Below are 57671 nucleotides of genomic sequence, written 5' to 3'. Positions count from 1 at the left end.
AAATCATGACGCGCGTGAACCTGATTACCGGTTTTCTCGGTAGCGGTAAAACCACCACCCTGTTACATCTGCTGGCGCACAAACCGGCCAATGAAAAGTGGGCCATTCTGGTCAACGAGTTTGGTGAGATCGGCATTGACGGCGCCCTGCTCGCCGACCGCGGCGCCACGCTGAAAGAGATCCCCGGCGGCTGCATGTGCTGTGTTAACGGCCTGCCGCTGCAGGTCGGGCTGAATATGCTGCTGAAGCAGACTCAGCCGGACCGCCTGATTATCGAACCCACCGGCCTTGGCCATCCCAAACAGTTACTGAATATGCTGCGCGCGGCGGTCTATCAGCCGTGGATCCGCGTGGACGCCACGCTGACGCTGCTCGATCCGCGTCAGTTAGCCGATACGCGCGTCACGGAGAATGAAAACTTTCGCGACCAGCTGATCGCCGCAGACATCATCATCGCCAATAAGAGCGACAAATGGGATGCGGAAGATCGTCAGCGGCTGGCGAGCTGGCAGCAGCAGCATCTGGGCGACCGTCAACTGGTGGAAGCCAGCTGGGGCAATATTGATCCGGCGTTGCTGAGTCAGCCGGCATTGGCGGATCGTGCGGTACCCGATGCCGCGCATCATCATCATTCGTCACGCCCGCAGGGGCTGGCGGCGCTGAAACTGGAAGGCGAAGCGCGCTGGCGTCGTGCGTTAAATGAAGGTCAGGGCTATGCTTCCTGTGGCTGGATTTTCGATGGTGACACGGTGTTCGATACTATTCCGGCTTTAGAGTGGGCGCGGCTTGCGCCGGTGGATCGCGTGAAAGGCGTGCTGCGTACCGCTGACGGTCTGGTCAGCATTAACCGTCAGGGCGAAGACCTGTTCATCGAAACGCGCCCGGTCACGCCGCCGGATAGCCGTATCGAATTGATCCACCATCAGGCCGCCGACTGGAACGCCTTGCAGACTGCCCTGTTGAAGATTCGTTTAAATTAGCTGCGGTAGGTTTGCCCGTTATTTTTTTCTTTTTGAGTTACTTTTATGCGCACTACTCGTTTGATCACCATCCTGCTGCTGAATGCGCTGGGTGTGATGCTATTTATGTCGTGGTATCTGCCGCCGGAGCACGGGTTCTGGTTCGCTCTCGACAAAGGCATCTTTTTTGGCTTTAACGACCAGATGGTCGACCATCACGGCTTTGCGCTGCTGGTGGCGATCACCAATTTCCGCGGTTTTGATGCGGTGTCGCTGCTGGCGATGGGCCTGCTCTATCTGTGGTTCTGGCGCCGCGAAACGCCGCAGGGCCGACGTCGTATGCTGGCGATTGGTATCACCATGCTGCTGACGGCGGTGATTCTTAACCAGCTGGGCCATCTGCTGCCGGTTAAGCATGCCAGCCCGACGCTGTTCTTTGATAACGTGCATCGCGTCAGTGAGCTGACCGGCATTCCGGCAAAAGATGCGTCCCGAGACAGCTTCCCCGGCGACCACGGCATGATGCTGATTATCTTCGCCTGCTTTATGTGGCGCTATTTCGGCTTCCGCGCCTTCCTGATGGGCCTGCTGATTGTGGTGGTCTTTTCCCTGCCGCGCGTGATGGCGGGTGCGCATTGGTTTACCGATATTGCGGTCGGTTCGCTGTCGGTGGTGCTGGTGGGCCTGAGCTGGTGGTTATTAACACCGGCCAGCGACAAACTGGTGAACTGGCTCTATCGTTCGCTGCCCGGAAAATATAAACCCCAGTCGTAATTGTTTAGCGCGGGCGATTATTCCCTGTTTTTAAGATCGCCTGCGCTTATTTAATCCTGCAATAAATTATTAGCGGCCTAAGCGTTTTCTGATAAAAGAAAAACCTATGCGTCAAATCGTCTGACAATGGCGTTATTCCTGGCCTGTCCAGTCAGAACCCTCTTAAAATCTCCCTTAGCGCCAGAATTAGCCGCTGTTCCTGCGGTTAATTGACGCTTAAATCGCTACCAGTTGTTGATAAAGTAACCGTTGTGTTACAGATTGATTTCACATCAAAAAAACCTATAAAAATTTATATAAAAGCACTCGCCACGCGGTCTGTAATCGGTTAACCTCAACTCCGATTACTACCGTGCAGCATAAAATTCGGTACCTTAAGCAACAAAAATGTGTGCATTAACACATTTTAGTAATTAAGGAATTGTCTTAGAGGGTCGCACTTATTAATCTCAACCCGTTTTGTCATCTGGCTGGCGACATTCTGTCGTAAGGACATCGAAGGAAAACACGTACAATGGTCAAGTCTCAACCAATTCTGAGATACCTCAGGCGGATTATTCCCGCAGTAGCATTAGCAACCCTCTTATCGGCATGTAGCAGTACCCATAACGGTCAGAACGCGAATAACGAGAATCATGAAGTTAACAACCAGAATGGTTTTTTACTTCAGGCGTCTCAGGACGAATTTGAACAAATGGTGCAGAACGTGGACGTTAAGTCCCGCATCATGGAGCAGTACAGTGACTGGAAAGGTGTGCGTTATCGCTTAGGCGGCGACACCAAACGCGGCATTGACTGTTCTGCTTTTGTTCAGCGCACCTTTCGCGAACAGTTTGGTTTAGAGCTGCCGCGTTCCACATCGGAACAGCAGGACAGCGGTAAAGAGATTTCACGCAGTAAACTGCGTCCGGGTGATTTAGTGCTGTTCCGCGCCGGCTCCACCGGTCGCCATGTCGGCATCTATCTCGGCAACGACAATTTTGTACACGCGTCTACCAGCAGCGGCGTGATGATTTCCAGCCTTAACGACAGTTACTGGAAAAACCGCTACCGCGAAGCGCGTCGGGTACTGGCAAAAAACCCCAGTTAACCCCCTTCCTTCCTGATGTTCTCAGCCAGAGAATCTGAAAACGCTGCCCCGGCAGCGTTTTTTTTCGTCTGCGGTTGCTTAAGCCAAATCCGTGGCGGAAAAAGTAATTGTGAATCAAAAATATAACGAGACTTTTCGCGCAGCCTCGTTATATTCTCGTTGCCTTGAACCAGCACAGTTGTATGCGTTTTTATAATAAAAAGGGCAAGATCAGGGGAACCAACTCCATGCCACTGTCGGGGACGTTAAATCGTCATGCCAGCTACTCGCGGCGCATCGCCTGGAGTAGCGTAATTATTGGGGTCGCGTTTTTTATCCTGTTTGTCACCGTCCTGCTCACGCTGACCTGGCAAAAACGCGTCCAGCAACACCAGCAGCTGCTGGCTCACAGCCGTGACGATCTGCAACAGGTGATGTCAACCCTGGTCGAGAGCCTTTATCCACTGCAGCAATACACTCAGCTCAGCTGCAACAGCGTCAACCGTGAGCTGACCTCTCGCGCCGCCTTTGCCGGCAACATTCGCGCGATATTACTGGTACGCGACGGCAACGCTTACTGCTCCTCGGCTACCGGCGCATTTCTGCTGGCCGCCAGCGCCATTTCACCCGATTCAGAGCTGGAGCGCGACCGTGATGTCCGCCTGCTGCCCGGCACGCCGCTGCAGCCCGCCAAACCAGCGCTGGCGCTGTGGCTGAAAAGTCCGGGAGCGAACGAAACCGGCATCCTCGCCACCATGAACCTCAGCATGACGCCTTACCAGCTGCTGGCCTCTTACCATCCCGAAATCACGCGCATGGCGCTGGTGGCAGGCGACAGCGCGCTGCTCAGCGGCACCAGCCAGGTGGTGCGCAGCCGCGATTTGCCGCCCGCCCTCACCGACCTGACGCTTGATGACGGCAGCATGCGCTTTGTGCTTTACGGCAGCACGCTGGCCTCACGCGATTACACGCTGGCGTTGCTGACCGGCCTGCTGCTGGCGCTGCTGGTTGCCGCAATCAGCTGGCTGCTGCTGTCGCTGCATCAGCGACCGGGACGTGAAATCCTGCTTGGCATCCGGCGCGGTCAGTTTCACGTTGAGTATCAGCCGCTGGTAACGGCACACAACGGCAAACCCTATGGCGTTGAAGCGCTGCTGCGCTGGACTCACCCGGTTGAAGGCATGATCCCCCCTGATGTATTTATCAGCCACGCCGAAGCGCAAAACCTGATTATTCCTCTGACCCAACATCTGTTCAGCCTGGTAGCGCGCGACGCGCGTTTTCTCTGTCAGCAACTGCCGCGCGGCACCCGTCTCAGTCTGAATATGTCACCGCAGCATCTGGCATCGGCCAGTTTTCGCCGCGACGTGCAGGCGTGGATCGCCAGTATGCCCGCCGATCATTTTAACTATGTATTTGAAATCACCGAGCGCACCATGGTGCGGGAGAAGAACGCCGGCGAAATCTTCGCCTGGCTGCATGAACACAATTTCAAGATTGCCATCGATGATTTTGGCACTGGCCATAGCGCGCTGATCTATCTGGAAAAATATCCGTTCGACTACCTGAAAATCGATCGCGGCTTTGTGCAGAGTATCGGCACCGAAACCGTAACCTCGCCGGTGCTTGACACCGTGTTGCTGCTGGCAAAGAAACTCAACCTGAAAACCGTGGCGGAAGGGGTGGAAACCGGCGACCAGGCGGCCTGGCTGGTTAACCGGGGCGTCACGCATCTGCAGGGGTATCTGTTTAGCCGCCCGCTGCGTCCGGAAAAGCTGATCAGCTACTATCAGAGCCAGGCCAGTTTGGGTTAACGTCACGTACCGCGCATGAAACTGCTACCATACAGTGCGGATTATCACAGGAGAGCGCCCCACTTATGCTGCTTCGTCTTGCCACAGCACTACTGATGTGCAGCGCCATTGCGCCGGTGCACGCGGTCACTATCCATGAAAGCTATGCCTTTGCGAAGCTGGGCGAACCGAAATACGCGGTCAACTTCAGCCATTATGATTACGCCAATCCGGCGGCGCCAAAAGGTGGCAAGATCACCCTCGCCGTGGTGGGCACTTACGACAACTTCAACCGCTATGCGTCGCGCGGCAACCCCGGTATCGGCACTGACACGCTGTACGACGGCCTGTTTACCACCTCAGACGATGAGCCCGGCAGCTACTATCCGCTGATCGCCGAATCAGCACGCTATCCCAGCGATTATCACTGGATGGAAGTGTCTATCAATCCGCACGCGCAGTTTCAGGACGGTACACCGATCACCGCGCAGGATGTCGCCTTCACCTTCGGCAAATTCATGACCGAAGGCGTGCCGCAGTTTCGCGTGGCGTTTCGTGGCGTGCAGGTGAAAGCGCTGAACCGGCTGACGGTGCGCATTGAGATGCCCAAGCCAGACAAAGACCTGGTGCTGAGCTGGATCACGCTGCCGGTGCTGCCGGAAAAATTCTGGCAGAACAAAAAATTCAATGAGCCGATTGGCTATCCGCCGCTCGCCAGCGGGCCTTACCGCGTCACTTCGTACAAATCCGGCCAGTTCATCCAATATAGCCGGGTGAAGAACTACTGGGCGGCCAATCTGCCGGTGAACCGCGGTCGCTTTAATTTTGATACCCTGCGCTACGACTACTATCTTGATGACAACGTGGCTTTTGAAGCGTTTAAGGCCGGTGCCTATGACCTGCGCGAAGAGAGTTCGGCGAAGAAATGGGCCACACAATATCGCGGGCGCAATTTCACCAGCCACGCCATTGTGAAAGCCACCACGCCGAATGACGTCGCCACCGACACGCGCTGGCTGGCGTTCAATAACGAGAAAGCATTGTTTGCCGACCGCCGCGTGCGCGAGGCGCTGACGCTGGCGTTTGATTTTGAGTGGATGAACAAAGCGCTGTTCTACGGCGCTTACAAGCGGACCGACAGCTACTTCCAGAACACCGCTTATGCCGCCAGAGGCTATCCTGACGCCGATCAGCTGGTCCTGCTCGCGCCCTACAAGGCGCAGCTGCCTGCCGAGGTCTTTAACAACGCCTACGCGCCGCCGCACTCTGACGGCAGCGGCTTTGACCGCAACAATCTGCTGCGGGCGATGGCGCTGCTGAAGCAGGCCGGCTGGCAGATCAAAAATCAGCAGCTGGTGAACGTGAAAACCGGCCAGCCGTTTCAGTTTGAACTGTTGCTGCGCAGCGGTTCTCAGAACGACTGGGCGCTGCCGTTCCAGCACAGCCTGGCACGGCTTGGCATTACGATGACGCTGCGTCAGGTGGACAGTTCGCAATATCTGCGCCGGCTGCGCGAAGGCGATTACGACATGATTCCGTCGCTTTATCAGGCGATGCCGTGGCCCTCCACCAGCCTGCAATATGTCTGGCAGTCGGATTACATCAGCTCCTCATGGAACACCGCGCGGGTAAAAGATCCGCTGGTCGACCATTTCGTGCAGCAGATCGTGGCGCATCAGGGCGATGAAAAAGCGCTGCTGCCGCTCGGTCAGGCGCTGGATCGCCTGCTGCTGTGGAACGCCTACATGATTCCGATGTGGTACAACGCCGAGCAGCGGCTGGCCTGGTGGGACAAGTTTTCCCATCCGCAGATTAAACCGGCGTTTGCCACCGGGCTGGAAAACTGGTGGTACGATGTGAACAAAGCCGGTCGTTTACCGGCCGATCGACGCTGAGGAGAGCGGTTTGGGTGCTTATTTCCTGCGCAGGCTGTTGCTGATTATTCCCACGCTGTGGGCCATCATCACCCTGAATTTCTTTATCGTACAGATTGCGCCGGGTGGTCCGGTCGATCAGGCGCTGGCCAACATCCAGTTTGGTCATAGTACCGGTCTGCCTGGCAGCGGCGGCAGTGACAGCGGCGCGCGCGGTGCGCTGGTGCGCGACAATCCCGGCGACAGCCAGTATCGCGGCGCACGCGGGCTGGATCCGGAGGTGGTGGCAGAAATAACCCATCGCTACGGCTTCGATAAGCCCCTGCTGCAGCGCTATGGCGAAATGCTGTGGAATTACCTGCGTTTTGACTTTGGCGACAGCCTGTTTCGTAACGCCTCGGTGCTGCAGCTGATTAAAGAGAGCCTGCCGGTGTCGATCAGCCTCGGGTTGTGGAGCACGCTGATCATCTATCTGGTGTCGATTCCGCTGGGCATCAAAAAAGCGGTGCGCAACGGCAGCGCGTTTGATATCTGGAGCAGCATCATTATCATCATCGGCTACTCTATTCCGGCGTTTTTGTTTGCCATCATGCTGATTGTGCTGTTTGCCGGCGGCAGCTATCTCGACTGGTTCCCGCTCCGTGGCCTCACTTCGCCGCAGTTTGACACGCTGCCGTGGTACAGCAAAATCAGCGATTATCTGTGGCATATCACCCTGCCGGTGCTGGCTACGGTAATTGGCGGCTTTGCCACCCTGACCATGCTGACGAAAAATGCGTTCCTTGATGAGGTGCGCAAACAGTACGTCGTCACGGCACGCGCCAAGGGCCTGGATGAGAAGCGCATCCTGTACGGCCACGTGTTTCGCAACGCCATGCTGCTGGTGATCGCCGGGTTTCCCGCCACCTTTATCAGTATGTTTTTCACCAGCTCGGTGCTGATCGAGGTGATGTTCTCACTCAACGGCATGGGGCTGCTCGGCTATGATGCCACCATTCAGCGCGACTATCCGGTGATGTTCGGCACGCTGTATATCTTTACGCTGATTGGCCTGCTGATGAATATTCTCAGCGATCTGACCTATACGCTGGTCGATCCACGCATTGATTTTGAGGGCCGCTGATGCGTTTATCTCCCGTTAACCAGCAGCGCTGGCAGCGCTTTCGTCATAACCGGCGCGGCTACTGGTCGCTGTGGCTGTTTCTGCTCATTTTTGTGCTGTCGCTGGGCGCGGAATTATTAGCCAATGACAAACCGCTGCTGGTGCATTACCAGCAGCGCTGGTACGCACCGCTGCTGTTTAACTACAGCGAGAGCGATTTTGGCGGCCAGTTTGCCACGGCGGCGGACTATCAGGATCCGTGGCTGAAACAACGTATTGACCAGCAGGGCTGGGCGCTGTGGGCTCCCATCCGCTTCAGCGACAGCACCATTCATTTCGCCACCGACGTGCCCTTCCCGTCACCGCCGTCCGCGCAAAACTGGCTGGGTACCGATGCTAACGGTGGCGATGTACTGGCGCGTCTGCTGTACGGCACGCGCATCTCGCTGCTGTTCGGTTTGCTGTTAACGCTGTTCTCCAGCGTGATTGGCATTGTGGTGGGTGCCCTGCAGGGCTACTTTGGCGGCCGCGTTGACCTGATCGGCCAGCGATTGATTGAGGTGTGGTCCGGCATGCCGACGCTGTTCATGCTGATTCTGCTCTCCAGCGTGATTCAGCCCAATTTCTGGTGGCTGTTACTGCTGACGGTGATTTTCGGCTGGATGAGCCTGGTGAGCGTCGTGCGCGCCGAGTTCCTGCGCACGCGTAACTTTGACTATATCCGCGCCGCACGCGCGCTGGGCGTGAGCGATAGCCGCATCATGCTGCGCCACATGTTGCCCAACGCCATGGTCGCCACGCTCACCTTTCTGCCGTTTATCCTGTGCGGTTCGATCACCACGTTAACCTCACTGGATTTTCTTGGCTTCGGCCTGCCGGTGGGCTCGCCGTCGCTGGGCGAACTGCTGCTACAGGGAAAAAACAATTTACAGGCACCGTGGCTTGGCCTTTCTGGCTTCTTCGCCCTCGCCCTGCTGCTGTCGCTGCTGATTTTTATCGGCGAAGCGGTACGCGATGCCTTTGATCCGAGCCGGGGGCGCTAAATGAGTTTGTTAACGGTGAATCATCTGGCGGTGGCGTTCGGGCCGCGCCGCGTGGTGGAAGATATCTCGCTGCGCATCGACGCCGGCGAAACGCTGGCGCTGGTGGGCGAATCGGGATCGGGCAAGAGCGTGACGGCGCTGTCGATTATGCGTCTGCTGCCGCAGCCGCCGGTGAGTTATCCCCAGGGCGAGATCCTGTTTGACGGGCGCGATGTGTTACAGGCCAGCGAACGTGATATGCGCGGGCTGCGTGGCAACCAGATGGCGATGATTTTTCAGGAGCCGATGGTGTCACTCAATCCGCTGCACAGCGTGGAAAAACAGCTGTATGAAGTGCTGTCGCTGCACCGTGGCATGCGGCGTGAAGCGGCGCGCGCTGAAATTCTCAGCTGCCTCGATCGCGTAGGCATTCGCCAGGCCGCGACGCGCCTGCAGGATTTTCCGCACCAGCTGTCCGGCGGCGAGCGCCAGCGCGTGATGATCGCCATGGCCTTGCTGACGCAGCCCAAACTGCTGATTGCCGATGAGCCCACCACGGCGCTGGATGTCACGGTACAGGCACAGATTTTACAGCTGCTGCGCGAACTGCAGCGCGAACTGAACATGGGCATGCTGTTCATTACCCATAACCTGAACATTGTGCGTCAGCTGGCCCACAGCGTGACGGTGATGCGCAACGGGCGCGAGGTGGAACACAACCGCTGTGACGCACTGTTTCGCCAGCCACAGCAGCCTTATACCCGTGAGCTGCTGGCCGCCGAGCCGGACGGCGCACCGGTGCCGCTGAACGACGCGCCGCCGCTGTTGCAGGTAACTAATTTGCAGGTGGGTTTCCCGATTCGCCGTGGACTGCTGAAGCGCACCGTGGCGGAAAAAACCGCGCTACACAATCTCAGTTTTACCCTGCGGCGCGGCGAAAGCCTCGGGTTAGTCGGCGAATCCGGGTCAGGCAAAAGCACCACCGGCCTGGCGCTGCTGCGCCTGATTGCTGCGCGCGGCGAGATCTGGTTCGACGGACAGCCGCTGCATCGGCTGAGCGCGAAGCAGCTACTGCCGCTGCGCCAGCGCATTCAGGTGGTGTTTCAGGATCCCAACTCTTCACTCAATCCGCGCATGACGGTACAGCAGGTGATTGCCGAAGGGCTGGCGGTGCACCAGCCGCAGCTCAGCGCTGCCGAACAGGAAGCCAGAGTCATTGCGGTGATGGAAGAGGTTGGCCTGGAGGCAGCGAGCCGCAGCCGCTACCCGGCGGAATTCTCTGGCGGTCAGCGCCAGCGTATCGCCATTGCCCGCGCGCTGATCCTGCAGCCGCAGCTAATCGTGCTGGATGAACCCACCTCGTCGCTGGACCGCTCGGTGCAAAAGCAGATCCTCACCCTGCTGCGCCGTTTACAGCAGCAGCATCAGCTGGCGTATCTGTTTATCAGTCACGATTTGCAGGTGGTGCGCGCGCTGTGTCATCAGCTGGTGGTGTTGCGCCAGGGTGAAGTGGTGGAACAGGGTGAATGCGAAGCGCTGTTCAACGCGCCTGCAGCAGAGTATACGCGTCAGCTGCTGGCCTCCGCGCAGGGCGAGATCGGGCCTCAGTGACCGTCAAAGGTTTCGGCGATCGCCACGCCCTGATTTTTCAGACAGCAGTTAGTGGCGCTCTCGTCGCCGCGCTGAATCAGCAAACACGGCTGCCCTTCACATTCGGCAATTTTGCACTCGACCTGAATCTGCGCCAGCGTTTCCTGTAGCTGCTGCAGGATCTCCAGCGCCGGATGGCCATCATGGCTCAGCAGGCGCAGCGCGACCAGATCCCCGTCATGCGCGCCGTTCGCTGCTTCCTGGCGTTCAATGGCGCCGGCATGTTCCAGCGACCAGCGGTATAGTTGTGGTAAACGATGCACAACCGAGAGTTGCAGCATAGTGTTTCGGTTCCCAGAGACAGTAACGTTATTCACAACGGACGGCTTCATCGCGGTGAATCCCCACCTGGCAAGCTCAGCATACGGACGTCAAGGATAGCCTTCTCGTTTTAAGCACAAAGCGTGATGCAACTTTATTATTTGCGAGCTTTCTCGCATTTATGCCTATGTTTACCGCGTTACGCGGCGCTTAACAATCATTTTAGACGCAATGCCGTTACTTTTTTATCAATTAATTTTCACAATATGGAAACATTAAGCAGAGCGAGAGTGCGGAGAGGGGCAAATCAGGGGGTGAAATAATAGCGGGCTCAGCATAGACCCGCCGCCATCACGCGGTGTGGCGCGGACGGGCGGCGTAGCTGAACAGTACGATTGAGACGGTAGCGCACAGCGCGATGGTGGCGACCATCGGCCAGGCGCTGTTGACGCTGACCAGCGACAGTAGCGCGCCAACCAGCGCACCGACGCCAAAGCGCAGCGTACCGGCCAGCGAGGATGCGGTGCCGGCAATATGGGGAAATTCGTCAAGGATCACCGCCATCGCATTGGAGGAGACGGTCGATACGCAGCCAATAAACATTGCCACGCCAAACACCAGCGGCAGGAAACCGAGGTTAAGCGCGCTGACAATCAGCAGCCAGATGCCCATGGCAAACTGAATCAGCAGACCGAGGCGGAACATCGCCAGCGGTCCGAAACGGCGCACCGCGCGGCTGTTAATCAGCGTCATGACAAACAGAAACACCACGTTGAGGCCAAAGTAGTAGCCGAAATTCTGCGGCGACACATGGTTCACTTCAATGTAAACAAACGGCCCGGCGTTAAGAAAGGTAAACAGCCCGGCAAACGAGAAGCCGCTTGCCAGCATATAGCTGAAGGCGCGTTTGTGCCGCACCAGCGCGACAAAATTGCTCAGCGTGGTGCGCAGGTGAAAACGCTGCCGCTGCTCGGGCTTAAGCGTTTCGCGGATCTGCGTTACCACCAGCACGGTGGTAATCAGTGCGGCCAATGCCAGCGTCCAGAAGATGGCGTGCCAGTTCCACAGCAGCAGCAGCCAGCCGCCGATGATCGGGGCCAGCAGCGGCGCAATGGTGGTGATCAGCATGACAAACGACATCATGCGCGAGAAATCTTCTTTCGAATAACTGTCGCGCATCAGGGCGTTAATCACCACGCTGGCCGCGGCGGCGGAGAGCCCGTGCAGGAAACGCATCAGAATCAGCTGGTCAATGGATTGCGACAGCGCACAGGCTGCCGCCGCGCAGGCGAAAATCAGCGTGCCAAGCACAATCACCGGTTTACGTCCGTAGCTGTCGGCCAGCGGGCCATACACCAGCTGACCAATGGCGAAGCCGAGGATGTAGAGATTCAGCGTCATCTGTACGCTGCCGGCCGACACCGCGAATTCACGGGCGATTTGCGGCATTGCCGGCAGATACATATCAATGGAGAGCGGCATCAGCATCGCCAGCAATCCCAGAATCACCACTAATCCCACCGGTGAATTTTTTTCCTTACGCACCACTGTCTCCCGCTATTTGCGCTGTTTCAGTTCGTCCGGCAGGCCGATGCTGTTGATTTCCGCCTCGGTCAGTTCACGGTATTCGCCTTCACCGAGCTCGTCATCCAGCACAATCTCACCGATGCTTTCGCGATGCAGCGCCGTGACGTGGTTGCCCATCGCCGCAAACATACGTTTCACCTGGTGATAGCGCCCTTCACTGAGGGTGAGGCGCGCGGCTTTCTCATCGAGGATTTCCAGCTGCGCCGGTTTGGTCAGATCTTTCTCGTTGTGCAGCTGAATGCCGGCAGCAAATTTTTCGATCAGCCCCGCGTCAAGCGGCTGCTCCAGTTCCACCAGGTAGGTTTTCTCCAGGTGATGGCGCGGAGAGGTAATGCGATGCGACCACTGACCATCATCGGTCAGCAGCACCAGCCCGGTGGTATCAATATCCAGCCGCCCTGCCGCGTGCAGTTTGAACGCCGCCGGCTCCTCAATGAAATAGAGAATGGTGGGGTGATCCGGATCGTCGGTGGAGCAGACATAGCCCTGCGGTTTATTCAGCATGAAATAGCGCGGGCCCTGCTGCACCGTCAGCGGATTGCCGTCGTACTCTACGGCATCGTCCGGCAGGACTTTATACGCGGTGTCGCGTACCACTTCGCCATTGATGGTGATCTTTCTGCCACGTATTTCACGGCCGGCGATGGCACGGCTAACTTCCAGTTGCTGAGATATGAATTTGTCGAGTCGCATGAATTCGCTTTTTTGCCTGTTACTGCGGAGGGGAACTGAAACGGCGTTTGCCCGGTAAATCATTTACAGCGTAGCGCGGCGGCCACGGCATAATTGAGCGCAGGGTTAACCGTTGAAAAAGTGTGGGCAGTATAGCCTGAACCTTCGCCTGCTAATAGTGCCGATCCTGCGTTTCAGCCACTTTCATGGCATAATGCGCGTCCGTTCCAGAAAAAGCCGGTTCCCATGTCGTTTACCCTGCGCCCCTATCAGCAAGAAGCCGTTGATGCCACCGTTGCCCATTTTCGCCGCCACGCCACGCCAGCGGTGATTGTGCTGCCGACCGGCGCCGGCAAAAGCCTGGTGATCGCCGAACTGGCGCGGCTGGCGCGCGGTCGCGTGCTGGTGCTGGCTCACGTCAAAGAACTGGTGGAGCAGAACCACAGTAAATATCAGGCGTATGGCCTGCAGGCGGACATCTTCGCTGCGGGCCTGCAGCGCAAGCAGAGCGACGGTAAAGTGGTGTTCGGCAGCGTGCAATCGGTGGCGCGCAATCTGGCCAGTTTTGACAGCGCCTTTTCGCTGGTGATCGTCGATGAGTGCCATCGCATCAGCGACAACGAAGAGAGCCAGTATCAGCAACTGTTCGCCCATCTGCGCCAGCACAATCCGCAGCTGCGTCTGCTGGGGCTGACCGCCACGCCATTCCGCCTGGGCAAAGGCTGGATTTACCAGTACCACTATCACGGCATGGTGCGCGGCGACGATAACGCGCTGTTCCGCGACTGCATCTACGAATTGCCGCTGCGCTATATGATCAAACATGGCTTTCTGGTGCCGCCCGAGCGGCTGGATATGCCGGTGGTACAGTATGATTTCAGTCGGCTGATCCCGCAGAATAATGGCCTGTTCAGTGAGGCCGATCTTAACCGCGAACTGAAACAGCAGCAGCGCGTCACGCCACAGATCATGCGACAGATCATCGAGTTCGCTGAAACGCGCCGCGGCGTGATGGTGTTTGCCGCAACCGTTGAACACGCGCGGGAAATCCTCAGCCTGCTGCCGGAAAACAGTGCGCTGGTGTCGGCGGAAACCCCGGTGAAAGAGCGTGACCGGCTGATTCAGCAGTTCAAAGCGCAGCAGCTTAAGTTTCTGGTTAACGTGGCGGTGCTGACCACCGGCTTCGACGCGCCGCACGTCGATTTGATCGCCATTCTGCGCCCGACCGAATCGGTCAGCCTGTATCAGCAAATTGTCGGTCGCGGGTTGCGGCTGGCACCGGGCAAAACCGACTGCCTGATCCTTGATTACGCCGGAAACCCGCACGATCTCTTTACGCCCGAAGTCGGCGCGCCGAAAGGCGCCAGCGATAACCAGCCGGTGCAGGTGTTTTGTCCGGCCTGCGGCTTTGCCAACACCTTCTGGGGCAAGGCGACCGAAGATGGCCACGTCATTGAGCACTTTGGCCGCCGCTGTCAGGGCGTGCTCGACGATGACGAGGGCAATCGCGCGCAGTGCGACTACCGTTTCCGCTTTAAAAGCTGCCCGGACTGCGGTGCAGAAAATGATATCGCCGCGCGCCGCTGCCAGCAGTGCGACAAGGTGCTGGTCGACCCCGATGATATGCTGAAAGCGGCGCTGAAGCTGAAAGACGCGCGCGTACTGCGCTGCAGTGGTATGACGCTGGCGCACGGACGCGATGATAAAGGCGAGTGGCTGCAAGCCACCTATTTTGATGAGGATGGCACCAGCGTCAGCGAGCGCTTTCGCCTGCGCACTCCGGCACAGCGTACCGCTTTTGAGCAGCTGTTTATGCGGCCACATCAGCGTGCGCCCGGCGTGGAGCTCGGCTGGCAGACCGCCGCCGATGTGGTGGCGCTGCAGCCGCTGCTGCGCCATCCCGATTTTGTGGTAGCGCGCGCCAAAGGCCACTTCTGGCAGGTGCGGGAAAAAATGTTCGATTATCAGGGACGCTATCGCCGCGCCAACGAGCTGCGCTAAGCGGCGGAATCATTTGCCCCGCTGTGGCAATCCGGCTATAATGCCGCCCGCTTTTGCATCCGTAAAAGCGTATTGAATAACCGTCCTGTTGCTGGGTCGCCTGTAGCAGGAACTATAGAAGAGATCTTAAGATGTTCACTATTAATGCAGAAGTACGTAAAGAGCAGGGTAAGGGTGCGAGCCGCCGCCTGCGCGCAGCGAACAAATTCCCGGCCATCATCTATGGCGGTAAAGACGCTGCGGTTTCTATCGAACTGGACCACGACGCTGTGATGAACATGCAGGCTAAGCCTGAGTTCTACAGCGACGTGCTGACTCTGGTTGTTGACGGTAAAGAAACCAAAGTTAAAGTTCAGGCTGTTCAGCGTCACCCGTTCAAGCCAAAACTGCACCACATCGACTTCGTTCGCGCTTAATCGCTAACGGGTTGACGAAAAAACGCCGCATCTGCGGCGTTTTTTTATGGCGCAAATCGGGCGATCACTGACCGCCGGTACGACGCTGCAGCTGATCGCGCAGATTCGGCGGCGTGCCTTTGATGGTCAGCGTATCAGTGGCCGGATCCCAGAAAATGCGCTCGCCCAGCAGCATGGCATCAAAGTTAAGCGTTAATCCCCCGCCGCTACCGGCAAATTTCGTCAGCTGACGCAGGGTGCTGCGGTCGGCCGGGAAATGCTCTTCCAGCTCATAACCCTGTTCCTGGGTAAACGCCTGAAAGGTTTTTTCGCCCAGCGGCGGCAGCTCGCTGGAGAGATCTTCCAGCGCAATCTCCTCGCCCGCCTGCAGCTGTTCATTGCAGTAGCTGTAGACCTGTTGGCGATAGTTCTGGCGCTCATTTTTATCGAGGCTGGACTCGGCACAGTAATCATCTACCGCCTGCAGCAGCCCGCGGTTCTGTGCTTTGGTATCCAGACCGACGCTGGCGCCGAGGAAATCCATGAAGAAATCGGCCACTTTGCGCCCCACGCGTCCGCGCAGGAAGGTCAGGTAGCGCGTGGATTCCGGGTTGGTTTCCCACTCGGTGAGATCGATACGCGCCACGATATCGGCATGGTTGATGTCCAGATAGTGCGTGCTGCTGATGTCGAGCTGCTCGTTAACGCGCATGCTCGACTGGCTGTTCAGCACCGCCACCAGCAGATACTCCACCGCCAGATAGCGATAGTGCAGAAACAGCACCACGCCGCCTTCGGCGAACGGGTATTTGCTCAGCTCGTCGCGCAGGCGTCCGGTAGCCGCACGGCTGAACGCCAGGAAGTCATCCTGCCCTTTGCGGCAGTTGCGCAGCGCTTCCGCCAGCTCGCTGTCTTCATTAAACAGGCCGTAAGCCTTGCTTTTGGCGCTATAGACGCGGTGTAACTCTTCCGCCATCTCTTCCACCGCCTGCGTGGCTGGTAACAGGGTATCGCGCAGCACCAGTTCCAGCTGGTTTTCATCACGTTTGACTAACTGATGCAGGGCAATCTGGTCGATATCCAGACTCATGGTAGACTCTCCTTTTGGCTCAGGCGCGTATTCAAACACCGCCCGCAGCCGCTTTCAACTGCGCGCACAAACTGATCGTTCTGCTTGCGATAAAATTGCGGAAAAAAGTGCGTTGTTACGGTAATATACCGCGTTTTCACACTTGATTAGTCGACGATATGCCACAATCATCCCGTTACAGCGACGCGCGCGTCGAACAGCTTCTCGCGCAGCTGGCGCAGGTTCTTGAAAAAGACAAAGCGCCAACCGATCTTTCCCTGATGGTGTTGGGGAACATGGTGACCAATTTGATCAACACCGACATCGCACCGGCCCAGCGCCGCAGCCTCGCCCGCTCGTTTGCGGAAGCGCTGCAGTCTTCCGTGCGCGATGACAACGCCCACTAAATTGCAGATTTGACCTCATAAATATGGTAACCAACCGGCAGCGCTACCGTGAAAAAGTCTCCCAGATGATCAGCTGGGGGCACTGGTTTGCCCTGTTTAATATTCTGTTTGCGCTTATTTTAGGCAGCCGCTACCTGTTGGTCGCCGACTGGCCCTCTTCCCTCGCCGGCCGTATTTATGCGTTTACCAGCTGGATTGGCCATTTCAGCTTTATCGTGTTTGCCGCTTATCTGCTGATTATCTTCCCACTAACGTTTGTCGCCATGTCGCAGCGGTTGCTGCGCGTGCTCTCCGCCGTGGTCGCCACGGCCGGGCTGACGCTGATTATGGTCGACAGCGCGGTGTTCAACCGTTTCCATCTGCACCTCAATCCGGTGGTGTGGGAACTGGTGGTCAACCCCGATCAAAGCGAGATGGCGCGCGACTGGCAGCTGATGTTTATCAGCGTACCGCTGATTTTCCTCGTTGAGATGCTGTTTGCCACCTGGAGCTGGCAAAAGCTGCGCAGCCTGAACCGGCGTTCGTTTGGCAAGCCGCTGGCCGCGCTGTTTATCAGCGCCTTCTTTGCCAGCCATCTGCTGTATATCTGGGCGGACGCCAACTTCTACCGGCCGATTACCATGCAGCGTGCCAACCTGCCGCTCTCCTATCCGATGACCGCACGGCGCTTTCTGGAGCGACACGGCCTGCTGGATGCGCAGGAGTATCAGCGCCGTCTGGTGCAACAGGGCGATCCGGAAGCGCTGTCGGTGCAGTATCCGCTCAGCGATATTACGTTCCGCGATGGCGGAACGCGCCACAACCTGCTGATTCTGACGGTGGACGGCCTGAACAATGCCACGGTGGATAAAGCTCTGCCATCGCTCAATCAGTTCGCCAGTGAAAACGTGCGCTTTACCCAGCATTACAGCGCCGGACTGCAGCCGGAAAAAGGCCTGTTCGGCCTTTTCTACGGTATCTCCTCCAGCTACATGGACGGCGTGCTGGCGGCGCGCATGCCCTCTGCCCTGCTCGGCGCGCTGAACAGCCAGGGTTATCAGTTCGGCCTGTTCTCTTCCGATGGCTTTAGCCAGCCGCTGTACCGTCAGGCGCTGCTGGCGGATTACAGCCTGCCGCAGGCTGATACCCAGCCTAACAGCACCACGGTGACGCAGTGGCAGAACTGGCTCAATGGTCAGAAAGGCGGCGCGCCCTGGTTCTCATGGATTGCGCTCAACGGCGTGACGGTAACCGGCGACAGCACCAAAGCGCGCCAGCGCAGCTATATGCGCCAGGCGACAGGCGTGGATGAACAAATCGCGACGGTGCTGCATACGCTGCAGCAGAATGATGCGCTGAAGAATACCGTGGTGGTGATCACGGCGCAGCGCGCCATCACCTTCGACAACAGCGATAATCCGGGCAACCGCGCGACGCTGCAGGTACCGCTGGTGGTGCACTGGCCGAATACCCCGGCGCAGAGCATCGATCGCCTGACCGATCAGCAGGATGTGATGACCACGCTGATGCAGCGCCTGCTGCACGTGCGCACCAGTCCGGTTAACTATTCACAGGGTGAAGATCTGTTTGCCGCGCAGCGCAGCCATAACTGGGTCGCCAGCAGTGAAGATGGCAAACTGGTGGTGACTACGCCAACGGTGACGCTGGTGCTCAGCAACAACGGTAACTACAGCGCGTACGATGCCCAGGGCAAAGAGCTGAAAGATCATAAACCTCAGCTGGCGCTGCTGTTGCAGGTGCTGACGGAAGAGAAACGGTTCACGGCAAACTGATTAATTATGAGGCAGTTAAGCTGCCGGCATATTGCAATCGCCAACGGAACCAGTAGTATAACCCTCCACGTTCGGCACGTAGCGCAGCCTGGTAGCGCACTGTCATGGGGTGTCAGGGGTCGGAGGTTCAAATCCTCTCGTGCCGACCAAAATCCCAAAGAAAGCAGCCTTTATGGCTGCTTTTTTATTTTCTGCTGTAAAATCGCGGCGTTAAGCACAGCGCGGTAATAAATCCTAACGCTTTCCTTCATTGCATAATGACCAATCCTTTCCAGGCTTAAACGGTTAATCACCAATGCAAGGAGGAAACATGCTTGATGAATATAAACGCTGCGTGGAGGCTTGTTATCTGTGCGCAGCCGCGTGCGACCACTGCGCAACATCCTGTCTGGATGAGGAAAATGTGGAGATGATGCGCGAATGCATCAGGCTGGATATGCAGTGCGCCAATACCTGTCGCCTCACGGCGCAGTTCATGGCGCTAAACAGTGGATCGGTGCAGCAGCTCTGTCAGTTCTGCGCCGACATCTGCCAGCAGTGCGCGCAGGCGTGCCAGCAGCATCAACACCAGCACTGCCAGCAATGCGCTCAGGCCTGTCAGCGCTGTGCAGAAGAGTGCCGTAAAATGGCGGCATGATGCCAGCCGGATTGAGATTCGCTGCGGCGAATCTCAATCGTTGACGCTGAGTGAAACCTCAGCCTCGCAGGGTTGCACCAGAATCAGTGGGCATTTCTTAACCTTACACGCCTGCGAATAAGCCAGCTCGCACACTTCGCAGATATCGCGTACGTCCGACTCATACTCATACTCCATGAAGTAACGAAACGTACCGCTGCGCGTGTCGCTGCGCCAGAAGCGTTGCGGTTCCAGGATTTCATCCAGCTGCCTGAAGGTCAGGGCTGAGGGGTTGTGAAAACCCACTCTTACACGATATTTAGTCATGCCCTGATAATTATCGAGTTTCCGCTGCGTTGCCAGCCGGAAACAATTCTCGCTGGAATAGGGAAAATCTTTGCTGTGGATAACGCATCGGGTGCCGCAACCAAACGCGCGACGATCGCGGCACAGATGAACGGCTAAACCGTCAGCGTTTGATTTTTAAATCATCATCCCAGCGGTCTGCCGCCGCGTGCGCGGGATCGTGATCCTGCAGCAAAAACTCGCCGTTTTGCTGGGCGATCTGCTCACCGGTATCGGTAATCGCGTTTTGAATGAATACCTTTGCCTGCGCGCCATTCACAAAGGTGAGCTGATGGAAGGCAGTTTTGTTGCCCCAGTCTTTCGACGGCGCTGAAATATAGCGGATGGTGTAACTCTGGTCCTCAACGCTGCCCTGCATCACGTAGAGGCCATAATGATTTTCGCCCTGCGACAGGATTTTATACACCCCGTTGCTGTAGTAATAAATCACCGCATCCGGGAACGGCTTTTCATCATAGAGTTTACGGTAGTGCAGTTTATGCACAAAGGTGGGTTTGCCGGGCACCACTTCAATATTGCCCTGCGCATTCTGGAAGCTGAGATCTGCTGCCTGTGCAGCGCCTACGCTCATGCAACCCAGTAACATTATGCCAGCCAGTTTTTGCATCGTTCGCTCCTTAGCCTCTTCGTCAGCCACCAGCATGTTACGCCCACGCTTTACCCCGGTTAAACGAAGCGGCTATCGATGTGAGATGGGCTTCATAATACAGCCACTACAGGAAGGATAGAGATAGAAAATGACCGCGCCATTACCGCGCCAGACGCGGCTATTCGGCACCACTGCGACAGGCCCTCACCTTACTGTTCAGGGTGCTAAATCCTGCAGCATAATCTCGCATCACACTTCATTCATGCTGCGAATCAGCTACTTAACTGAAGTCAGCAAAGCCGACCGGGATCACGTTTTTACTGATTTGTGACAGCAATTCATTAAAGTGAAACAAAACTGTCACAGATTTCCCCTACCCTAAAGCTCCCGTTTATTTGATGGAATCTCGTTATGGTCATCAAAGCAAAAAACCTGCAGGATGCGGAAGAACTCCTGCACTCAGGCATCAGCAAAGTGGAGCTGGCGTATGATATTGGCAGCGATGATTTCTTCCGCCTGGCGAGCCACTGGTGTGACCGTGGTGCACGCATTACCAAAGGCCACCACCATTTTGTTGTGCAGATGAAGAGCTTCGCTATCCCGCCAAATCGCTAACCCGCAGCAGCCTTTTCGGCTTGCTCTGCCCGCGGCTGACTGGTAAAACACGCTTTTCCATCAGCCGTTACTCGTTATGTTCTCAGCCGAAACGCCCCTGCCGCTGCCCGCTTGTGGATTTATCACCGCCGCTGGCCACACCGCTGAATCGCTGTCGCTGGCGTGGTGCCGCTTTGATCGGCAACAGTGGCATGCCGCTTTACCTGCGCAGTGGCAACTGCCGCTGCCGTCCGCGCTACAGCAGGCAGCCAGCAAACGCAAAATTGAATATCTCGCCAGCCGCTGGCTGGTGCGGCAACAGCTGGCGCAGCTGGGAATCACTGATTTTGTGCTGCACAACGCGCCGGATCGCTCACCGTGCTGGCCGGCAGGCATTCGTGCTTCACTGTCGCACAGCCATGACTGCGTGGTGATGGCCGCGACGCGCGAGGCATTGTATGTGGGCATTGATGTTGAGCAGGTGATGGCAGAGGAAACCGCGCAGGACACGGCGGAACTGCTGATGAACGCGCAGGAGCGCGCGCTGCTTGAGAGCCAGCCGCTGCCCTTTTCGCAGACGGCAACGCTGCTGTTTTCGCTGAAAGAGAGTCTTTATAAGGCGTTATGGCCGCGGCTGCATCAGCCCATGGCGTTTCATCAGGCTGAGCTGATCGAGCTCGACCTGCCGCAGCAGCGCGCCAGGCTGCAGCTGTGTCAGGATTTCAGCGCGGAATTTACCCGCAGCACCGTGCTGGACGCACGCTTCTGGCTGCAGCCGGCGCGCGTGGTCACACTGCTCACTCACCCGGCCTGCACGCAATAAAAAACCGGCGCGGAATGAGCCCGGGCCGGTGACAACACAAGACGACAGAAGTGTTCCAGGGAGGCAGAGACGAGGATCTCTGCTGCCATTCACTGTATCCCGCTGACAACGTCTTGCCCAATAAGGGTTTTTGCTAAGCTTTGCCGCCAGCCGTCAATGGCCGGTATCGGTGCGTTTGACGGCGTCCAGCGTGGCCATTTCGCGCTCGCGGCCGGTCAGCTCGCTTAACTGCCCATCGCGCATTTCCAGCAGCCGATCGGCATGAATAAAGTAGTGATCGTCATGGCTGATGGCGAACACGGTTTTGCCGGACGCCTGAAGCCACGGCAGCAGCTCGCGGTAGAAGATGCGGCGGAAGTGCGGGTCCTGATCGGCCGCCCACTCATCGAGCAGCAGGATATCGCGCTCCTCTGCCGCCGCCAGCAGCAGAGCAAGGCGCTTGCTCTGCCCTTTCGACAGCTGCAGGTTGAGTACCCGATTGCCTTCCAGCTTCAGCTTGTCCTGCATTTTAAGCCGTTCCAGCCACTGCTGCACCAGCGCCGGATTAGCCGGCTCACCACCGCGACGAATCAGACGATCAAACAGGTGCACGTCAGTGAACACCGCCGAGAAGTGCTGGCGATAAGCATCAAGGTTATGCCAGTCCACCTCGTTACCGTCCAGCAGCAGGCGGCCCGAATGCGGCTGATACAGGCCGGTCAGCAGCATCGCCAGCGTGGATTTACCGCTGCCGTTACCGCCAATCAGAAACACCAGTTCACCGCGGCGCAGCGTCAGGTTGATCGGCCCGACGGCAAAACCGTGCTCGCCATAATGGAAACAGACGTCGCGCAGCTCCAGCGTCTGCCAGTCGCTCACCGTCGGCAGCGCGTTGAAACCGGCGCTATAAGGGGCCAGATCGAAGGTATTAATTTTCCGCAACGCCACCTGTGCGCTGAGCAGCGTCGGCAGCGCGCCTACTGCCGCCAGCAGCGGCGTGCGCAGGAACAGCAGCGTCAGCGAATAGGTCGCAGCGACAGCGGTATTGGCCCAGCCGAGACCGTTGGCCATGAAGAACACAATACCAATCGCGCCGAGCATCATAATGTTCGACCAGTTCACCGCGCTGAGATGGAAGGTATCGGCGCGCACAATGTGACGACGATAATCCGTGGCATTTTCCTGATACACGGTGTCGTAAATCAGTTGGGCGCGCTCGCGGTTAAGCTGCAGCTCTTTGCGCCCTTCAATGATGGTCTGAAAATCGCGGTACAGCTCGTCCTCGATGTCGCGCAGCTTCGCCATGTGCTGATAAACACGCGACACCAGCAGCCAGCCGCCGATCAGCGTCACCACCAGCCACAGCGTGGTGATCAACAGCATTTGCGGTGACAGCCACGCCAGATAGATCGCGGAACCCAGCGTAATAATGATGCCCTGAATCAGTTCCGGCAGGCGCACAAACGCGATAGTGATGGCACGCACATCGCTGGTCAGGCCGGCCAGCAGCTGAGCGTTACCAATCTGCTCAATGCGTTCAACCCGGGTATCCAGAATACGTTTGATAAACTCACCGCGCAGCCGCCAGACAAAATGGTGGCCGAGCTGAGTCAGCGCCAGCTGCGATGCCAGCGTCACCGCCATCAGCAGAAACAGCTGGGCGAGAAAGCCCGGCAGCACGGTGAGCGAGGTATTGACTGCCACGATCAGTTCATTATTGATGTAGGCGATCAGCCCGATACCCAGCGCGGCGCTGAGCAGCGTCAGCACAATCACGCCGATAAACGGCCAGCGGTACTGGCGAAAAACAACCTGAAGCAATGCCATTAAAAATTATCCAGAGGTCAACCAGGCAGCCTGCAGTTTAATGGCGCCTCGGGTGAAGGCAAGAATAATTCTCATCCGTTTTACGGTTACTGGGCGCGGCGGAATGTCAGGTTGTAACGGAACGCGCCAGCCTGCGGATGGATGCCCGCTTTTAGCGGCAAAATGCCGTGATAGCGCAGGCGCGACGGACCGCCCCACACCACGATATCGCCGTGCTCCAGCAGCACGCGCTGCGTCGCATCGCCGCGCTCGAAACCGCCAAACTGAAAAACGGCCGGCAGGCCAAGCGATACCGAGACAATCGGCTGGCGTAAGTCTTTCTCATCCTTATCCTGATGCAGCGTCAGTTTGGCGCCGGGCTCATAGCGGTTAATCAGGCAGGCGTCCGGATTGAAACCGGCAAAGCCGGCCTCCTGCGCGGTCTGCTGCGCCAGCGTGCGGAACAGCGCGGGCATCGGCGGCCATTTACGGCCGCTGCTGACATCCTGTTCGGTGTACTGGTAACCGCGCGAATCGGTCGACCAGCCGAAATCGCCGCAGTTGGTCATGGCGACTGACATGCGATGTCCACCCGGCGTGATGCGATGGGCAAACGGGTTAAGGGCCGCGACGTCATGAATCGCCGTCAGCAGCGCATCGGCCTGCTCGCGCGCCCGGCGACGCAGAATCACCGCGCCCTCGGCCAGCGGTTCCTGCCATGGCGCATCCTCACTAAATAGATCCAGCACAGTTACCTCCTGTCAGGTCAGGGCTGATCGATAAGAAACGATTTGAACTGTGGCGACATCCAGTGGCTGAAGCCGTCGCCCTGCTTCGTAATCAGATACACCGCCAGATGCTGTTTCAGCGCCAGCGCTTTGGCACGCTCGGTGCCGAGCACCATCAGCCCGGTGTCCCAGCCGTCGGCTTCCAGCGCGGTGGTGGCAATCACCGTGGCTGAGACCAGTCGGTGATCGATGGGTCGGCCGCTGGCCGGATCGATCACGTGCGAGATGCGTTTGCCATCCAGTTCATAATAGTTGCGATAGCTGCCGGAGGTGCTGATGCCGTGCCCCTGCAGATCGACGCGTGCCTCCACCGCGTTCTCGCGATCGGTCGGTTTCTGGATGGCTACCCGCCACGGCTGCTGGCTGGCATTCAGGCCGCGACTCAGCACCGCCCCGCCCACCGACACCAGATAATTAGAGATGCCCTGCTGTTCCATCAGCCGCGCCAGGTGATCGGTAGCGTAGCCTTCGCCCATGGTGGAGAGATCGACATACAGGCCCGGCAGATCCTTCTGCAGCCACTGGCCGTTCACCGTTTCAATCACGCGCAGGTGCTGCAGGCCGGTCTGCGCTTTGGCGGCGGCGATGGCGGCATCCGATGGCGTATGCGCCGGCTGCTGCGCCGGGCCAAAGCCCCACAGATTCACCAGCGGCCCGACGGTAATGTCCATCGCGCCGCCGGTCAGCTGGCCGATGCGCAGCGCGCGGGTGACGATATCGGCCATATCGGCACTGACCGGCTGGGGATCCTGCCCCTGATACTGGTTGAAGCGCGACAGCACTGAGTCCTTTTTCCAGGTGGAGAGTTCGCCATCGTCGCGATCGAGCTGCTGCTGAATCGCCTGCTGCAGCGCGGCCTTACGCTGAGCATCCACGCCCGCCAGACTCACGCGCCACACGGTGCCCATGGTTTTGCCTTCCAACACCAGCGCCTGCTGCGCCGGTTTTTGCTCGCACCCGCTCAGCAGCAGTGCTACCATGCCTGTCAGCAGAATGTTCTGAAAATTCATCAATTCCTCGTCTGTAACTCATTACTACAGCCTATTACAAAGCATAACTCGCTTGTAAGGCCGTCTAAAGCTGCTTGAAGTTGATCGCTGGCTGGCACAGCATACTGCGTTCCTGCACGAGAATCCTTACAGGAGCGACAGATGATTTATATGATTCTTGCTATTACCGCCGGGTTATTTGCTTACGGAAGCTTCCGTTGCTGGCAGCACTATCGCCACCGCCTGATTCAGCACTATCCGTCGCGCCGACGTTAAGGCATTGCACCAGCGTCGTGCATCCTGCACCGCTTTAGCGCTGGCGCAGTGTAACAAAGCAGCCACGGGGCGCGTGGCGCTGAGAGCGGTAGCATGGCATGAATTGTGCAGCGTTGATGCTGGGTTGAACATCAGCGAGGTGCAAGATGAGTAAGGCAACAGAACAACAGGATAAATGGCAGCGCTGGCTGAGCTTTTCCGCCTTTACGCTGGCGGGCGTGGCGCTGGAAGGCAGCCTGCCGCCTGCTACTACATCCCCGCAGCAGGCGGCAAAGGCCAGACGCTGGCGCAACGCGCCGTAAATTACAGACCCAGCTCGCTCAGGCCCGGATGATCGTCCGGACGTCTGCCAGCCGGCCAGTGGAACAGCCGCGCTTCAGCGCTGATTGGCAAATCGTTGATGCAGGCGAAGCGCTGAATCATCAGACCATCGGCACCAAAGTGCCAGTTTTCATTGCCGTAGCTGCGGAACCAGTTGCCGCTGTCATCGCGCCACTCATAGGCAAAACGCACCGCCAGCTTATCGTGGTGCCACGCCCATAGCTCTTTAATCAACCGATAATCCAGCTCGCGGGCCCATTTGCGCTGTAGAAAGGTCACGACGTCCGCGCGGCCGTTAACGAATTCGCTGCGATTGCGCCAGCGGGTATCTTCACTGTAAACCTGCGACACGCGCTGCGGATCGCAGCTGTTCCAGGCATCTTCCGCCATACGCACTTTTTCTAAGGCACTTTGATGATCGAACGGGGGGATGAGCATTTTTTATCTCCTGATGATGTAGACAGGTCTGTCTACTTGATTCATCCTGCCGTATGTAGACAATTCTGTCTACCCCCGAAAACAGGAATTTTTTCTTATGCTCGCACCCCTGCTGTTTGATGCCAGCGCCAGCGCGCGTGACCGCATCCTGCTCAGCGCGCAACAGCTGTTTTATGCGCAAGGCATCCGTGCTACCGGCATCGATAAAGTGATTGCCGCGGCTGGCGTGACCAAAGTGACCTTCTACCGCCACTTTCCGGCCAAAAATGACTTAATTCTGGCGTTTCTGCAGCAGCGCCATCAGCGCTGGATGAGCGGCTTTCGCAGCGCGCTGGCGCAGCAGCCTGCCATCAACGTGGCGCTGCCGGCTGCGTTACTGAGCTGGTTTCAGGAGGAGGATTTCCGCGGCTGTGCGTTTATTAATAGCGCGGCAGAACTGGCTGATACCCTGCCGGAAGCGAGCGCCCTGATTCGCCAGCACAAGCGGGAGATGGCGGCCGCCATTGCCGAAAGACTCAGCACAGCGCAGCAGGATAAAACCGGGCAGATCGTGTTGCTGGTGGATGGCGCAATCGTGCAGGTTCAGATGGGGGAAGCGGCGCAGCAGGTGACGGCAACGCTGCAGGCGGCGCTGAACGCGCTGCTGGAGAGCAGAGCGTGACCCGCAGGCCACGCTCTCCGGCTTAGAACTGGTAAACCAGGCCCAGCGCAACGATGTCGTCGGTGTTGATACCGGTCGCATCGGTGAAGTTGTTGTCGTCCAGCAGGTTGATCTGGTAATCAACATAGGTCGACATGTTTTTATTGAAGTAATAGGTCGCACCCACGTCGACATATTTTTTCAGGTTCTGGCTGCCGTAACCTTCGATATCGCTGCCGCGTGAGGAGACGAAGGCCAGAGACGGACGCAGACCGAAGTCAAACTGATACTGCGCCACCAGTTCCCAGTTGTCCGCTTTGTTGGCATAGCCGTACGCAGCGGAATCCACCGCGCCGAAGCGGGTTGCGTTGTAAGAACGGGTGTACATCGCCGCCAGATACACGTTGTTAGCGTCATATTTCAGACCGCCGGTGTAGGCTTCGGCTTTATCACCGCGACCAAGAATGCCTGGCGCGTTGCCGTTCTGATTGTTGGTACGGTCAGACTGGAACATCGCCGCACCCAGACCGAAGCCGGAGCCGAGATCGTAGGTGGTGCTCAGGCCCCAGCCGTCGCCGTTCTCACCCAGGACATCACGACCGGAAGAGGATTCGGTTGGGTTGTCGTTTTTGCCCTGATACTGCACGGCAAAGTTCCAGCCATCCACCAGGCCGAAGAAGTTGCTGTTGCGGTAAGTCGCCAGGCCGTTGCTGCGCTGGAACATGAAGTTGTCCGCGCCGTAAGTGTCACCACCAAACTCCGGCAGCACGTCAGTCCAGGCGCCGATGTCATACAGTACGCCGTAGTTACGGCCGTAGTCGAACGAGCCCGCATCACCGAATTTCAGACCGGCGAAGCCGACACGGGTGTAGCTGTTGGCGGTGCCCTGCGATTCTGCGGTGTTCAGCGCTGCCTGGTACTCCCACTGACCGTAGCCGGTCAGCTGGTCGGTCACCTGAGTTTCACCTTTAAAACCAAAACGCAGGTAAGACTGGTCACCGTCCTGGCCATCGTTGTCCGAGAAATAGTGCAGGCCGTCTACTTTGCCGTAGAGGTCTAATTTGTTGCCATCTTTGTTATAAATTTCAGCTGCGCTTGCTGAGCCTGCCACCAGCAATGCAGGAATCATCAGGGAGAGAACGCGACGTTTCATTTTATTACCCTCTGTAATGTGCCTTTTATATGTGCCACTGCTAACTGAATGCTTAAAAATTCAGCCGGCAAGCCATTGTTATTTTATGGAGAGCAATAATCTATCACGAAAATGATACTAAATTTCCGAAAGTGTTTCATTGTATTAAATAGTTATTTCTAAATGTAAATTTCGCGGAACTAATAATCAGCACACATCGGAAAAAAATATCGCACTAATTGATAAACCGAATTTTATTCATTTAAATACATAGGGATAAGATGAGATAAGCTGCCGCACTGAATGATAAAACTTAACGCCACTCAGCGCATACAATTACTCCCGCTATCATCATTTATTTCATTATTACCTTCATTCACCCCGAATGAGAGATTTACCCTAATTCCCGCCGGACATGATTGTCCGGCATTTTTTTGCCTGCCATTTTTCTTCCGCTGTGTAATTTTATGTAAACCTGTTTACTGAGGTTAAATTAACCGCCACTCAGGACGCCATTATTTGTTCGTTTTCGCACTTTTTGTTCATTACTTAGCCATGATTGCGCAATGTTAATTTCCGGGCGTAATAAAGTTGCACGGAAATATAGCCGATGCGTTTGTCCAACCGTTTGCGAAATATTCTTTACCACTATTCAGTGAGTTAGCGTTGCCGCAGTAATCGATTTTCACCCCAAACTAAGCCAAATTTTCACTGAATCTGTCGGTTTACTAACAGCCAGAGAGCTTATTAAGTCCAGGAAAAGTCTGGAAAAGCGCAGCGCCTGGCAAAAGATCGGTAATATGCTGTTTTCTGGCGACCATTTTTGCCCTGCTCTTCGCCTTCATTGAGCGGTGCCGCGCCAGCTTTAATGCTAAACTTCGTCGCTCGAACGACTTATGACAACGACACCTTTATGACAGCACTGGACGCCGCACAGCCCAACAAATTGCATCAGCGTGTCAATCTGGGAACACGCCTCGTTTTTCTCATCGCCGGTTTAAGCATGTCTGCCTGGGCGCCGCTGGTGCCGTTTGCCAGCCAGCGTCTCCAGCTGACGGGCGCGTCGCTGGGCGGCCTGCTGCTGTGTCTCGGCATTGGTTCACTGGCGGCAATGCCGGTGACCGGTGCGCTGGTGGCACGCTTTGGCTGCCGCTGCGTTATGCTGTGCTCCACGCTGGTGGTGCTGGCCGTACTGCCGCTGCTGGCGACGCTGGATGTGATGTGGCTGATGGCCGCCACGCTGATGGTGTTCGGTGCCGGGCTCGGCATGCTGGATGTGGCCATGAATGTACAGGCGGTTGAGGTTGAGAAAGCGGCGGCCAAGCCGATGATGTCCGGTTTCCACGGTTTCTTCAGTCTTGGCGGTATTCTTGGCGCCGGCGCGGTCAGCCTGTTACTTGGCGCGGGTCTGACACCGCTGCAGGCGGTGGGCGTGATCATGCTGCTGATGGTGCTGCTGTTGCTGTGCAGCCTGCCGACGCTGATGACGGAGCGCCTGCATCAGCCTGATCAACCCTGGCTGGTGATCCCGCGCGGCTGGGTCGCCTTCCTCGGTTGCCTGTGCTTTATTCTGTTCCTTGCGGAAGGCGCGGTACTCGACTGGAGCGCCCTGCTGCTGCTGCAAAGCCCGGGCATGAGCGTGGCGCACGCCGGCCTGGGTTACGCCATCTTCTCCATCGCCATGACCATAGGTCGTCTGACGGGCGATAAAGTGATTCAGCGCTTTGGCCGCTATCCGGTGATGCTGACCGGTGCGCTGGCGGCGGCAGCCGGCATGACGCTGGCGGTGCTGCTGCCGTGGCCGCAGGCGGCGCTGCTGGCCTTTTTGCTGGTGGGCTTTGGCCTGGCCAATACCGTGCCGATGCTGTTTAATGCCGCCGGTAATCAACAGGATATGCCGGCCAATCTGGCGATTTCCGCCATGACAACGCTCGGCTATGCGGGTATTCTTTCAGGCCCGGCTTTAATCGGCTTTATTTCCCAGTGGCTCAGCCTGAGCGGCGCGTTTTTACTTATCGCCCTGCTGCTGCTGGCGGTTGCCGCCAGCGCCCGGCTGGTCGCGCGTTAATTGCAGGATCCTGAGACACCTATGCTGCCTTATAAATTTCCGCTGACCTCCGGCAACGTAACGCGCTTTTTCGTGGTGTTTAACCTGGTGCTGTTTCTCGCGCTCGGCGCCATGGTGCATAACAGTGTGAATGCGTGGATCATGGAAAAGCGCTACGCCATGACCGACCTGGCGCGCGCGATGCAAAAACGCATTGATGCTTACCGCTTTGCCACCTGGCAAATCTATGAAAATCTCGCCACCAGCGCCGCGGGTTCTACGCCGAACAGTAGCCTGCAGGAGACGCGCCTGCGCCCGGACGTTTACTATCTGGAGAAAACCCGCCGCAAGACCGAAGCGCTGATTTTCGGCTCGCACGACAGCAGCACGCTGGATATGACGCTGCGCATGTCCAATTATCTCGATACGCTGTGGGGCGCTGAAAATCCGGCGTGGTCGATGTACTTCCTCAATGGTCAGGACAACAGCCTGATCATGATCTCGACCCTGCCGCTCAAGGATATGGCGACGCGCTATAAAGAGAGCGCGATCAATACGCTGGTGGACAGCCGCCGTGCCGAAATGCTGCAACAGGCCAATGCGCTGGACGAACGCGAAAGCTTCTCGCCACTGCGCCACTTTGCCTGGCAGAACGATCACTACTTCACGCTGCGCACCACGTTTAACCAGCCAGGTCATTTAGCCACGGTGGTGGCGTTCGATCTGCCGGTTAACGATTTGATTCCACGCAGTATGCCGCTGGAGAATTTCCAGCTGCGCCAGGATGCCAGCCAGCCCGGCAGCGCCACCAGCGATGACGCCAGCAGCGAAAGCACCGCGGTGACGCTGGTTAACCCGAACCTGGAGATTGCCGCCACGCTGCCCAGCACCTCGCTCCAGCTGGTGTACCGGGTGCCGCTCGCCAGCCTGGCGATGGATACCCTGCACAACCTGATGTGGCCGCTGCTGATCAATCTGTTGCTGTTCCTGCTGTCTATTGCCGGCATTACGCTGCTGCGCCAGCAGTCGCTGCGGCCGAATGAGAACCAGAGCGCCGAGCTCGATTCGCTGCGTATGCTGAATGAGGAGATCGTCGCCAGCCTGCCGGTCGGGCTGCTGGTGTATGACTTTGGTACCAACCGCACCCTGCTGAGCAACAAAATCGCTGAGCATCTGCTGCCGCATCTCAATCTGCAGAAGATCATCAATATGTCCGATCAGCATCAGGGCGTGCTGCAGGCTACCATCAATAACGAAGTGTATGAGATTCGCCACGCGCGCAGCATGCTGTCACCGCATACCCAGCTGTTTATGATGCGCGATCAGGATCGCGAGCTGCTGGTGAATAAGAAGCTGCAAAAAGCGCAGCAGGTGCTGGATCGCAACCACCAGATGCGCCAGCAGCTGATGCAGAATCTTGGCCATGCGCTTAATCGTCCGCTGCAGAGCATGGTGACGCAGCTGGTGCAGCTCAGCCAGCGCGATGACGACGAGGGCGTGCTGGATCTGCTGGATGAGAGCCAGGGTCTGGCGCGGCTGGTGGACGATATCGTCCTGCTCAACCGGCTGGAAGCCCACGACTGGTCGCCGGATGCGGGCGTGTTTAACCTGCAGGATCTGCTGGATGAGATTGCGCTGGAGAGCCTGCCGCTGCTGCGCCGCAAAGGGCTGACGCTGGTGGTCAACAATCAGCTGGCCAACGACGAGATGCGCTTTGGCGATCGCCGCGCGCTGCGTAAAGTCCTGACCACACTGATGCACTACGCGCTCACCACCACGCAGTGGGGCAAGATTTCCCTCGATATCAAAGCCAGCGACAGCAAAGCCAACAGCGTGCTGTTCCAGCTGGTGGATACCGGCTCAGGCCTGACCGGCGACGAGCTGGCCAACGTCGATTTCCCTTACCTTGGCGAAACCACGCAGGACCGTTACGGTCAGGCGTCTGGCATGGCGTTTTTCCTGTGTAAGCAGCTGTGCAAACAGATGGGCGGCCAGCTGGAGATTATCGCCAAACCGGATATCGGCACGCGCTACAACATTCAGCTGCCGCTGGCGCTGGAGCAGCAGAGCGAGCAGGAAGAGAAACTGCTGGAAGGCGTGACGGCGCTGGTGGATATCGCGGTCGAGGACGTACACAAAATTGTCTGCCGCCACCTCGAGAACTGGGGGGCAAATTGCCTGACCTCGGACGAACGTTTGTCCGGGCAGGAGCATGATGTGCTGGTGACGGACGATCCGGCACGCCTGCACGGCTGGGCGCTGTTGCTGGCCGGCGACGAAATGGGGCATCACGCCCTCAACGACCAGCAATTCCGGGTCAATTTCAATCTCAGCAATGCGCTGCTTGATGCGCTGCTGGCCCTGATTGAGAAGCAACTGGCTCACGATTCGATAGAGGAGAGCGACGACGATGAGGCTGCCACGCCGCTGCTGAGCGGCGGCTATTTCCAGCTGTTTACGGAGACAGTACCGCCAGATGTGAAGAGACTGTATACTGAGTCGGCGGAGAAGGACTATCCCTCGCTTGCTCAGACAGCGCATCGCCTGAAAGGCGTGTTTGCCATGCTCAATTTACTGCCGGGTAAACAGCTTTGTGAAGAGTTAGAACAGCACATTAAACTGTGCGACGATTTAACCATTAAAAATACCACCAGTGAAATTGACGCGTACGTCAACCAACTGCTGCAGCAAGGTAACCAATAAGATGAATAACCTGAATGTAATTATTGCCGATGACCATCCAATCGTTCTGTTCGGTATCCGTAAATCTCTGGAACAGATCGAATGGGTGAATGTGGTAGGTGAGTTTGAAGACTCAACAGCACTGATCAATAGCTTGTCCAAACTGGATGCCAACGTCCTGATTACCGATCTGTCGATGCCGGGCGAAAAATACGGCGACGGCATCACGCTGATCAAGTACATCAAGCGTCATTATCCGGATCTCTCCATCATTGTTCTGACCATGAACAATAACCCGGCGATCCTGAGCGCGGTACTGGATCTGGATATCGAAGGCATCGTGCTGAAGCAGGGTGCACCAACTGACCTGCCAAAAGCGCTGGCAGCCCTGCAGAAAGGCAAAAAGTACACGCCGGAAAGCGTGGCCAAACTGCTGGAGAAAATCAGCGCCGGCGGCTACGGCGACAAACGTCTGTCACCGAAAGAGAGCGAAGTGCTGCGCCTGTTCGCCGAAGGTTTCCTCGTTACCGAGATCGCCAAGAAGCTGAACCGCAGTATCAAAACCATCAGTAGCCAGAAGAAATCAGCAATGATGAAGCTGGGTGTGGATAACGATATCGCGCTGCTGAACTACCTCTCTTCCGTCAGCGCCACTCAGGTCGACAAAGAGTAATCCCTGCGGCGGTGCTTCGGCACCGCCTCTCCTCTGCCCTGCTTATCCTTCCCGGCTTTTGCGAACACGTTCTGCATACAGCGCCAGCGTGGTTTTCAGCACATCCAGCGTCACCGGTTTTGACAGGCAGTTATCCATGCCGGCATCCATACAGCGCTGTTTCTCTTCCGCCAGTGCGTTAGCGGTCACTCCAATCACCGGGAAAGCATGCCCCAACTGTCGCAGACGCTGCGTCAGCCGGTAGCCGTCCATGTTTGGCATGTTGACATCGCTCAGTACGATATCGATATGGTTACGGCTGAGCACGTTGAGCGCATCCACGCCGTCCTGCGCCGTTTTGGTCTGATAGCCCAGCGTGCCGAGCTGTTCAGACAGCAGCATGCGGTTAATCGGATGGTCATCAACGATCAGCACCATGATGTCTTCATAGCTGGAGGCCTGCTGCGGCACCGGCAGTTCCAGCGTAGTCGCCGTTTCACTGTCGATGGCAATGCGATAAATCCGGCCCAGCAGCAGCGGCAGATCGTGCAGCGTCGCGCTGCTGTGCACCCACTGTCCCGGCGTCGTTTCCTGCGGCATATCAATGTGTTCACCGCAGATACGGATGCGCGCGCGTACCGTCTGCGCTGGCGCGTCGTGGTGATCGCAGATCATCACATCGTCCGCCCCAGCCCGCCCCTGATAGTGCGCGACCTGGATGCCCTGCTGCTGAAGCAGACGCAGCAGGAAGGCCGCCAGATAGTCGTTGCGCAGGTCAAGCCAGATGGCTTTTTCCTGCAGACCATCCAGCAGCGGCGGCGCGGGTTGCTGTCCGGCGTAGATCGGGATACGCACCACGAACTGGCTGCCCATGCCCGGTTCAGAGTCGACTTCGATGTCGCCATCCATCATGTTGATGAGCTTTTCACAGATCGCCAGTCCCAGCCCGGTGCCCTGGAAATTACGCTGCACGCCGGAGCCGACCTGGAAGAACGGGTCGAACAGGCGCGTGATCTCTTTTGCCGGGATTCCCACGCCGGTGTCGCGCACGCGAAACGCCAGATACCCCTCTTTGACATAGGCGTGCAGGATAATGCAGCCGGTGTGGGTGAACTTGATGGCGTTGTTCAGCAGGTTGGAGATCACCTGCTGCAGGCGCAGCGGATCGCCGTCCAGCGCCAGCGGCACATCGTTCTCGATAAACACATACAGCGTCAGGCGCTTACGCACCACCAGCGACAGATAGCTGCTGGCAATATGGTTGACCACCTCACGCGGCGAGAAGGGACGCGGCTCAATCTTCAGCTGCTCGGACTCGATCTTCGAGAAGTCGAGAATATCGCTGATGATTTTCAGCAACAGGCTGGATGAGTTGTTCATCGCCGTGACCAGCGAATCCACGCCCTTCGGCAGCGATTTGGTCTGCAGCAGATCGAGGTTACCAATAATGCCGTACAGCGGCGTCCTCAGTTCGTGACTGACGGTAGCAAGGAACATCGACTTGGACTGGCTGGCCTGCTCGGCGGCGTGTGCCATCTCCTGCAGCGACTGCTCCATGCGCACGCGCGCCGAGACGTCGACCAGCACGCAAATCGCCACGTTCTCGTTGCGGTAGCGCGAATGCACAAAGCTGATTTGCAGGTTCGTGTTACTGCCGGTCAGCATATCGACAAAATTAACCTGCTGGCCGCCGATGATTTCGTTCAGCCGCAGGCGATCTTCCTGCGTCAGCAGCGTCAGATAGTTATGCGCCAGTTCATTACTGAGGATGTTGGTGCCATCGCTGGTACGCAAAATACAGATGCCAACCGGCGCTGACGCGACAATCTTGCGGTTGAACTGCTCGTGCTCCTCCAGCCGGTGAGCGTTGTCCTCCGCCGGCAGGAACATGCGGCGTTCGAACACCCACGCCAGGGTAAACAGAATCAGCGCGCTGAGGATATTGAGCAGCAGCGCGTTGATCAGCATCAGCTTGAGCTGATCCATCAGCACATCGGTCGACAGCGACCACACCACATTGAGGCTGGACGGCGGCAGCGGCTTTTTCAGCACCAGCTGACGATAGCCGTCAAGATAACCAAACCAGGTGCTGTTATCCGGCAGATCGTCCAGCGAATAACCGGGTCCGCCGCGTCGTGAGCTGATCAGCGGGCGATAGTTTTCGTCGGTGATGGTGGCCACCAGCGGCAGCCCGCCGGGCTGAATAAATTCATCCAGGCGAATGTTCTGCTCCACGCCGAGCAGCGCCTGCAGTTTGTTGGCGACATAGACCGGCACCACCATGTAGAAGTTGCCGATGCCTGGCTGGCTGCTGTTGGTAATCCAGTACATTGGATTACGCCGCTCTTCCTCGTTGCCGCTGCGGTAGTGCAGCACGTTTTCGCGCAGCGCCTTCAGGCTGCGTTCGCGATCGACCGGATTATTGTTACCGATGGTGAAGTCTGCCAGGCACTGATTTTCGCCGCCGATAAAGAACACCCGATTGAGTTCATAGGCTGAGGCAAAATTGCTTTTCCAGTAGTTAATGAAATAGCTCAGGGAATCGAGCGAGTTACGCCAGGTGTTGCTCATTGACGTGCAGTCACCGTCGGTAAACAGCGGCGTAAACTGCGGCAGCGTGCTTTTGCCGCCCGGCATGCCGTTGAGCATATCCAGCCCGTTGACGCTGCTGCTCAGGCGATTCTCAGTGATGTATTTCAGCTCGCGCATCACATCCGCGGAGTGGCGCACATACCATTCGGCCTGACCATAATTGGTGGCAAACTCCTGGCGCACCGCGTTCTCTTTCTCGTGCAGCACATTGATGATATAGAAAGTGGTCAACAGTGCACCCAGCGACCAGAGCAGCAGTGCCAGCGCACGAAACAGGTAGCGCGAGATGCGAAGCGTGGTGCGAAAGGAGACGAGATATTTCAAAAGAGACTCACTGGCGGCAAGGGTTATCGGGACGTTGAAAAGTTCTCATACACTAGCTTTATCAGGGCGAAAAAGCCAGTTGGCACGCGACTTTGGGAGTGAAAGTCAGACAAAAAAAACGGCAGGTCGGTTGCCCTGACCTGCCGCTTGTGACAGACAACGAACGGTTACTCTTCGTCGTCTGTTTCCGGTGCGTCGTCGTCGCTGTCGACTTCCGGCGCGATATCGTCTTCGCCTTCTGCCACGCTGCCGTCGATGGCGTCGAGTTCTTCCTCTTCCACCGGTTCAGCGACGCGCTGCAGGCCAACCACGTTTTCATCTTCCGCGGTACGAATCAGGATCACGCCCTGCGTATTACGGCCCACCACGCTGACTTCCGACACGCGGGTACGCACCAGCGTACCGGCATCGGTGATCATCATGATCTGATCGCTGTCCACCACCTGTACCGCGCCAACCACTGGCCCGTTACGCTCGGTGACTTTAATCGAGATCACGCCCTGCGTGGCGCGCGATTTGGTCGGATACTCGCTGTTAGCAGTACGCTTGCCGTAGCCGTTCTGCGTTACGGTGAGAATCGCGCCCTCTTCACGTGGCACAATCAGCGACACCACTTTGTCGCCTTCGGCCAGCCTGATGCCGCGTACGCCCGAAGCCGAACGGCCCATGGCGCGCACCGCGCTCTCCGCGAAGCGCACCACTTTACCGGCGGCAGAGAACAGCATCGCTTCGTCGTTACCGTTGGTCAGCGCCACGCCAATCAGCTCATCGTCTTCACGCAGGTTGATGGCAATGATGCCGGCACTGCGCGGACGGCTGAACTCCTGCAGCGCAGTTTTCTTCACGGTACCGTCTGCGGTCGCCATGAAGATGTTGAAGCCTTCGGTGTATTCGCGCACTGGCAGAATCGCGGTGATACGCTCGTTGGCTTCCAGCGGCAGCAGGTTGACGATTGGACGACCGCGCGCGCCACGGCTGGCTTCTGGCAGCTGATAGACCTTCATCCAGTAGAGGCGGCCACGGCTGGAGAAGCACAGAATGGTGTCGTGGGTGTTGGCCACCAGCAGACGATCGATAAAGTCTTCTTCTTTAATGCGCGCCGCCGATTTGCCCTTACCGCCGCGACGCTGGGCTTCATAGTCTGACAGCGGCTGGTATTTGACGTAGCCCTGATGCGACAGGGTGACCACCACATCTTCCTGGTTGATCAGGTCTTCGATGTTGATGTCAGCGCTGTTAGCGGTGATTTCCGTGCGGCGCGCATCGCCAAACTGATCGCGCATCGCCACCAGCTCTTCACGGATCACTTCCATCAGGCGCTCGGCGCTCTGCAGGATATGAATCAGTTCGGCGATCTGGTCCAGCAGCTCTTTGTACTCGTCGAGCAGTTTTTCATGCTCAAGGCCGGTCAGTTTCTGCAGACGCAGATCAAGAATGGCCTGTGCCTGCTGCTCGGTCAGGTAGTAGCGGCCGTCGCGAATACCAAACTCCGCTTCCAGCCACTCCGGACGCGCGGCGTCGTCACCGGCACGTTCCAGCATGGCGGCGACGTTGCCGAGATCCCACGACTGCGCCAGCAGGCCGCTTTTCGCTTCGGCTGGCGTCGGAGCACGACGAATCAGCTCGATAATCGGATCGATGTTGGCCAGCGCAATCGCAAGACCTTCAAGGATGTGCGCACGATCGCGCGCTTTACGCAGTTCGAAGATGGTACGACGCGTCACCACTTCACGGCGGTGGCGAACGAAGGCTTCAATGATCTCCTTCAGCGTCATGATCTTCGGCTGGCCCTGATGCAGGGCAACCATGTTGATGCCGAAAGAGACCTGCAGCTGCGTCAGCGAGTAGAGGTTGTTGAGCACCACTTCGCCGACCGCATCGCGTTTCACTTCAATGACGATACGCATGCCGTCTTTGTCAGATTCGTCACGCAGGCCGCTGATGCCCTCAACGCGCTTCTCTTTCACCAGCTCGGCAATTTTCTCGATCAGGCGCGCTTTGTTCACCTGATACGGGATTTCATTGACGATGATGGTTTCACGACCGGTTTTGGCGTCGGTTTCAATCTCGCCGCGTGCGCGGATGTAAATTTTACCGCGCCCGGTGCGGTAGGCTTCTTCAATGCCACGACGACCGTTGATAAAGGCGGCGGTCGGGAAATCCGGCCCGGTAATGTGCTCCATCAGCCCTTCGACGCTGATGTTTTCATCTTCGATGAACGCCAGACAGCCGTTGATCACTTCCGTCAGGTTGTGAGGCGGAATGTTGGTCGCCATGCCGACGGCAATACCGGAGGAGCCGTTGATCAGCAGGTTAGGAATTTTGGTCGGCAGGACTTCTGGGATCTGCTCGGTGCCGTCATAGTTCGGCACAAAGTCGACCGTCTCTTTTTCCAGGTCAGCCAGCAGTTCAGAGGAGATCTTCGCCATGCGCACTTCGGTATAACGCATCGCTGCGGCGGAGTCGCCGTCGACCGAACCGAAGTTACCCTGACCGTCGACCAGCATGTAGCGCAGGGAGAACGGCTGGGCCATGCGCACGATACTTTCGTACACAGCGGAGTCACCGTGTGGGTGATATTTACCGATAACGTCACCGACCACACGGGCAGATTTTTTATAGGGTTTGTTCCAGTCGTTACCCAGTTCGCTCATGGCAAAAAGCACACGGCGATGCACCGGCTTCAGGCCATCACGTACATCGGGTAAGGCTCGGCCAACGATGACCGACATGGCGTAATCGAGGTAGGAGTTTTTCAACTCTTCTTCGATATTGACCGGTGTAATTTCTCTCGCAAGGTCGCTCATGGAGCCGCTATCCCTCTACATAATCCCGGATTTTAAAGGTGCGAAAGTATATCACATCGCTTGCGTGCGGTGAACGTAAAGCAGGGTTTTGTGGCGCTTTTCCTTTGCGCTGAGAGATGCCTCGCAGGGTTTATGTGTTTATACTGGTGGCATATTTTGTCAGGAGTCATGATTCAATGAATGAACAACCGCAGGAAAGCCGCCAGAACGTTGACCACGCCGAAATTGCCAAGTTTGAGGCGGTTGCATCACGCTGGTGGGATTTAGAGGGTGAATTTAAGCCGTTGCACCGCATTAATCCCCTGCGTCTTGGCTGGATTGCTCAGCACAGCCATGGGCTGTTCGGTAAGAAAGTGCTGGATGTCGGCTGCGGCGGCGGCATTCTCGCCGAGAGCATGGCGCGTGAAGGGGCGGAGGTCACCGGTCTGGATATGGGCGCCGAGCCGCTGGAGATCGCGCGTCTGCACGCGCTGGAGAGCGGCGTGAGCGTCAATTACGTGCAGCAGACGGTTGAAGCCCATGCGGCCAGCCATGCCGGTCAGTACGACGTGGTGACCTGTATGGAGATGCTGGAACACGTGCCGGATCCGCGTTCCGTGGTGCTGGCCTGCGCGCAGCTGGTGAAACCGGGCGGCGAGGTGTTTTTCTCCACCATCAACCGTAACCCCAAAGCCTGGCTGCTGGCGGTGTTTGGTGCTGAATACGTGCTGCGCATGGTGCCGCGCGGTACCCATGACGTGAAAAAATTCATTCGTCCCGCCGAGCTGCTGAACTGGGTGGACGAGACCGCCCTGCGTGAACGCAATATGACTGGCCTGCACTACAATCCGCTGACCAACCAGTTCCGCCTTGGCCGCGGGGTGGACGTCAATTATATGGTGCATACCCACCGTCAGGCGTAAACGACCTGTTTCGCCTGCCCGCCCGTGGGCAGCGCTGTTGTAGCGGCGCGATGTATTACGCGAAAAATCGCGCCGCTATGGAATCTACGACCAGCAATTTACTCATCTGAATGGCATAACGCCCTGCACGCCGCCAGTCCTCCTTTCACTTCCGACCGCCCCCGGTTTATCACGCGCTGGCCCTATCCAGATCAATTTCCTTTTAGACGCTGCGATGCGCTTTTTGTAAGGTGAAAAGGTCATAAAAAATTCATAAGCAAACGCAGATAAGTTCGCTGCTGACGGAGCGGCGCGGGCTTTTTTCGCCTGGGAAATTTCCCGAATCGCAGCGGTTGAGCAATAAACACGCGCTCGATCAAAAATTGAAAAAAAACCTGTTATCCGTTGACACCAGGTGCAGGCCTTGTGGCGTGGGGATCCAGGATTTTCGCCACCCCCCAGGGCGTAAAATTTTGTGAAAATCAACTCTTGTGATGATCCGATTGCTGACTAGAATACTCACCATATTGTTGTTCAAACTTTCCGCACCCCCTATATATAGTGTTTATCCACAGGCTTACTCACAATGAGCCGCCTGTGAATAGACGGGGGATAATTTTGTATTTCATGGACAGGTAAACACGCGACATGAACCAAAGTCTGCTCGTTACGAAACGCGATGGCCGCCAGGAGCGCATCGACCTCGATAAGATTCACCGGGTGCTGGACTGGGCAGCTGAAGGGCTGAACAATGTCTCCGTCTCGCAGGTTGAGTTGCGTTCGCACATCCAGTTTTACGATGGCATCAAAACCTCGGACATTCACGAGACCATCATCAAAGCAGCGGCCGATTTGATCTCCCGTGACGCGCCTGATTACCAGTACCTGGCCGCGCGTCTGGCGATCTTCCACCTGCGTAAAAAAGCGTACGGTCAGTTTGAGCCACCGAAGCTGTACGACCAGGTAGTGAAAATGGTCGAGATGGGCAAATACGATCGCCATCTGCTGGAAGACTACAGCACCGAAGAGTTTGAGCAGATGGACGGCTTCATCGACCACTGGCGCGACATGAACTTCTCCTACGCGGCGGTGAAGCAGCTGGAAGGCAAATATCTGGTGCAGAACCGCGTCAGCGGTGAAATCTACGAGAGCGCCCAGTTCCTGTATATTCTGGTCGCCGCCTGCCTGTTTTCCGGCTATCCGCGCGATACGCGTATGGATTACATCAAGCGTTTCTACGATGCGATCTCCACGTTCAAGATCTCGCTGCCTACGCCTATCATGTCCGGCGTGCGCACCCCGACCCGTCAGTTCAGCTCCTGCGTACTGATCGAGTGCGGCGACAGCCTGGATTCCATTAACGCCACCTCCAGCGCTATTGTGAAATATGTGTCACAGCGTGCCGGCATCGGCATCAACGCGGGTCGCATTCGTGCGCTCGGCAGCCCGATCCGCGGCGGTGAAGCGTTCCACACCGGCTGTATCCCGTTCTATAAGCACTTCCAGACGGCGGTAAAATCCTGCTCGCAGGGCGGCGTGCGCGGCGGTGCGGCAACGCTGTTCTACCCGATGTGGCATCTGGAAGTGGAAAGCCTGCTGGTGTTGAAAAACAACCGTGGTGTTGAAGGCAACCGCGTGCGTCATATGGATTACGGCGTGCAGATCAACAAGCTGATGTACACCCGCCTGCTGAAAGGCGAAGACATCACCCTGTTCAGCCCGTCCGACGTGCCAGGCCTGTATGACGCGTTCTTCGCCGATCAGGATGAGTTTGAGCGTCTGTATACCAAATATGAGAAGGACGACAGCATCCGCAAGCAGCGCGTGAAAGCCGTCGATCTGTTCTCGCTGATGATGCAGGAACGTGCCTCAACCGGCCGTATCTACGTGCAGAACGTTGACCACTGCAACACCCACAGCCCGTTCGATCCGGCCATTGCGCCAGTGCGTCAGTCTAACCTGTGCCTGGAGATTGCGCTGCCGACCAAACCGCTGGAAGACGTCAACGACGAAAGCGGCGAGATCGCGCTGTGCACCCTGTCCGCCTTTAACCTCGGCGCGATTGAAAGCCTGGACGATCTGGAAGAACTGGCGACGCTGGCGGTACGCGCGCTGGATGCCCTGCTCGATTACCAGGATTACCCGATCCCGGCGGCAAAACGCGGTGCAATGGGTCGTCGTACCCTGGGTATTGGCGTAATCAACTACGCCTATTACCTGGCGAAACACGGTGTGCGCTACTCTGACGGCAGCGCCAACAACCTGACGCACAAAACCTTTGAAGCCATTCAGTACTGGCTGCTGAAAGCCTCCAACGAGCTGGCGAAAGAGCAAGGTGCCTGCCCGTGGTTTAAAGAGACCACTTATTCGCAGGGCATTCTGCCGATCGATACCTATAAAAAGGATCTCGACAGCGTGTGCAACGAGCCGCTGCACCTTGACTGGGAAGCGCTGCGTGAGTCGATTAAAACCCACGGCCTGCGCAACTCCACGCTGTCTGCACTGATGCCGTCTGAGACCTCTTCGCAGATTTCGAACGCCACCAACGGTATCGAGCCGCCGCGCGGTCACATCAGTATCAAAGCGTCGAAAGACGGGATTCTGCGCCAGGTAGTACCGGAGTATGAGCGTCTGAAAGATCAGTACGAACTGCTGTGGGAGATGCCATCAAACGACGGCTATCTGCAGCTGGTTGGCGTGATGCAGAAGTTTATCGATCAGGCGATTTCATCGAACACCAACTACGATCCAGGCCGTTTCGCCAATGGCAAAGTGCCGATGAAACAGCTGCTGAAAGATCTGCTGACCGCGTACAAATTTGGCGTGAAGACCCTGTACTACCAAAACACCCGTGACGGTGCCGAGGATGCGCAGGACGATCTGGCGCCGTCTATTCAGGACGATGGCTGCGAAAGCGGCGCCTGTAAAATTTGATCGAAAGGCGCCTGCGGGCGCCTTATCGTGTCTGGGCCAGCAGCGGCTGGCCCGTTTCACTTTTGGACTTAGTCATGGCTTACACTACTTTCTCACAGAACAAAAATGACCAGCTGAAAGAGCCGATGTTCTTCGGCCAGTCAGTGAACGTTGCCCGTTTCGACCAGCAGAAATACGACATTTTTGAAAAGCTGATCGAGAAGCAGCTCTCTTTCTTCTGGCGTCCGGAAGAGGTTGACGTCTCGCGCGATCGCATCGACTATCAGGCGCTGCCGGAGCACGAGAAGCACATCTTCATCAGTAACCTGAAGTATCAGACGCTGCTGGATTCCATTCAGGGCCGCAGCCCGAACGTGGCGCTGCTACCGCTGATCTCGATTCCCGAGCTGGAAACCTGGGTAGAAACCTGGGCGTTCTCCGAGACCATCCACTCACGCTCGTACACCCACATCATCCGTAATATCGTCAACGATCCGTCACTGGTGTTTGATGACATCGTGACTAACGAGCAGATTCTGGCGCGCGCGCAGGATATCTCGAAGTATTACGATGATCTGATCGAGATGACCAACTACTGGCATCTGCTGGGTGAAGGCACGCATCAGGTGGCGGGCAAGAGCGTGACCGTGAATCTGCGTGCGCTGAAGAAGCAACTGTATATCTGCCTGATGAGCGTTAACGCGCTGGAAGCGATTCGCTTCTACGTCAGCTTTGCCTGCTCATTCGCCTTCGCCGAGCGCGAACTGATGGAAGGCAACGCCAAGATTATTCGTCTGATTGCCCGTGACGAAGCGCTGCACCTGACCGGCACTCAGCATATGCTGAATCTAATGCGTACCGGTGAAGACGATCCTGAAATGAAAGAGATCGCCGCCGAGTGCCGCGACGAGTGCTTCGACCTGTTTAAGAAAGCAGCCGAGCAGGAAAAAGAGTGGGCTGAGTATCTGTTCAGCGGCGGCTCAATGATTGGTCTGAACAAGGACATTCTGTGCCAGTACATTGAGTACATCACCAATATCCGCATGCAGGCGGTGGGTCTTGATCTGCCGTTCCAGACGCGTTCTAACCCGATTCCATGGATTAACTCGTGGCTGGTGTCAGATAACGTGCAGGTGGCGCCGCAGGAAGTTGAAGTGAGCTCCTATCTGGTGGGTCAGATCGACTCCGAAGTGGGCGAAGACGACTTCAACGATTTCCAGCTGTAAGCATGAGCCGTTCCGTGGTCATCCTGCGCAGCTCCGGCTCCCGGCTGGAGTGCGCAGACGAACACCCTAATCTGCTGACAACGCTGGAAGCACACAATGTGTGCGTCGAGTTTCAGTGTCGCGAAGGCTACTGCGGCTCCTGCCGCATGCGTTTGCTGAAAGGCGAAGTGGATTATGCGGAAACCCCACTGGCGTTTATTCAGCAGGGCGAGATTCTGCCCTGCTGTTGTAAGGCCAGAGGGGAGATTGAGATCGAGCTGTAACCTGCCGCTACACCAAAACCAAAAGTCCTTTAATGCTGCAACATCCATACAGGTCGTCAGAGAGGTTGCCGCTTGCTGCACCGGCGTAAATCCATCCCTGGAGCCTGCCGCCGCGCCGTCCTGGCGCGGAGGCTGCTGCAAGCGGCAACCTCCCCCACGCCCTATCAGGCTTCTTCATTGCGGTAACAGAACGTCACCCTGCAGCGACACCAATGCTAACGGGAAGAGGGGATGTTGAGCTAAGCCGGACGTCACGCGGCAAGGATGCCGCGTGTCGAGGCCCGCAGGGAGCGGGTTTTGCCGTTCCGGGCGTGCTCAACTTCCCCTCTGACCTTGCTGATGATGACCGCCAGCACAATCGGGTTAGCTCTTCACCGTCTCCAGAACATCAATCCAGCCGTGACCGGTACTGACTTCACTGCCGTGCAGCCAGCGGCGCAGCATATTCATCGCCATCATCGCCACCACTTTCTGCCGGGTTTCCAGATTGTGCCGCCCGTGGGTAAATTTCACCCGCTGGCCCCAGCTGGCTTCCGGTGTATGCAGCGCAATCGACACTTCCCCTTCCTGCAGATCACCAACCGACAAGGCAAGCACCGTACCCTGCTGAGCGGCTAACTGACGCGTACGCGTAACCTGCGCTTCCAGCGACTCCTCATGTGCCGGCAGCAGCTCGGCGGCACTAAGCGGCACCTGCGCGGCGGCCAGTTGCCAGTGCAGCAACCCGGCCGTGTATTGTTCGCTCAGAGCAAGGCGGAAGCCGCGATCGTGCAGTTCCCGCGCCAGCACGGCCGGCAATCCTTCAAAGCCTTCAAAAATGGTGCACTCGGCCAGCAGTAACTTAACCTGCTGCCACACCTGCTCCATCGCCACGCGCTGGCTGGCCGGGCCGGTCAGTTTAATCTCAATGATGGGCATCGACGAACGGTAGCCCATCACGACGCCTTCCGGCAGCGGCAGCGGTTCAAGCTCGGCGGCGATATCGCTCTCGCCGCGACCAAAGGTGGTCAGACGCAGGCACAGCGGGGGTTCTGGCAACGTAAAACGCGCCTTAAGACGCGGAATAATCTGCTGCTCAACCATCACTTTGAATTCTGACGGCACGCCGGGGGTGAAGAAAATCCAGCAGCGATTAAGCTGCAGGGCAAACCCACAGGCGGTGCCGACCGGGTTATCGATCAACTCGGCATTCGCCGGAATCTCCGCCTGCTTGCGATTACTGGGTGCCATGAGCCGCCCGCGGCTGGCAAACCAGGCTTCCATCTTCTCCAGCCACGCCTGTTGCAGCACCAGTTCGCTGCCGCTGGCGGTGGCCGCTGCCTGCGCGCTAAGATCGTCGCTGGTCGGCCCAAGACCGCCGTTCACGATCAGCACGTCGGCAACCTGACTGCGACTCTGTAGCGCTTCAACCAGCGAGCTCATCGCATCGCCGACCGTGCTGCGACTGGTCATCGGCAGGCCGTGCTGAAACAGCACATCGGCCAGCCACGCGGCGTTGGTATCGACAATCTGCCCATGTAACACTTCATCGCCCGTTGAGAGCATTTCGACACGTATCACGATCTCTTCTCCTTATCCCTGTGGCTTTCACTGTAGGGAGCGCGCAGGCGAAACACAATCGCCGCCGGTGCGAAATAGCGGGTTAATCGCGATGCGGAAAGGAAACAGCGGGAAAGCAGGAATCGGGCGCGACGAACATCGCGCCCACGGGGATTAACGGCGCGCCAGCAGCAGGCCAACAAACAGACCGGCAGCCGCACCGATACCAATGCCCTGCCACGGTTTTTCATGCACGTAATCGTCAGCACGATACGCCGCCTGTTTGGCACGGTAGTAATAGCTGTCGGACGCCTGGCTTACGCGATTCTTCACGTCTTCCAGCGCCTGCTCGGCTTTCTGCTTCAGTTCGATATATTTCTGGTCCGCCGGATCGCCCGAGGAGCGCAGGACTTCTTCCAGCGTTTCCGTCAGCAGCGCCAGATCGTCATCAAGACGGGTTTCAAATTGATCGGTAGATGACATGTTCACAATCCTCCATGTTTAAATGCGGTGTCGATTAACTATAGTCATAAATCGCGTTTTTGCGCCGCGCCGTCATCCGCTGACTGCGCTTTTTGCCGCGCTGAACGCAAAGTTATGTCATCCGGGGCGTTGCACGCGGAATTGTGCTTCGTTTATTTGATTAATCTGATAAATTTTCAGCGGACTGAATTTTTTATTTTCGCCACTGTCGTAACCCCCTGTAGCCTGACGCTAAATGTCTTGCGACAGCCTCAATACACCCGAGCAGCTAAGGAAAAGATTTCCGGCATGAATCGTAGAAAATTTATGAAAGCGTCCATGGCCCTCTCTGCCGTTAGCGGCATGACCGGGCTCTCCTCGCTGTTTGCGCAGTCCGCCTGGGCCGATGATGGCATCGCCGACGGAACCGCCGTGCGCTTCGATTTCGATGTGCTGAAAAAGAAAGCCGCGGCGCTGGCCAAACAGCCCTGGGGCGGCGCGCCCGGCCCCCTGCCCGCGACCCTGGCCAATCTGACACCGCAAGCGTATAACGAAATTCAGTACGACGCTAACCACTCACTGTGGAACAACATCGCCGACCGCGAGCTGGATGTGCAGTTCTTCCACGTTGGCATGGGCTTTAAGCGCCGCATTCGCATGTTCTCCGTGGACGCCGCCAGCCGCGAGGCGCGGGAAATCCACTTCCGTCCGGAACTGTTTAATTATCACAACGCCAACGTGGATACCCAGCAGCTGGTGGGTAAAACCGACCTCGGCTTTGCCGGTTTCCGCGCCTTTAAAAAACCGGAGCTGGCGCGACGCGACATCGTTTCTTTCCTCGGTGCCAGCTACTTCCGCGCGGTAGATGAAACCTACCAATATGGCCTGTCAGCCCGTGGCGTCGCGGTTAACACCTTTAGCAATGGCCAGGAAGAGTTTCCCGACTTCACCGCCTTCTGGTTCGAAACACCCAAAGCTGAAGACACCACCTTTGTGGTGTATGCACTGCTGGACGGGGCCAGCGTCACCGGTGCCTACAAATTCACCATCCACTGCGAAGAAAAACGCGTGGTGATGGAGGTGGAAAACCACCTGTTTGCGCGCAACGAGATTCGTCAGCTCGGTATTGCGCCAATGACCAGCATGTTCAGCTGCGGCACCAACGAACGCCGCATGTGCAATACCTATCATCCGCAGATTCATGACTCCGATCGCCTGGCGATGTGGAGCGGCAGCGGCGAGTGGATTGCCCGTCCGCTGAATAACCCACAGCGCCTGCAGTTCAATGCCTATCAGGATGAAAACCCGCGCGGCTTCGGTCTGCTGCAGCTGAATCATGATTTCAAAGATTATCAGGACGTGATTGGCTGGTATGACAAACGCCCCAGCCTGTGGGTGGAGCCGATCGGTAAATGGGGTAAAGGCGCCATCAACCTGATGGAGATCCCGACAACCGGGGAAACGCTGGATAACATCGTCTGCTTCTGGCAGCCGGCCGAGCCGGTCAAAGCTGGCAGCGAATTTAATTTCCAGTACAAACTCTACTGGAGCCAGCTGCCGCCAGTACGCAGCGGTCTGGCCCGCGTTGATGCCACGCGCACTGGTATTGGTGGCTTCCCGGAAGGCTGGGCACCGGGCGAACACTTCCCGGACCAGTGGTGCCGCCGCTTTGCTATCGATTTCATTGGCGGCGACCTGCAGGCGGCCGCGCCGAAAGGTATCGAACCGGTGATTACCGTATCGTCCGGCACCTTCAAACAGGTGGAGATCCTCTACGTCGAACCGCTGAAAGGTTACCGTATCCTGTTTGACTGGTACCCGAACAGCGACTCAACCAAACCGGTGGATATGCGCCTGTTCCTGCGCACCAAAGATGAGACGCTGAGCGAAACCTGGCTGTATCAGTACTTCCCGCCACCGCCCGATCAGCGCAAGTACACCGACGACCGGCAGATGACGCCGGGCTAACCTGCACGGCGAGGCCAACACCTCGCCGTTAGTTTTTCTGCATGCCGACGTGCGGAATATTATCTTCCAGATAAACGTCCGTGACCGCCCGGAAGCCCAGGCGACCATAAAAGCCTTCCAGATGCGCCTGCGCGGACAGATACACCGCCCGCTGCGGCCAGTGCTGTTCGCAGCTGTTCAGCGCCTGCTCCATCAGCCGATAGCCCAATTTCAGGCCGCGCGCCTCTTCCGACACAATCACCCGACCAATGGTCACCGGCGAGGAAGCCAGCGCGGGCGTCAGGAGACGCGCATACGCCAGCAGTTTGCCATCAAGAAAGCCCAGCAGATGGCGGTTATCAGCTGTCAAATCCTGGCCATCTATATCCTGATACGGACAGGCCTGTTCGACGATAAACACCTGATTGCGCAGCGCCAGCACGGTATACAGCTGCTGCGCGGTCAGTTCACTGTGGTGGCAATCAAGCCATTGCATATCCATCGTGCTTCCTTGTCTGAGCGAAAAAAGTGATCTTCACAGCCTATCACAGCGCATGCGCTAAACGCAGTGGGCAGCACGTAACAGGGGCGGACACGCGGAGCAATGTGATCAAACTCTCAAATTGCAGGCAAAAAAAATCAGGCCCGCAGGCCTGATTGTGAATATGACGCGCTGTTTACATCAGCGGCTGGGCCAGCTGCACCAGCGTGATGAGCGGCTGCGGATAAACACCGAGCAGCAACACGAGGATGGCGGAGATCAGCACCACCACACCACCGGCGGTGAACGCCCAGTTGGCTGGAGTATCACGAGTGTGCAGTTCCGGCGGGCTGAGGTACAGGCTCACCGTAACGCGCAGGTAGTAGTACAGACCAATGGCGCTACCGGCGACAACCGCCGCGGTCAGCCACCACAGATGCGCGTTAACACCAGACGCGATGACGTAAAACTTACCGATAAAGCCCAGCGTCATCGGGATACCGGCCAGCGACAGCATCATCACCGTCATCACGGCGGAGAGAATCGGACGATGCCAGAACAGACCGCGATACGAGTAAAGCGTATCCGCATCCGGACCACGGTACGGGCTCGACATCAGGCTGACTACACCGAAAGCGCCGAGGCTGCTGAACAGGTAACCAGCCAGATAGACACCGGCGGTTTCCAGCGACAGCTGATGGGTTTTCACCGCAATCAGCGCCACCAGCAGATAGCCAAGATGCGCGATAGATGAATAACCGAGCAGACGCTTGATGTTGCTCTGCGAAATCGCCATCAGGTTACCGAACAGGATCGAGACGAAGGCAATCACACCCAGCACGGTGCGCACCGCTTCACTGTCGGTTACCGGTGCGTACATGAACAGACGCATGATGACCGCAAAGATAGCGATTTTGCTGGCGGTGGCGAGGAAGGTCGAGACCGGAGCCGGCGCGCCCTGATAAACGTCTGGCGTCCACAGATGGAACGGCACCAGCGACAGCTTAAAGCCAAGACCGATGATCATCATGCCCAGCCCGACCAGCAGCAGCGGCTGCTGAATCATGCTGTCATTCAGGCTCTTGCCGAGCTGCACAAAGCTCAGGCTGCCGGAATCGGCGTAGACCAGCGCAATACCGAAGATCAGGAACGAGGAGGCCGCAGCCGACAGAATCATGTACTTCAGCGCCGCTTCCAGCGAGCGCTTCTGACGGAAGGCGTAGCCGATGAGACCAAACAGTGGCAGCGACAGCAGTTCGATACCGATGAACAGCGCCGCCAGATGGTTGGCGCTGGCCAGCACAATCCCGCCCAGCGCCGCAATCAGCACCAGCAGATAGAACTCATCTTTGTTATCCGGGAAACCGGCCAGCCACGGATAAGCAAAGGTGCAGGTTGCCAGACTCGCCAGCATCACCAGCGCGGTATAGAACATCGAATAGCCATCCACGCGCAGCAGCGGCGTGACATCCATGGCGCCCACGTGGCCCACAAACCACAGCGACAGCAGCGCGAGGTTAAGACCGATGACCGTCAGCGTGGCATTAACAAAGTGGTTGCGTCGCCACGCAATGGACAGCATCACAACCACCACCGTCAATCCGACGATTAACAGCGGTAGCAACGCGATCAATTGTTGAGGAGTTATTGTCATGGCGAATTACGGCCTTGTAGTTGAAATTGAAGCGGTAAACCACTGCTGAATATTGCTCATCGCAGCATGGGACGTGTCGAGGATTGGCTGCGGGTAAACGCCCAGCAGCACCAGCAGCACGACCAGTACACCGATGGTCAGGAATTCGCGCGGCGACATTCCAGCCAGCGGCTCTTTTGATTTGGCTTCGCCGTAGTAAGCGCGCTGCATCATGATCAGCGAGTACACCGAGGCAAATACCAGGCCGAAGGTGGCAATCACGATAATCAACGGCACCACCTGATAGCTGCCGGTCAGAATCATGAACTCACCCACAAAGTTACCGGTGCCCGGCATACCGAGGTTAGCCACGGCAAAGAACAGCGACAGGCCCGGAATCCACTTGATGCGCGACCACAGGCCGCCCATCTGGCGCATGTCACGGGTATGCAGACGTTCATACAGCTGACCGCACAGGATGAACAGCGCCGCGGCCGACAGGCCGTGCGCAATCATCTGCACCACCGCGCCCTGGAACGCCAGCTGGCTGCCGGTGTAGATGGCAATCAGCACAAAGCCCATGTGCGAAATCGAGGTGTAAGCGATCAGGCGTTTGATATCGGTCTGCGAGAACGCCATCCACGCGCCGTAGAAGATACCGATGATGCCGAGCCACATGGCGATCGGTGCGAACTCCGCCGAGGCATTCGGGAACAGCGGCAGGCTAAAACGCAGCAGGCCGTAAGCCGCAGTTTTCAGCAGGATACCGGCAAGGTCAACCGAACCAGCGGTCGGTGCCTGGCTGTGGGCATCCGGCAGCCAGCCGTGCAGCGGCACCACCGGCATTTTCACCGCAAAGGCGATGAAGAAGCCGAGCATCAGCAGATACTCAACGGTGTGTGACATTGGCGTTTTCAGCAGCTCTTCATAGCTGAACGTCCAGACGCCAGTGGCGTTGTAGTGCACAAACACCAGCGCCAGAATGGCAATCAGCATCACCAGACCTGACGCCTGGGTATAGATGAAGAATTTGGTTGCCGCGCTGATACGGGTTTTCCCGTCAGACGCTTTGTGACCCCAGAGCGCGATGAGGAAGTACATCGGCACCAGCATCATTTCCCAGAAGAAGAAGAACAGGAACATGTCGATGGCGAGGAACACGCCGATCACGCCGCCGAGAATCCACATCAGGTTGAGGTGGAAGAAGCCCTGATACTTTTCGATTTCATTCCACGAGCAGAGTACCGCCATCAAACCCAGCAGGCCGGTCAGCACCACCATCAGCAGCGACAGGCCATCCAGCGCCAGATGGAAATTAATGCCAAAGCGTGGGATCCACGACACCAGGAAAGTCGACTGCCACTGCGGCAGGCCCGCAGCCTGCGTCAGCGAATAGCCGCCCTGCAGCCACAGCTGCAGGCCCAGCGCCAGCGTCAGCCCCATGGTGATCAGGGCAATCCAGCGCGGCACCTTCGCGCCAAGGCGCTCAGCCAGCCAGCAAAGCAAGCCCCCAACAAAGGGTATAATTATTAGCCAAGGTAATAACACGGCGTACATTCCCTATTTTCGTCTTCGTTCAGGCTATCGGACGCGCCTGTTTCGCCTCGCCCACGCGGGCAACGTTCACGTATTACTACGCGCCGGTTGCTGCGCTGGCGAACACCAAACTGACTGCGTTGATCTCACCCGTGCATCAGACAATTTTGAACATTCTTACGTGGGGCGCTAAACCATCGCGCGCCCCGCTCATCAATCGTTAAATCACCAGCATCAGCGCCAGCACCACCACGGCACCGACGCTCATCGACGCGATATACCAGCGCAGATAGCCGTTCTCACTTACCACCAGACCTTTATTACCGATGCGCGACAGCAGCGCCGGCAGGTTCATCAGGGAGTTGAGCGGATCGCGCTGCAGCAGCCAGGCAATGCCAAGGTACGGTTTAACAAATACCTTGTCGTACAGCCAGTCGAAGCCCCAGGCCGCGAACCACCAGGTGCCGAAGAAACGGCCCGGCGCGCTGTTGGCGATGCGGGTGACCAGCTGACGTTTGCCCAGCCACAGCGCGGCGGCAATCAGAATACCGATAATCGCCACGGCACCCGAGGTGATTTCCAGCGCCACTTTGCCGGTTTCACCAAACTCGTTCTGTGGCAGCACGCCCGCCAGCGGAGGCGTAATCAGCGCGCCAACGAAGGTCGAGAGCACCAGCAGCACAATCAGCGGCAGGTGATGCGTAATGCCTTTACCGGCATGCGCATGAATTTTCTCTTCACCGTGGAACACGATGAAGATCATGCGGAAGGTGTAGATTGAGGTAAGGAATGCACCCACCAGACCGGCGACCATCAGATTGATGTGACCGTTAGCCAGCGCACCGAACAGAATCTCGTCCTTACTGTAGAAGCCGGCGGTAATCAGCGGCAGTGCAGCCAGCGCGGCACCGCCCACCAGGAAGCAGACATACACCAGCGGGATGCTCTTACGCAGACCGCCCATTTTGAAAATGTTCTGCTCGTGATGACAGGCCAGAATCACGGAACCGGAGGAGAGGAACAGCAGCGCCTTGAAGAACGCATGGGTCATCAGGTGGAAAATAGCGGCGTCCCACGCCTGTACGCCCAGCGCCAGGAACATATAGCCGATCTGACTCATGGTGGAGTAAGCCAGCACGCGTTTGATGTCGGTCTGCACCAGCGCGGCGAAGCCCGCCAGCACCAGCGTAATCGCACCAACAATACCCACCAGATGCAGCACTTCCGGCGTCAGCAGGAACAGACCGTGGGTGCGGGCAATCAGATAGACGCCTGCAGTTACCATGGTGGCAGCGTGGATCAGCGCGGAGACCGGCGTCGGACCGGCCATCGCATCGGCCAGCCACGTCTGCAACGGCAGCTGTGCCGATTTACCCACGGCACCGCCCAGCAGCATCAGCGTCGCCCACTGCAGCATGTGGTTGTCCGCCGCGAAGTGCGCCGGGGCCAGCTCCATCAGCTCACGGAAGTTCAGCGTACCCAGTTCGTTGTAGAGAATGAACAACGCAAAGGCGAGGAACACGTCACCGACACGGGTGATGATGAAGGCTTTCATCGCCGCTTTGCCGTTTTCCGGATTGCTGTAGTAGAAGCCAATCAGCAGGTAGGAACACAGCCCTACCCCTTCCCAGCCCAGGTACATCAGCATCAGGTTATCGGCCAGCACCAGCACCACCATGCTCGCGATGAACAGGTTAGTGTAAGCGAAGAAGCGTGAATAGCCCTCTTCACCGCGCATGTACCAGGAAGCGAACATGTGGATGAAGAAGCCGACGCCGGTAACCACCGACAGCATGGTCAGCGACAGACCGTCCAGCACCAGGTTCACTTTGATGTCAAAGTTACCGACGTGTATCCAGGTCCACAGCGCCTGGGTAAACGGCTGCTGACCCTGGCTGAAGAAGTCCATGCCCACAAATACGGTGGTCAGCGCCGCAAGGCCCACTGACCCCATCCCCACCGCAGCCGACAGGTTCTCCGACCAGCGACCACGGGAAAACGCCAATAGCAGGAAGCCAATCAGCGGAAATAATACGGTTAAATAGAGAAGATTCATCCGCGCATCTCGCTCACTGTGTCAATGTTCAGCGTCTGACGACGACGATAGAGCTGGAGCAGCAGCGCCAGACCAATACTGGCTTCCGCCGCCGCGAGGCTGATTGCCAGGATGTACATCACCTGGCCGTCGGCTTGTCCCCAGTAGCTGCCTGCCACCACCAGCGCCAGCGCCGCGGCGTTGATCATGATCTCCAGACCGATCAGCATAAACAGCAGGTTGCGGCGCAGTACCAGCGAGGTCAGGCCGAGAACAAACAGCACAGCAGCCAGAATCAGGCCGTGTTGTAACGGGATCATGCGTGCTCCTCCTTATTGGCCGCCGCGTCTGACACGCGGTTGCTCAGCACTTCGCCCTGACGATCTTCACGTCCGATATGGAACGCCACCACCAGACCGGCCAGCAGCAGCATTGACGCCAGCTCAACCGCCAGAACATACGGGCCAAACAGACTGATGCCCACCGCTTTGGCATCGATGACGGTGCCATCAATACCCTGGTCGGTTGCGGTCAGGATGGCGTAGATCATCACCACCAGCAGCAGCAGCGAGACAATGCCCGGACCGATCCACAGCGACGGCTTCAGCCATTCGCGCTCCTGATCCTGCTGGGTTTTACCCAGGTTGAGCATCATCACCACGAACACAAACAGCACCATGATGGCACCGGCATAGACGATGATCTCCAGCGCACCGGCAAAATAGGCACCCATGGAGAAGAACACGCCGGCAATCGACAGCAGCGAAACAATCAGGTACAGCAGCGCATGTACCGGATTGGTGTGGGTGATGACGCGCAATGTCGTCAGCACCGCCACCAGTCCGCAAAGATAAAACGCAAATTCCATACCTGGCTCCTTAAGGTAATAAGCCTTTAACGTCGATCGGTTTGGCTTCGTTTTCCGCGTCGCCTTTGTCTTTACCGTCGATCGCCATACCTGCCATGCGGTAGAAGTTGTACTCCGGATATTTACCCGGGCCGGAAATCAGCAGGTCTTCCTTCTCATACACCAGATCCTGACGCTTGAACTCACCGAGTTCGAAGTCCGGCGTCAGCTGAATCGCGGTGGTCGGGCACGCTTCTTCACATAAACCACAGAAGATGCAGCGCGAGAAGTTGATGCGGAAAAATTCCGGATACCAGCGGCCATCCTGCATCTCCGCTTTCTGCAGCGAAATACAGCCGACCGGGCAGGCAACGGCGCACAGGTTACAGGCCACGCAGCGCTCTTCGCCGTCCGGATCGCGCGTCAGCACGATACGGCCACGGTAGCGCGGCGGCAGATAAACCGGCTCTTCCGGATACATCTGGGTTTCGCGCTTGGCGAAGGCATGCATGCCAATCATCCAGATACTGCGCACTGTCGTGCCGAAGCCAACGACAATATCTTTTAAAGTCATCTCAAAACCCCTTACTGCGCGTTGTACAGAATCACTGCGGCAGTGGCCAGCAGGTTCAATAACGTCAACGGCAGACATACTTTCCAGCCGAACGACAGCACCTGGTCATAGCGTGGACGCGGCAGCGCAGCACGAATCAGGATAAACATCACCATAAAGAACGCCGTTTTCAGGGCGAACCAGATGAACGGCGGCAGGAACGGACCGTGCCAGCCACCGAAGAACAGGGTGACGATCAGCGCCGATACGGTAGTAATGGCCACGTACTCACCGACAAAGAACAGGCCGAACTTCATCCCGGCATATTCGATGTGGTAACCGTCGGCCAGTTCCTGCTCCGCTTCCGGCTGGTCAAACGGATGACGGTGGCATACCGCGACACCGGCAATACAGAAGGTCACGAAGCCAAAGAACTGCGGGATGATGTTCCACAGGTGCGTCTGGCTCTCAACGATGGCGTTCAGGTTAAAGGAACCCGCCTGCGCCACCACGCCCATCAGTGACAGGCCGAGGAACACTTCATAGCTCAGGGTCTGCGCGGAGGCACGCATTGCACCGAGCAGCGAGTATTTGTTGTTACTCGACCAGCCCGCGAACAGTACGGCGTATACCGCCAGACCCGCCATCATCAGGAAGAACAGCAGACCGATGTTCAGATCGGTGACCATCCAGCTCGGCGAAACCGGCACAATCGCAAACGCCAGCAGCAGCGAAACGAAGGCGATGACCGGTGCCAGGGTAAAGATGAAGCGATCGGTAAACGGCGGAACCCAGTCCTCTTTAAAGAACATTTTGATCATGTCCGCTGCCAGCTGCAGCGAGCCGCCCCAGCCTACGCGGTTCGGTCCATAACGGTTCTGCCACAGGCCGAGCAGACGACGCTCGGCAAAGCTCATGAAGGCACCACAGGCCACCACCACCAACAGGATCACAATGGCTTTCACCACCTGCAGGATGATGTCAATAACGTCCGGTGTCAGCCAGCTCATTGCGCTGCCTCCTGCAGTTTGTCAATTTGCGCACCCGCGAGGAACGGCGGTACACCCGGCATGCCGAGCGGCAGACCCACCTGCCCCGCCTGCAGTGCCGCAGAGAAGCGCACCGGCAGACGCAGCGTTTCACCGGCGCAAACCAGCTCCACGGACGCACCGTTATTAACGCCCAGCTTCTCAGCATCTGCCGGGTTGATCACCAGCGTGGCCGCTGCCATGCGTTTCTGGAAGGTTGGCGAACGCTGAGTCATCTCTTCACTACCAAACAGCTGATAGTAAGGTGCCACGCGATACTGACTGCCGCCCACGAAGCGTGCCGGAACCTGGCTGAACCAGTCCAGTGCACTTTCGCTGGCTTCAAACAGACGCACGCCCGGATCGCCATGACGCAGTTTACCGCCCACTTCCGCCTGGAACTTGTTCCACGCCTGCGGTGAGTTCCAGCCTGGTGCCCAGGCAAAAGGAATCTGCGAACGCGGTGCCGACGGCTGGTTGTTACCTTCCATGGAGAAGGCAAACATAGTGTCTTTATCCTGCGGCTGACGCGGTTCGTGCACGCTGATGTTGGCGCGCGCGGCGGTACGGCCACTGGCACGATGCGGTGAACGCGCCAGTTTCTGACCACGGATGCGGAAGCTGGCGTCCGGCGCCGCGTCCTTAATCCCTTTCAGCTGCGGCAGCGCCACAATCGCGGCATCAATCACGTGATCGAGCTGCGTCCAGTCAATCTGGCGGCTCTCTACAGCGCTGTGCAGCGAATGCAGCCAGCGCCAGCTCTCCAGCATCACCACGCTATCGTCGTAATAGGCCGGATCGTAAACCTGGAAGAAGCGCTGGGCGCGACCTTCATGGTTGATGGAGGTGCCGTCGCTCTCGGCAAAGCTGGCGGTGGAGAGCACCAGACCGGCTTTCTCCAGCGTGGCGGTACGTTGATGGTCAACCACAATCACGTGCGCGGTGTTGTGCAGTGCCGCATCGACGGTGGCTTTCGGCGCGTGACGGTAGAGATCGTTCTCCAGCACCACCAGCGCTTCCGCTTCGCCTTTATCCAGCTGCTCCAGCGCGCTGTCCAGCGACTGGCCGCCCATCAGGCCGAGACCAAAGCTGTTGGCCGCGCCGGCGAGGAGGGTGATACCCACGTCGGCACCGCGCGCTTTTAGCGCTTTAGCTACGTTGGCTGCCGCTTCAATCATTGCCGTGCTGCCCGAGTGGGTGCCGGAAATGATCAGCGGTTTTTTCGCGCCGGCCAGCGCCTGTACCACCACGTCCAGCTTGCCGTTCAGGCTGCTGTCAAAGTCGCTAACCGCCGGTGCGCTGTCATCCAGCGCGTGCGCGATGGCGAAGCCCAGGCGTGCCTGATCTTCCACCGGTGCGCGATAGCTCCACGCGGCGATATCATCGAGGCGGGTTTCATCAACGTTAGTGACAAACAGCGGATGTTTGGCGTGCTGACCAATGTTGAGGATGGCGGCGA

49 protein-coding genes and 1 tRNA gene (1 of these 50 running past the window's edge) are annotated in these 57671 nt (G+C 57.4%); 26 read left to right on the top strand and 24 right to left on the bottom strand.

What is annotated here, in order from left to right; genetic code table 11:
- Positions 1-5: 5 nt before the first annotated feature.
- The 8 genes from H7K56_RS12055 (at position 6) to yejF (ending at position 10204) form a co-directional block, all read left to right on the top strand.
- On the top strand, positions 6-980 hold the full coding sequence (locus H7K56_RS12055; RefSeq protein WP_058769931.1) for a CobW family GTP-binding protein: 975 nt from the start codon (positions 6-8) through the stop codon (positions 978-980).
- Between the two features lie 45 nt (positions 981-1025).
- Positions 1026-1733, top strand: a complete 708-nt coding sequence (locus H7K56_RS12050) for a phosphatase PAP2 family protein (RefSeq protein ID WP_150361312.1) — start codon at positions 1026-1028, stop codon at positions 1731-1733.
- 514 nt (positions 1734-2247) lie between these two features.
- A complete protein-coding gene (mepS, locus tag H7K56_RS12045) occupies positions 2248-2823 on the top strand; it encodes a bifunctional murein DD-endopeptidase/murein LD-carboxypeptidase (RefSeq protein ID WP_031280047.1) in 576 nt (191 codons plus the stop codon).
- Positions 2824-3050: 227 nt separating this feature from the next.
- Positions 3051-4616 carry a cyclic di-3',5'-guanosine monophosphate phosphodiesterase PdeN gene (pdeN, locus tag H7K56_RS12040; protein WP_058757525.1) on the top strand — a complete coding sequence of 522 codons (1566 nt, stop codon included), beginning with the start codon at positions 3051-3053 and terminating at the stop codon, positions 4614-4616.
- 65 nt (positions 4617-4681) lie between these two features.
- A complete protein-coding gene (locus tag H7K56_RS12035; protein ID WP_150361314.1) occupies positions 4682-6490 on the top strand; it encodes an extracellular solute-binding protein in 1809 nt (602 codons plus the stop codon).
- A gap of 10 nt (positions 6491-6500) precedes the next feature.
- Complete coding sequence (locus tag H7K56_RS12030; RefSeq protein WP_150361315.1) at positions 6501-7592, top strand: microcin C ABC transporter permease YejB; 1092 nt, start codon at positions 6501-6503, stop codon at positions 7590-7592.
- On the top strand, positions 7592-8614 hold the full coding sequence (locus tag H7K56_RS12025) for an ABC transporter permease (RefSeq protein WP_021509256.1): 1023 nt from the start codon (positions 7592-7594) through the stop codon (positions 8612-8614). The genes H7K56_RS12030 and H7K56_RS12025 overlap by 1 nt, the downstream gene beginning before the upstream one ends.
- Positions 8615-10204: a microcin C ABC transporter ATP-binding protein YejF gene (yejF, locus tag H7K56_RS12020; protein WP_150361316.1), complete on the top strand. Its 1590-nt coding sequence runs from the start codon at positions 8615-8617 to the stop codon at positions 10202-10204.
- On the opposite strand, the gene H7K56_RS12015 is transcribed toward yejF, so the two are convergent.
- The 3 genes from H7K56_RS12015 to rsuA all read right to left on the bottom strand — a co-directional run bounded on the left by H7K56_RS12015 (position 10198) and on the right by rsuA (position 12784).
- Positions 10198-10524, bottom strand: coding sequence for a YejG family protein (locus H7K56_RS12015; RefSeq protein WP_021509254.1), 327 nt, complete (start codon positions 10522-10524; stop codon positions 10198-10200). The genes yejF and H7K56_RS12015 overlap by 7 nt on opposite strands.
- Positions 10525-10855: 331 nt before the next feature.
- Entirely contained in the window at positions 10856-12049 is a 1194-nt protein-coding gene (locus H7K56_RS12010; protein WP_150361318.1) for a Bcr/CflA family multidrug efflux MFS transporter, read from the bottom strand.
- Between the two features lie 12 nt (positions 12050-12061).
- The gene (gene rsuA, locus H7K56_RS12005) at positions 12062-12784 is read right to left on the bottom strand and encodes a 16S rRNA pseudouridine(516) synthase RsuA (RefSeq protein ID WP_088517030.1); all 723 of its coding nucleotides are present in this window, start codon (positions 12782-12784) and stop codon (positions 12062-12064) included.
- Between the two features lie 225 nt (positions 12785-13009).
- Between rsuA and radD the strand changes: the two genes are divergently transcribed.
- Positions 13010-14764 carry a DNA repair helicase RadD gene (radD, locus tag H7K56_RS12000; RefSeq protein WP_125309766.1) on the top strand — a complete coding sequence of 585 codons (1755 nt, stop codon included), beginning with the start codon at positions 13010-13012 and terminating at the stop codon, positions 14762-14764.
- Between the two features lie 131 nt (positions 14765-14895).
- Entirely contained in the window at positions 14896-15180 is a 285-nt protein-coding gene (rplY, locus tag H7K56_RS11995; protein WP_010618083.1) for a 50S ribosomal protein L25, read from the top strand.
- 64 nt (positions 15181-15244) lie between these two features.
- Here rplY and yejK read toward each other — a convergent pair whose 3' ends face one another.
- On the bottom strand, positions 15245-16249 hold the full coding sequence (gene yejK, locus H7K56_RS11990; protein WP_021509250.1) for a nucleoid-associated protein YejK: 1005 nt from the start codon (positions 16247-16249) through the stop codon (positions 15245-15247).
- 158 nt (positions 16250-16407) lie between these two features.
- Between yejK and H7K56_RS11985 the strand changes: the two genes are divergently transcribed.
- The 4 genes from H7K56_RS11985 (at position 16408) to H7K56_RS11970 (ending at position 19044) form a co-directional block, all read left to right on the top strand.
- Positions 16408-16635 (top strand): YejL family protein, encoded by a 228-nt coding sequence (locus tag H7K56_RS11985; protein ID WP_021509249.1) that lies wholly within the window; start codon positions 16408-16410, stop codon positions 16633-16635.
- Positions 16636-16658: 23 nt separating this feature from the next.
- The gene (gene yejM / locus H7K56_RS11980; RefSeq protein ID WP_150361319.1) at positions 16659-18407 is read left to right on the top strand and encodes an LPS biosynthesis-modulating metalloenzyme YejM; all 1749 of its coding nucleotides are present in this window, start codon (positions 16659-16661) and stop codon (positions 18405-18407) included.
- Between the two features lie 72 nt (positions 18408-18479).
- Positions 18480-18556, top strand: a tRNA-Pro gene (locus tag H7K56_RS11975).
- Between the two features lie 161 nt (positions 18557-18717).
- Complete coding sequence (locus H7K56_RS11970; protein WP_058757240.1) at positions 18718-19044, top strand: four-helix bundle copper-binding protein; 327 nt, start codon at positions 18718-18720, stop codon at positions 19042-19044.
- 33 nt (positions 19045-19077) lie between these two features.
- On the opposite strand, the gene H7K56_RS11965 is transcribed toward H7K56_RS11970, so the two are convergent.
- Together H7K56_RS11965 and H7K56_RS11960 are read right to left on the bottom strand one after the other, a co-directional pair.
- Positions 19078-19350 carry a hypothetical protein gene (locus tag H7K56_RS11965; RefSeq protein WP_031280046.1) on the bottom strand — a complete coding sequence of 91 codons (273 nt, stop codon included), beginning with the start codon at positions 19348-19350 and terminating at the stop codon, positions 19078-19080.
- 142 nt (positions 19351-19492) lie between these two features.
- Complete coding sequence (locus tag H7K56_RS11960; RefSeq protein ID WP_211368506.1) at positions 19493-19996, bottom strand: hypothetical protein; 504 nt, start codon at positions 19994-19996, stop codon at positions 19493-19495.
- 393 nt (positions 19997-20389) lie between these two features.
- Here H7K56_RS11960 and H7K56_RS11955 point away from each other — a divergent pair, with 393 nt between their 5' ends.
- Both H7K56_RS11955 and H7K56_RS11950 read left to right on the top strand, forming a co-directional pair.
- Positions 20390-20593, top strand: coding sequence for a hypothetical protein (locus H7K56_RS11955; protein ID WP_010618078.1), 204 nt, complete (start codon positions 20390-20392; stop codon positions 20591-20593).
- A 76-nt stretch (positions 20594-20669) separates the two neighbouring features.
- Entirely contained in the window at positions 20670-21395 is a 726-nt protein-coding gene (locus H7K56_RS11950) for a 4'-phosphopantetheinyl transferase family protein (protein WP_150361321.1), read from the top strand.
- Between the two features lie 153 nt (positions 21396-21548).
- Here H7K56_RS11950 and H7K56_RS11945 read toward each other — a convergent pair whose 3' ends face one another.
- From H7K56_RS11945 to apbE, 3 genes are all read right to left on the bottom strand, one after another.
- Positions 21549-23201: a multidrug ABC transporter permease/ATP-binding protein gene (locus tag H7K56_RS11945; protein WP_021509244.1), complete on the bottom strand. Its 1653-nt coding sequence runs from the start codon at positions 23199-23201 to the stop codon at positions 21549-21551.
- A gap of 86 nt (positions 23202-23287) precedes the next feature.
- Positions 23288-23929 (bottom strand): DNA oxidative demethylase AlkB, encoded by a 642-nt coding sequence (alkB, locus tag H7K56_RS11940; RefSeq protein WP_058769918.1) that lies wholly within the window; start codon positions 23927-23929, stop codon positions 23288-23290.
- Between the two features lie 17 nt (positions 23930-23946).
- A complete protein-coding gene (apbE, locus tag H7K56_RS11935; RefSeq protein ID WP_150361322.1) occupies positions 23947-24978 on the bottom strand; it encodes an FAD:protein FMN transferase ApbE in 1032 nt (343 codons plus the stop codon).
- 401 nt (positions 24979-25379) lie between these two features.
- Between apbE and H7K56_RS11930 the strand changes: the two genes are divergently transcribed.
- Positions 25380-25535, top strand: a complete 156-nt coding sequence (locus H7K56_RS11930; RefSeq protein ID WP_164861051.1) for a hypothetical protein — start codon at positions 25380-25382, stop codon at positions 25533-25535.
- Position 25536: 1 nt separating this feature from the next.
- On the opposite strand, the gene H7K56_RS11925 is transcribed toward H7K56_RS11930, so the two are convergent.
- Positions 25537-25992 carry a nuclear transport factor 2 family protein gene (locus H7K56_RS11925; protein WP_058758444.1) on the bottom strand — a complete coding sequence of 152 codons (456 nt, stop codon included), beginning with the start codon at positions 25990-25992 and terminating at the stop codon, positions 25537-25539.
- A gap of 97 nt (positions 25993-26089) precedes the next feature.
- Here H7K56_RS11925 and H7K56_RS11920 point away from each other — a divergent pair, with 97 nt between their 5' ends.
- Entirely contained in the window at positions 26090-26653 is a 564-nt protein-coding gene (locus H7K56_RS11920) for a TetR/AcrR family transcriptional regulator (RefSeq protein ID WP_058769916.1), read from the top strand.
- A gap of 22 nt (positions 26654-26675) precedes the next feature.
- On the opposite strand, the gene ompC is transcribed toward H7K56_RS11920, so the two are convergent.
- Complete coding sequence (gene ompC, locus H7K56_RS11915) at positions 26676-27785, bottom strand: porin OmpC (protein WP_150361324.1); 1110 nt, start codon at positions 27783-27785, stop codon at positions 26676-26678.
- A gap of 892 nt (positions 27786-28677) precedes the next feature.
- Between ompC and H7K56_RS11910 the strand changes: the two genes are divergently transcribed.
- The 3 genes from H7K56_RS11910 to rcsB are packed head-to-tail and all read left to right on the top strand — an operon-like array spanning position 28678 to position 33166.
- Positions 28678-29832 (top strand): MFS transporter, encoded by a 1155-nt coding sequence (locus H7K56_RS11910; RefSeq protein ID WP_150361326.1) that lies wholly within the window; start codon positions 28678-28680, stop codon positions 29830-29832.
- 24 nt (positions 29833-29856) lie between these two features.
- Positions 29857-32514, top strand: a complete 2658-nt coding sequence (gene rcsD / locus H7K56_RS11905) for a phosphotransferase RcsD (protein WP_150361346.1) — start codon at positions 29857-29859, stop codon at positions 32512-32514.
- Between the two features lies 1 nt (position 32515).
- Positions 32516-33166, top strand: a complete 651-nt coding sequence (gene rcsB, locus H7K56_RS11900) for a response regulator transcription factor RcsB (RefSeq protein WP_013509853.1) — start codon at positions 32516-32518, stop codon at positions 33164-33166.
- Positions 33167-33208: 42 nt separating this feature from the next.
- Here the strand turns inward: rcsB and rcsC are convergent, their stop codons facing one another.
- Both rcsC and gyrA read right to left on the bottom strand, forming a co-directional pair.
- The gene (rcsC, locus tag H7K56_RS11895) at positions 33209-36061 is read right to left on the bottom strand and encodes a two-component system sensor histidine kinase RcsC (RefSeq protein ID WP_182689017.1); all 2853 of its coding nucleotides are present in this window, start codon (positions 36059-36061) and stop codon (positions 33209-33211) included.
- A 167-nt stretch (positions 36062-36228) separates the two neighbouring features.
- Positions 36229-38868, bottom strand: a complete 2640-nt coding sequence (gene gyrA / locus H7K56_RS11890) for a DNA topoisomerase (ATP-hydrolyzing) subunit A (RefSeq protein ID WP_021509233.1) — start codon at positions 38866-38868, stop codon at positions 36229-36231.
- Positions 38869-39044: 176 nt separating this feature from the next.
- On the opposite strand from gyrA, the gene ubiG reads away from it, so the two are divergent.
- The 4 genes from ubiG to yfaE all read left to right on the top strand — a co-directional run bounded on the left by ubiG (position 39045) and on the right by yfaE (position 44151).
- Positions 39045-39770 carry a bifunctional 2-polyprenyl-6-hydroxyphenol methylase/3-demethylubiquinol 3-O-methyltransferase UbiG gene (ubiG, locus tag H7K56_RS11885; protein ID WP_021509232.1) on the top strand — a complete coding sequence of 242 codons (726 nt, stop codon included), beginning with the start codon at positions 39045-39047 and terminating at the stop codon, positions 39768-39770.
- A gap of 627 nt (positions 39771-40397) precedes the next feature.
- A complete protein-coding gene (nrdA, locus tag H7K56_RS11880) occupies positions 40398-42683 on the top strand; it encodes a class 1a ribonucleoside-diphosphate reductase subunit alpha (RefSeq protein ID WP_021509231.1) in 2286 nt (761 codons plus the stop codon).
- Between the two features lie 74 nt (positions 42684-42757).
- Entirely contained in the window at positions 42758-43888 is a 1131-nt protein-coding gene (gene nrdB, locus H7K56_RS11875; RefSeq protein ID WP_021509230.1) for a class Ia ribonucleoside-diphosphate reductase subunit beta, read from the top strand.
- 2 nt (positions 43889-43890) lie between these two features.
- Entirely contained in the window at positions 43891-44151 is a 261-nt protein-coding gene (gene yfaE, locus H7K56_RS11870) for a class I ribonucleotide reductase maintenance protein YfaE (protein ID WP_021509229.1), read from the top strand.
- A gap of 363 nt (positions 44152-44514) precedes the next feature.
- Here yfaE and H7K56_RS11865 read toward each other — a convergent pair whose 3' ends face one another.
- Both H7K56_RS11865 and elaB read right to left on the bottom strand, forming a co-directional pair.
- Positions 44515-45711 (bottom strand): nicotinamide mononucleotide deamidase-related protein YfaY, encoded by a 1197-nt coding sequence (locus tag H7K56_RS11865; RefSeq protein ID WP_150361329.1) that lies wholly within the window; start codon positions 45709-45711, stop codon positions 44515-44517.
- Between the two features lie 153 nt (positions 45712-45864).
- On the bottom strand, positions 45865-46173 hold the full coding sequence (gene elaB / locus H7K56_RS11860) for a stress response protein ElaB (protein WP_021509227.1): 309 nt from the start codon (positions 46171-46173) through the stop codon (positions 45865-45867).
- Between the two features lie 288 nt (positions 46174-46461).
- Between elaB and H7K56_RS11855 the strand changes: the two genes are divergently transcribed.
- Complete coding sequence (locus H7K56_RS11855) at positions 46462-48120, top strand: glucan biosynthesis protein D (RefSeq protein WP_031280040.1); 1659 nt, start codon at positions 46462-46464, stop codon at positions 48118-48120.
- Positions 48121-48148: 28 nt separating this feature from the next.
- On the opposite strand, the gene H7K56_RS11850 is transcribed toward H7K56_RS11855, so the two are convergent.
- The 9 genes from H7K56_RS11850 to nuoG form a co-directional block, all read right to left on the bottom strand.
- The gene (locus tag H7K56_RS11850) at positions 48149-48601 is read right to left on the bottom strand and encodes a GNAT family N-acetyltransferase (RefSeq protein WP_021509225.1); all 453 of its coding nucleotides are present in this window, start codon (positions 48599-48601) and stop codon (positions 48149-48151) included.
- A gap of 175 nt (positions 48602-48776) precedes the next feature.
- A complete protein-coding gene (gene nuoN / locus H7K56_RS11845; protein WP_031280039.1) occupies positions 48777-50234 on the bottom strand; it encodes an NADH-quinone oxidoreductase subunit NuoN in 1458 nt (485 codons plus the stop codon).
- A gap of 6 nt (positions 50235-50240) precedes the next feature.
- Positions 50241-51761: an NADH-quinone oxidoreductase subunit M gene (gene nuoM / locus H7K56_RS11840; RefSeq protein ID WP_031280038.1), complete on the bottom strand. Its 1521-nt coding sequence runs from the start codon at positions 51759-51761 to the stop codon at positions 50241-50243.
- Positions 51762-51969: 208 nt separating this feature from the next.
- A complete protein-coding gene (gene nuoL / locus H7K56_RS11835; protein WP_058758439.1) occupies positions 51970-53805 on the bottom strand; it encodes an NADH-quinone oxidoreductase subunit L in 1836 nt (611 codons plus the stop codon).
- Positions 53802-54104, bottom strand: coding sequence for an NADH-quinone oxidoreductase subunit NuoK (nuoK, locus tag H7K56_RS11830; RefSeq protein ID WP_013509877.1), 303 nt, complete (start codon positions 54102-54104; stop codon positions 53802-53804). Before nuoK ends, nuoL begins: the two co-directional genes overlap by 4 nt.
- The gene (nuoJ, locus tag H7K56_RS11825; protein WP_021509221.1) at positions 54101-54652 is read right to left on the bottom strand and encodes an NADH-quinone oxidoreductase subunit J; all 552 of its coding nucleotides are present in this window, start codon (positions 54650-54652) and stop codon (positions 54101-54103) included. The genes nuoK and nuoJ overlap by 4 nt, the downstream gene beginning before the upstream one ends.
- Positions 54653-54662: 10 nt before the next feature.
- Positions 54663-55205 (bottom strand): NADH-quinone oxidoreductase subunit NuoI, encoded by a 543-nt coding sequence (gene nuoI, locus H7K56_RS11820; RefSeq protein WP_021509220.1) that lies wholly within the window; start codon positions 55203-55205, stop codon positions 54663-54665.
- Positions 55206-55216: 11 nt separating this feature from the next.
- Positions 55217-56194: an NADH-quinone oxidoreductase subunit NuoH gene (gene nuoH, locus H7K56_RS11815; RefSeq protein WP_021509219.1), complete on the bottom strand. Its 978-nt coding sequence runs from the start codon at positions 56192-56194 to the stop codon at positions 55217-55219.
- Positions 56191-57671, bottom strand: partial view of an NADH-quinone oxidoreductase subunit NuoG gene (nuoG, locus tag H7K56_RS11810; RefSeq protein WP_150361331.1) — the 3' portion only. The gene runs 1243 nt beyond the window's last position; the window shows 1481 of its 2724 coding nt (coding positions 1244-2724); its start codon lies off the right edge, out of view; the stop codon is at positions 56191-56193. The genes nuoH and nuoG overlap by 4 nt, the downstream gene beginning before the upstream one ends.

Source organism: Pantoea dispersa (assembly GCF_014155765.1).
GTDB lineage: Bacteria > Pseudomonadota > Gammaproteobacteria > Enterobacterales > Enterobacteriaceae > Pantoea > Pantoea dispersa.
This window is presented reverse-complemented; position numbering and strand designations above follow the sequence as displayed.

Excerpts from the sequence above, each read along its gene's own strand:
- H7K56_RS11855 (WP_031280040.1), top strand. The coding sequence starts at position 46,462 with ATGAATCGTAGAAAATTTATGAAAGCGTCCATGGCCCTCTCTGCCGTT.
- H7K56_RS11965 (WP_031280046.1), bottom strand. The coding sequence starts at position 19,350 with ATGACTAAATATCGTGTAAGAGTGGGTTTTCACAACCCCTCAGCCCTG.
- pdeN (WP_058757525.1), top strand. The coding sequence starts at position 3,051 with ATGCCACTGTCGGGGACGTTAAATCGTCATGCCAGCTACTCGCGGCGC.
- elaB (WP_021509227.1), bottom strand. The coding sequence starts at position 46,173 with ATGTCATCTACCGATCAATTTGAAACCCGTCTTGATGACGATCTGGCG.
- gyrA (WP_021509233.1), bottom strand. The coding sequence starts at position 38,868 with ATGAGCGACCTTGCGAGAGAAATTACACCGGTCAATATCGAAGAAGAG.
- yejF (WP_150361316.1), top strand. The coding sequence starts at position 8,615 with ATGAGTTTGTTAACGGTGAATCATCTGGCGGTGGCGTTCGGGCCGCGC.
- H7K56_RS12050 (WP_150361312.1), top strand. The coding sequence starts at position 1,026 with ATGCGCACTACTCGTTTGATCACCATCCTGCTGCTGAATGCGCTGGGT.
- yejM (WP_150361319.1), top strand. The coding sequence starts at position 16,659 with ATGGTAACCAACCGGCAGCGCTACCGTGAAAAAGTCTCCCAGATGATC.
- ubiG (WP_021509232.1), top strand. The coding sequence starts at position 39,045 with ATGAATGAACAACCGCAGGAAAGCCGCCAGAACGTTGACCACGCCGAA.
- yejK (WP_021509250.1), bottom strand. The coding sequence starts at position 16,249 with ATGAGTCTGGATATCGACCAGATTGCCCTGCATCAGTTAGTCAAACGT.
- H7K56_RS11955 (WP_010618078.1), top strand. The coding sequence starts at position 20,390 with ATGGTCATCAAAGCAAAAAACCTGCAGGATGCGGAAGAACTCCTGCAC.
- apbE (WP_150361322.1), bottom strand. The coding sequence starts at position 24,978 with ATGAATTTTCAGAACATTCTGCTGACAGGCATGGTAGCACTGCTGCTG.
- H7K56_RS12025 (WP_021509256.1), top strand. The coding sequence starts at position 7,592 with ATGCGTTTATCTCCCGTTAACCAGCAGCGCTGGCAGCGCTTTCGTCAT.
- nuoH (WP_021509219.1), bottom strand. The coding sequence starts at position 56,194 with ATGAGCTGGCTGACACCGGACGTTATTGACATCATCCTGCAGGTGGTG.
- H7K56_RS12035 (WP_150361314.1), top strand. The coding sequence starts at position 4,682 with ATGCTGCTTCGTCTTGCCACAGCACTACTGATGTGCAGCGCCATTGCG.
- H7K56_RS11920 (WP_058769916.1), top strand. The coding sequence starts at position 26,090 with ATGCTCGCACCCCTGCTGTTTGATGCCAGCGCCAGCGCGCGTGACCGC.
- H7K56_RS11850 (WP_021509225.1), bottom strand. The coding sequence starts at position 48,601 with ATGGATATGCAATGGCTTGATTGCCACCACAGTGAACTGACCGCGCAG.
- nuoJ (WP_021509221.1), bottom strand. The coding sequence starts at position 54,652 with ATGGAATTTGCGTTTTATCTTTGCGGACTGGTGGCGGTGCTGACGACA.
- nuoK (WP_013509877.1), bottom strand. The coding sequence starts at position 54,104 with ATGATCCCGTTACAACACGGCCTGATTCTGGCTGCTGTGCTGTTTGTT.
- nuoN (WP_031280039.1), bottom strand. The coding sequence starts at position 50,234 with ATGACAATAACTCCTCAACAATTGATCGCGTTGCTACCGCTGTTAATC.
- H7K56_RS11945 (WP_021509244.1), bottom strand. The coding sequence starts at position 23,201 with ATGGCATTGCTTCAGGTTGTTTTTCGCCAGTACCGCTGGCCGTTTATC.
- H7K56_RS11985 (WP_021509249.1), top strand. The coding sequence starts at position 16,408 with ATGCCACAATCATCCCGTTACAGCGACGCGCGCGTCGAACAGCTTCTC.
- H7K56_RS11950 (WP_150361321.1), top strand. The coding sequence starts at position 20,670 with ATGTTCTCAGCCGAAACGCCCCTGCCGCTGCCCGCTTGTGGATTTATC.
- H7K56_RS11910 (WP_150361326.1), top strand. The coding sequence starts at position 28,678 with ATGACAGCACTGGACGCCGCACAGCCCAACAAATTGCATCAGCGTGTC.
- H7K56_RS11925 (WP_058758444.1), bottom strand. The coding sequence starts at position 25,992 with ATGCTCATCCCCCCGTTCGATCATCAAAGTGCCTTAGAAAAAGTGCGT.
- H7K56_RS11960 (WP_211368506.1), bottom strand. The coding sequence starts at position 19,996 with ATGCAAAAACTGGCTGGCATAATGTTACTGGGTTGCATGAGCGTAGGC.
- nuoI (WP_021509220.1), bottom strand. The coding sequence starts at position 55,205 with ATGACTTTAAAAGATATTGTCGTTGGCTTCGGCACGACAGTGCGCAGT.
- H7K56_RS12015 (WP_021509254.1), bottom strand. The coding sequence starts at position 10,524 with ATGCTGCAACTCTCGGTTGTGCATCGTTTACCACAACTATACCGCTGG.
- nrdA (WP_021509231.1), top strand. The coding sequence starts at position 40,398 with ATGAACCAAAGTCTGCTCGTTACGAAACGCGATGGCCGCCAGGAGCGC.
- yfaE (WP_021509229.1), top strand. The coding sequence starts at position 43,891 with ATGAGCCGTTCCGTGGTCATCCTGCGCAGCTCCGGCTCCCGGCTGGAG.
- ompC (WP_150361324.1), bottom strand. The coding sequence starts at position 27,785 with ATGAAACGTCGCGTTCTCTCCCTGATGATTCCTGCATTGCTGGTGGCA.
- H7K56_RS11970 (WP_058757240.1), top strand. The coding sequence starts at position 18,718 with ATGCTTGATGAATATAAACGCTGCGTGGAGGCTTGTTATCTGTGCGCA.
- H7K56_RS11930 (WP_164861051.1), top strand. The coding sequence starts at position 25,380 with ATGAGTAAGGCAACAGAACAACAGGATAAATGGCAGCGCTGGCTGAGC.
- rplY (WP_010618083.1), top strand. The coding sequence starts at position 14,896 with ATGTTCACTATTAATGCAGAAGTACGTAAAGAGCAGGGTAAGGGTGCG.
- nuoL (WP_058758439.1), bottom strand. The coding sequence starts at position 53,805 with ATGAATCTTCTCTATTTAACCGTATTATTTCCGCTGATTGGCTTCCTG.
- rsuA (WP_088517030.1), bottom strand. The coding sequence starts at position 12,784 with ATGCGACTCGACAAATTCATATCTCAGCAACTGGAAGTTAGCCGTGCC.
- nrdB (WP_021509230.1), top strand. The coding sequence starts at position 42,758 with ATGGCTTACACTACTTTCTCACAGAACAAAAATGACCAGCTGAAAGAG.
- radD (WP_125309766.1), top strand. The coding sequence starts at position 13,010 with ATGTCGTTTACCCTGCGCCCCTATCAGCAAGAAGCCGTTGATGCCACC.
- mepS (WP_031280047.1), top strand. The coding sequence starts at position 2,248 with ATGGTCAAGTCTCAACCAATTCTGAGATACCTCAGGCGGATTATTCCC.
- H7K56_RS12055 (WP_058769931.1), top strand. The coding sequence starts at position 6 with ATGACGCGCGTGAACCTGATTACCGGTTTTCTCGGTAGCGGTAAAACC.
- rcsB (WP_013509853.1), top strand. The coding sequence starts at position 32,516 with ATGAATAACCTGAATGTAATTATTGCCGATGACCATCCAATCGTTCTG.